Here is a 57,671-nt window from a genome sequence, read left to right on the forward strand (position 1 = left end):
TGTAAATAGCTTTTTTGTCATTTTGAATATTCTCCGATCCCAATTTCCCTCTTATTATACAAGAAATACCCTATAGAATAGACTTTTTTCATCTCATTGCTTGAGCAACTTCTTTAACTAATCGTCTTCCTCTTCCGTGTGGGATACAGAGTGGTGTTCCAAATAACGGATCTGTACTGATTTGACACTCCATTCGGAATACATCACGTACTAGCTTTTCGTCTACCACTTCTTCAGGCTTACCCTGTGCGTATATTTGTTTATCTTGAATTGCTACAATATTATCTGCATAACGGCATGCCAAATTCAAATCGTGCAATACCATAACAATCGTTCTTTGCTCTGTTTCATTTAATTCGAATAATAAATCTAATACTTCAATTTGGTGCGTCATATCTAAATATGTAGTCGGCTCATCAAGTAAAATAATATCTGTATCTTGTGCAAGCGTCATTGCAATCCAAGCACGTTGACGTTGTCCACCTGAAAGGGCATGAACATCACGCTCAGCAAATTCTGTCATACCCGTTGCTGCAAGTGCCTTTTGTACCATTTCCTCGTCTTTTTCTGACCATTGCTTCAGCCATGTTTGATATGGATAACGCCCTTGTTTTACAAGTTGCAATACTGTAAGGCCTTCTGGTGCTTGAGGTCCTTGTGGTAATATTGCCATTTGACGAGCAATTTGCTTCGTTTGCATACTTTGAATTGCTTGATTATCTAACAAAATGTCACCAGTTGTTGGCTTTAGCAATCTAGCTAGTGAACGTAATAAAGTTGATTTCCCACAACCGTTAGAACCGATAAAGATTGTAATTTCACCTTTTGGAATTTCTAAATTCAACTCATCAATAATAATTGTTTCACCATAAGACAACGTTAAGCGTTTCGTTTCCAATGCTTTTTGCATATTCATCTCCCTTTATGAATTCCGACTTTTATAAAGTAAATATATAAAATAAGGTGCACCAATTGCTGATGTAAATACCCCTGCTGGAATTTCAAGTGGCGCGAAAACTGTACGCCCAATTAAATCTGCAGCAAGTACTAGAATTGCACCGATAATCGCCGCAACTGGGAGCAATGCACCGTAGAAAGAGCCAACTAATCTTCGTGAAATATGAGGTGCCATTAAACCGACAAATCCAATTCCTCCTGCGAAAGCGACTGCTCCACCAATTAAAGCTGTACTAAGTAGTAACATGAATACGCGCGACTTCGTTAAAGGAACGCCGAGTCCTACTGCTATATCATCCCCTAGCTCTTGTGCATTTAAATGTCTAGCAGCGATAAATGATATGATCGTTAAAATGAGAACCCAAGGCGCAAGTACCATAACATTTTGCCATGAAGAACCATAAACAGTACCTGTAATCCATACATTCGCTTGACTCGCTTGATAAATTGGGGCTAACAACATAAATAAAGTCGTTGCCGCTTTCGTTAATGCCCAAAATCCAACACCAATTAAAACAAGACTAATTGGTGATAACCCGTCATTTCTCCATGCAAATAAATATACAAAAAACGCAACAATCGTCGCACCAGCAAAAGCTGCAAGCGGCATATAATGAATGCTTACCGTTAGCGCATTGTTTTTATCACTAAATATCGCTAAAAAGAGTACTACCGCTACGCTTGCACCACCTGTGATTCCAATGATATCCGGAGAAGCAAGTGGATTTCGAACGAGCCCTTGTAAAATACATCCTGCTACAGCCAGTGCGATTCCTACAAGAATAGCAATTAAAATACGTGGCATACGAAACTTATTTACAACCATATTTGACATCGCATCGCCATTTCCAGTAATTGCTTGCCATACATCATAAGGAGCAATTTTCATATCGCCCATCCCTGCACTGGCAAAAAATAATCCTATTAAAATAGCTAGTAAACTTAATAAGACTAGAATAGCTCGTTTATACATTAAAAACGAGAACCCATCTTTTCCTATACGAAACGGAATATACTTCTTCATTTGCTAAGCCCTCTCTTACGTGCAATATAAATAAAGAATGGGGCCCCGATAAATGCTGTCATAACCCCTACTGGTACTTCTTGTGGCATAATGACGTATCTTGCTGCTATATCAGCCAAGATTAGTAGTATTGCACCTAACAAGCCGCTATAGGGTACTCTCCATCTGTGATCAACTCCAACAAGCGATCTGGCAAAATGCGGAGTAACAATTCCAATAAATCCTATTGGGCCAGCAACCGCAACTGAACCACCCGACAACAGTACAATAATAAGTAGTACGAATGATTTCATTAAAATGGTTCGTTGTCCAAGTCCTTTCGCGACGTCTTCTCCCATCATCAATGTATTTACTTTCCCTGCCATCATAAGAGATGCAATCCAACCTATTAATAAATACGGGAATACAGATTGTAAAATTTCTAACTTTCTCCCTTGCACAGATCCAGCAAGCCAAAATAAAACTTCCTCAAGCGCTTTTTCATTTAATACAAGTAACCCTTGTGTTAATGATGAAAATAAAGCGCTTATCGCTACACCCGCTAACGTCAACTTGAGCGGGGTTGTCCCTTCTTTCCCTAAAGAACTAGAAGCGAATACTAGTACTGCTGCAACTGCCGTTCCTAAAAAGGCAATCCAAGTGAAAGCTGATAATGATGTGACGGAAAAAATCACAATTGCTACAACTATAAAGAATGCAGCACCTGAATTTAATCCAATAAAATCTGGAGAAGCAAGTGGATTCTTAGTTAAAGTTTGCATAAGGCAACCTGCAATAGCTAAACTAGCACCAACACTTGCTGCAATTAACGCCCTTGGTAGACGCACATTTTGAATAATAATATGTTCATTGGAACCGTTAAAATGGAAAAAAGCATCCAACGCTAATTTCCAACTTGTATTTGTATATCCGAAAATAATACTTCCCCAAATACAAATAACGACTGCAATGATTCCAACAAATAATCCAATCCATTTTGCTTGATTTGTTTTTAATAACATGCAGCGTTTCCCCTTCAATGTATATTGATACGTTGTTAGTGTATTTCAACTTAATTCTCATTGTCAACGATAATGAGAATTATTTTCATTGACAATCGAAAGATAAAGACTTAAAATCATGCTTGTTATTGAAAAACAGTCTCAGTATGTAGGGGGTACATAATGAATTTCACGAAAAAGAAATCGTTTACATTATTTGTATTTCTACTAGCATTTTCACTTCTTTTAAGTGCTTGTGGAAAAACAGATAGCAAAGAAGAAACAACAAAAGATAATAAAAAAGAAATGATTACTGTAGAACACGCAATGGGTAAAACAGAAGTTCCTGCTAATCCAAAGCGCATAGTTGTCTTAACAAATGAAGGAACGGAAGCTTTACTTGCCCTTGGTGTAACGCCAGTAGGCGCTGCTGAAGCACCTACTGGGAACCCATGGTATCCACATACGAAGGATAAACTAAAAGATGTAAAGACTGTCGGTACTGAGCTTCAAGTTAATGTGGAAACAATCGCTTCTTTAAAACCTGACTTAATCATCGGTAACAAACTTCGCCATGAAAAAGTATATGAGCAATTAAATAGTATTGCTCCTACTGTCTTTTCAGAAACACTGCGTGGTGAATGGAAAGATAATTTCAAACTTTATGCAAAAGCAGTAAATAAAGAAAAAGAAGGTCAAAAGGTTTTAGCTGATTACGAAAAACGTATAAAAGACTTAAAAGGCAAACTTGGAGATCAAGTAAATCAGGAAATCTCTATGGTCCGCTTCATGCCTGGTGATGTTCGTATTTATCATGGCGATACATTCTCTGGCGTTATTTTAAAAGAGCTTGGTTTCAAACGCCCTGGTGATCAAAATAAAAATGACTTTGCAGAACGTAATGTGTCTAAAGAGCGTATCCCTGCAATGGATGGAGATATCATCTTCTACTTCACATACGATAAAGGTAATGAGAAAAAAGGTTCTGAATTAGAGAAAGATTATATAAACGATCCTCTATTCAAAAATTTAAATGCTTCTAAAAACAATAAAGTATATAAAGTTGATGATGTAATTTGGAATACAGCTGGCGGTGTAATAGCTGCGAACTTAATGCTAGACGACATTGAAAAACGCTTTATTAAATAATAAAAAAACCAGCTCCCTCTTTTATGGAGCTGGTTTTTTCATTTCACTGAAGTGTCACATTATTTCATTTTGTATTTTTATTCCCAATATGTTATATTATAAAAGTAAATAAAATATTTTTTCTCTATATCAGAATAGATTTTTTAATCTAAATTTTCTGATTAATCACTATTTTATTTTCTTTTAGAATTCAATTATTACATTTGAAAACGCTTATTATCTCGTTTTCAGGGAAAAATACAGTAACGGTTGAAGAAAAATAGATTTTTTTAGAAATTTTCTTTCTATTTCCATATAATTCTATTGACTTCTAAATATTTTGTGAATTAAAATAATTACATAAATATCCGTTATACAGGATTAGGGGGAAACAAAAATGGATGCAGCTTTAAAATTAAAAAAAGCTGAAGAACAACAATCACCAAAAAAACATCCACCAGGATTATATTTGTTGTTCTTAACAGAAATGTGGGAAAGATTTAGTTATTATGGAATGCGTGGCCTTTTAGTTCTTTATTTAACAACTGCTGCCGTTAGTGGCGGATTAGGATTTGATAAGGCAGTCGCAGTGCAATTATATGGTACTTTTACAGCCGCAGTATATTTCATGCCAATTATAGGCGGATGGCTAACTGATCATTATATTACGAGACGTCATGCCATTACTCTCGGCGGAATTATTATGGCGATTGGTAACTTTGTACTATTCTCCATGAATACAAAAACAGGACTACTCCTTGGATTAGTACTATTAGTTATTGGTAATGGATTCTTCAAACCAAATATTTCTACACTGTTAGGTGAATTGTATGACGAAAATGATTCACGTCGTGACAGTGCATTTACTATCTTCTATATGGGTATTAACGTAGGTGCTTTCTTCGCTCCACTTATTTGTGGATTTTTAGCAGAAGATTTCTTTAAAACAAGCGTTGATGGCGTTATGGTTATGGGATATAAATACGGATTCTTAGCAGCTTGTATCGGTATGATTATTGGACAAATTGTTTTCAACTTATTAGCTCCTCGCTACCTTGGTACAGCAGGAACAACAGTTGTTGGTAAAAAAACAAAAAATCAACCTGCAATCGAAAAGAAACCTTTAACAAAACAAGAAAAAAATCGCACTTGGGCAATTGTAATTTTAACTTGTTTCGTAGTATTCTTCTGGGCAGGCTTTGAACAAGCTGGTAGTTCTTTAACACTTTATACAGATAAATTTGTTGATCGTACAATTTTTGGATGGGAAGTTCCAACATCTTGGTTCCAATCCGTTAATCCAGCATTCATCGTACTACTTGCACCATTCGTATCTATGCTATGGTTAAAACTTTCTAAATCAAAGCGTGGCGATTTAAAAATACCAACAAAAATGGCATTTGGTATGATTTTACTAGGTATAGGTTACCTTGTTTTAACATTAGCGGTTCTAAAAACTGGAAGTAATGAAGCTGATATAACTGTTAAAGCAAACTTATTATTCATCGTTATCACTTATATGTTCCATACAATTGGCGAACTATTCTTATCACCAATCGGTCTATCAATGGTAAGTGCAATTGCACCCGTTAAATTAGCATCATTACTAATGGGTGTATGGTTAGCTGGTTCAGGTATGGCTAACTGGTTAGCTGGTAAACTTGCTTCCTTTACACAATCATTAGGCTATCTTGAAGTATTTGCAAGTATCGGTATTATCGTTATCGTCCTAGGAGTTGTACTTCTTCTCTGCTCTAAAAAAGTTGCAAGTATGATGGAATAACACAAAAAAGACGCTTCTAAAATTAGAAGCGTCTTTTTTATTACCTCTCTTCTAAAGCCGTCACGTCCACGTGAACGCTCTCTCCTGGGTTGGATACGTCATACACTTGAGCGCTCCCCTTCTGCTCATCACAGCTCTCAATCCATACGGGGACTCCCTCATATGTAACATCAATTCTACTTGAAGAAGATAATATCTGTTTCACACGTTTTACATCCATTATATTATTCCTCCTTTAGCTTACAACACTCCTTTCTATCTTTTCTTTTCCCTTCAGAATATATTCCATCAACCAGCATGTTGATTAATAGTCTTTTTTTCCAAATAAAAAAGACGTATATTTCACACGTCCCTTTCCGTAATATTCAAATTTTAAGAAAATAATGTTTTTACTACTTCACTTACTTTATCATTATGAACTTGATAATACACTTCTAATCCTCTTCTTTCAAAGCGTACTACTTTATTTTGCTTTAATTTCGTTAAATGTTGTGAAACCGTTGATTGTGGAATTTCTAATACTTCCTGTAATTGTGTTACATTACAAGTTCCACGCTGCATTAGTTCCATTACTAAGCGTAGACGCAATGGATGCGCTAACGCTCTTAACATTTGTACATCTTCTTCTGAAATACGACATTCGAATTGATTTTGGCTCATAAAGTTCCCCTCATTTTCGTTTTATTTTCGTTTTTATTTTCTTTTTATTTATTTATATATCTGTTCTTATATTTCCTGTTACGACATAACTTTATCAACCTAGAAAGCTGAAAATTTTTTCCACTTTCATCAGCAAAGAGTTCAGGAAAAAATCCCTGCTGATTTTGAATATTATACTATATGATATAACGAAAAAGCAAAAGTAAGGGTTATGAATACTTTGCTTACAAACGTTGTTTTATCAGGCTTTTTGTTATATTTTCACCTCATTGAAACGTACAGTAACGATATTGTAAAATACCGTCTATAATTGATAACCTATCGTAACGTAGTGGAACCATATTTAATCTCTTTGTTACGCTAAAAGGAATTTTCAGTAAAAAGAGGTAATGTAATATTAAAAATTGGCTCATTGTTGTTTTAATTAATATTGCAATCACCTGAACTGTTATTTGAAACTTTAATCAGTAGGTGTCTTGTCCATCCCCCACTGATTATTATCCCACACTAATCGGGATTTTACGGGATAACTCCCCCTTACCTTTCCTTATTAATCAAATAATACAAATAAACATCCTTTATACTCGATACAAAGACGTCATCTAATATATTCCTGTAGAAACAATGACATATGAACAAATAAAGGAATATGCAAATAATTTATACCGCACACTCAAATAGATTGGAGTACGTTTTTTGTCTACTTTATGAACAAAATGTTACTTCAAACACTATTATGGAATAATTATACTTTTTTACGTTGACAATAGTGTTGAAGGAGAATATACTAAGCATGTAAGTCGATTGTGAATAGTTTCACAAATAATGTGAATTTCTTCACATACAAATAGATAGGAGTTGTCATTATTATGAGTACTTGGACACAAATTTATGACCCGTTAAACAATATTTGGTTATCTGCACTAATCGCAGCACTTCCAATTTTCTGCTTCATCATTTGTTTAATGGGACTCAAAATGAAAAGTTACATCGCTGGGCTTTATAGTGTGATTGTCGCTATTATTCTTGCTATATTTGTTTATAAAATGCCCGCAACAGTAGCTGTAGCATCTGCCGGATTCGGTGTTTTATCTGGATTTTATCCAATTTGTACTATCGTTATCGCAGCTATTTTCCTTTACAAATTAACTGTTAAAACAGAGCAATTCAACATAATTCGTGATAGTATTTCAAGCATTACAAATGATCAACGTTTACAGGTATTATTAATCGCTTATTCTTTCGGTGCTTTCTTAGAAGGCGCAGCTGGGCTAGGGGTTCCAGTTGCTATTACAGCTGCACTACTTGTAGGTATGGGCTTTAATCCATTAAAAGCAGCAGGTATTTGTTTAGTAGCTAACATCGCTGGTGGTGCTATGGGTGCTATGGGTATTCCAGTTACAGTGCCAGCACAATTAACTCAATTAGATCCATTAACTATCGGTCGTCAAACTGTTATTATTTTACCTTTCATTAGCATTATTTTACCTTTCTTACTTGTTTCAATGGTCGATGGAATTAAAGGTATTAAAGAAACTTGGCAAGGTATTCTTGTAAGTGGTGTTTCTTTCGCCATTACTCAATTCCTTGTAACTTACTTCTTAGGTGCAGAACTTACTAATATTTTCGCAGCCGTTGTAAGTATGGTATCACTTGCATTATTCTTACGTGTTTGGCAGCCAAAATCTTCTACTAAAGAAGAAAAACAAGAAGCAAAAGAATCTCATACATTCAATCAAATTTTATATGCTTGGTCTCCATTCGTATTCTTAACTGCATTCGTAACAATCTTTAATTTAAAACCGATTAAAGCTTTATTTGCTCCGGATGGTCCATTAGCAAACTTAGTATTTAACATTCAATTCCCTGGTCTTCATAATGTGGTTATGAAAACTACACCAATTACAAAAGCAGATACACCTTTCGCAGCGATTTTCAAATTCGATGTATTCTCTTCTACAACTACTGCGATCGTACTAGCAATTATCGTTTCACTTATCGTTTACCGCGTAAAAGGTAAAATGGTTAAAGAATTAATGTTTGAAACAATAAAAGAACTAAAAGCTCCAGTATATACAATTTGTAGCGTTATCGCTTTAGCTTACGTAGAGAACTACTCTGGTATGTCATCTACACTTGGACTTGCATTCTCTTCTACTGGTAATGCATTCCCAGTTCTTTCTCCAATCTTAGGATGGATTGGCGTATTCATTACAGGATCAGTAGTATCAAGTGGTTCATTATTCGCACCACTTCAAGCAGTAACTGCAGATCAATTAAACATCGTTCCTTCTACACTCGTTGCATTAAACGTAGTAGGTGGTACAATGGCGAAAATGGTTTCACCACAATCTGTAGCGGTTGCTTGCGCAGCAGTTGGACTAGTTGGTCAAGAATCTGCCTTATTTAAAACAGCCATGAAATACAGTTTAATCTTCTTAGCTGTTATTAGCTTACTTCAATTAAACGCTGTATTTAATATCTTCTAAAAAAAAGCACCGATCCAAATGGATCGGTGCTTTTTTCATTACATTTTTTTATTCTTTAATAAAGAAGCTCCAGCAATTTCAGGATGCGTCATTTCGTATGGATCCAAAATAATATCAAGCTCTTCTGCTGTAAGTACACCATGTTCTAAACATAGCTCCCTAACAGATTTTCCTGTCGCAATTGCTTCACGTGCAATGCGAGATGCTGCTTCATAACCGATATGAGGATTCACCGCTGTAATAACTCCAACACTTTTCTCAACATATTGTTTCAGTAACTCTTCATTCGCTGTAATACCCTTAATACAATATTCACGGAATACACGGAATCCGTTGTTCATAATACTTATAGATTGAATTAAATTAAATACGAGTACTGGCTCCATTACATTTAACTCTAATTGCCCAGCTTCTGACGCTAAGCAAATTGTATGGTCATTTCCAATTACTTGGAAAGCAACTTGGTTAATTACTTCTGCCATAACTGGATTTACTTTCCCCGGCATAATAGATGAACCTGGTTGACGAGCTGGTAATTGAATTTCCGCCAATCCAACACGTGGACCAGATGCCATAATACGAAGGTCATTTGCAATTTTAGACATATTCATCATACATACTTTTAGTGATGCAGATACTTCTGTATATGCATCTGTATTTTGCGTCGCATCAACTAAATGCTCTGCACCAACAAGAGGGAAACCACTAAAAGTTCGTAAATGCTTCACAACTTGTTCTATATAAGTAGGGTTGGCATTTAATCCCGTACCAACAGCTGTCGCACCCATATTAACTTCGTATAAATGTTGACGAGACTGTTTAATTCTTTTTATATCACGCTCTAGCACCCTGCTATATGCTTCAAATTCTTGTCCAAGGCGAATTGGAACTGCATCTTGCAAATGTGTACGCCCCATTTTAATAACGTGATCAAACTCTTTTGCTTTATCATAAAAAGCAGCATGGAGTTCTTCCATTGTAACAAGAAGTTCTTCTAGCATCATAAGAGTTGCAATATGAATCCCAGTTGGGAACGCATCATTTGTTGATTGCGCCATGTTCACATGAGTGTTTGGGCTAATTTTCGCATATTCACCTTTTTCGTACCCCATACGTTCTAACGCTCTATTAGCAATTACTTCATTAGTATTCATATTAATTGAAGTCCCTGCCCCGCCCTGAATTGGGTCTACGATAAATTGATCATGGAACTTCCCATCTACAATCTCTTGTGCAGCTTCTGCAATTTCTTGGCCGATATCTTTAGCTAAGTAACCTGTATCTATATTCGCAAGCGCTGCCGCTTTTTTTACAATTGCCATTGCCGTAATGAGTGACGGATGAATGCGATATCCTGTAATCGGAAAGTTTTCTACGGCACGTAATGTTTGTACACCATAATAAGCTACACTCGGTACTTCCTTTTCACCTAAAAAATCTTTTTCTATACGTATATCCTTCGTTGCTATCATTTTACATCACCTATACTTTTCATTCTAAATCCTTATCTAAAGAATTCGCCCTATAAACTACGAGTATCATTAAAAAGAATTCTTCAGTATCCACCTTCACTATATAGCACCTCTTTTGAAAGCGCAAACATTTATTTTTCTATATATCCTTTTTATTAAAGTTTATATAATAGAAAAGCCATTCATTCTTCTACTTTTTTTATTTCAACTCGCTTAATTTGATGCATATCCTTTTCAAGAACTTTAAAAGAAAAGCCGTGTTTCTTAATAATATCCCCCTCAGCAACAATTTGCTTTTGTACCATAATCCAGCCACCGATTGTATCAACATCATTAGCGACCAAATGTACGCCAAATAAATCATTTACTTCGCTAATAAGCACTTTCCCCTCTACAATTTTACACACTTCACTTATATGTTCTATAGGTGGATGCTCATCTTCATCGTATTCATCTCGGATTTCTCCAACAATTTCTTCTAAAATATCTTCTAACGTAACAATCCCTGCTGTACCACCATATTCATCATATAGTACAGCTAATGGAATGTGCCTTCTTTGCATTTGCAATAATAAATCATGGATTGCGATATTTTCTAACACTTCAATAACTGGACGTGTATATGGTGTAATCGAACACTCTTCATCTCGATTACCATCCATATAATGAATAAATAAATCTTTTACATTAACCATCCCAATAATTTCATCTTTATCTTCACCAAATACTGGATATCTCGTATATTTTTCTTGTGCGATTACTTTAATATGTGTCTCAAACAGCTCATCTTCATATAAACCAACCACTTCAGTACGAGGTACCATAATTTCCTTTGCTACCCTGTTATCGAATTCAAAGATGTTATTTACATATTTAAATTCAGTTTGATTAATCTCGCCACTCTCATAACTCTCAGACAAGATTAACCTTAGTTCCTCCTCAGAATGCGCAACTTCATGTTCAGAAGCCGGATGGAAGCCAAATAAGCCTGTCACAAATCGTGCAGAGCCATTTAAAACCCAAATAAATGGATACATAACTCGGTAAAAATAAATAAGGGGCTTTGATAATAATAAGCTAACTTGCTCTGCTTTTTGGATTGCAAAAGTCTTTGGAGCAAGTTCACCAATTACAACATGTAAAAACGTAATAACTGCAAAGGCAATAATAAATGAAACTGTACTTACAATTGCAGGAGATAAATCCAATTTTAAAAACAGTGGTTCGAGTAAATGTTTAATCGTCGGTTCTCCTAACCACCCGAGCCCTAAAGCAGTAATCGTAATTCCTAACTGACATGCCGATAAATACTCATCTAAATTTGAAGTTACTTTTTTAGCTGCCAATGCGCCTCGTCTTTTTTCACTAACGAGTTGATCGATACGACTGCTACGCACCTTTATAATTGCAAACTCTACAGCTACAAAAAAACCTGTTAGCGCAATAAGAACAGCTACCATCAATAATTTTAAAATATCCACATATGTCCTTTAGCTTTTCTTAGCTAAAGTTACACCTCCTTTAAAAAAGAAGTTTCACTTTAGTTTCTTCATTTACTTGAAAGCAACCCTATATAAAATTCACCAATTTTCAGTCCTCATACAATTCTAATGGCAAACCGTCAGGATCTTGGAAAAAAACGAATTTTTTCCCCGTTATTTCATCAATACGTATCGATTCCGTCTCAACATCACATCGGTTTAAATGTTTAACAGCTTCTTCTATATCAGTAACGGCAAAAGCTAAGTGTCTAAGCCCAGCAGCTTCTGGAAAGCTTGCGCGGTCAGGCGGACTCGGAAATGAAAATAATTCAATTTGATACTCTTCTCCTACGCATAAATCTAGCTTATAAGAATTTCTTTCCTCCCTATATACTTCATTTATCGCTTTAAAGCCTAATATTCTAGTATAAAAATACTTTGATACTTCATAATTTGAGCAAATAATTGCAACGTGATGTACTCTACATATATTCATGATTCCTCTATTCCTCTCTTTACCAAACATGCATATTCTCCTTTTAAATGAAAAACATATATATCAGAATATCTCTTTTAGGGGGCTTATTATGAAATTTATCACTTTTTTCGTTGGACTTATCGTTGTTTTTTTCCTTGCCTACATTGCTAGTAACAATAAAAAACATATTAAATTCAAACCAATTTTTATCATGCTTATTATACAGTTAATTTTAACCTATTTATTATTAAATACAGCAATTGGTCTCATACTTATTACGATAATTTCCAACTTGTTTACAAGGCTACTTGAGTATGCTGCCAGTGGTATAAACTTTGTATTTGGGGGCCTTGCAAATAAAGGAGAAATGCCATTTTTCCTTAACGTATTATTACCGATTGTCTTTATCTCCGTCTTAATTGGTATATTACAACATTTCAAAATACTGCCATTCTTCATTCGTTGGATTGGTTTCTTTCTTAGTAAAATAAACGGTCTTGGGAAATTAGAATCTTACAATGCCATCGCTTCCGCTATTGTCGGCCAATCAGAAGTTTTTATTACGGTGAAAAAACAATTAGCCCAAATTCCCAAACATCGACTTTATACACTTTGCGCCTCTGCTATGTCAACAGTATCCATGTCAATTGTCGGTGCCTATATGACGATGATTGAACCAAAATATGTAGTAACCGCCCTCGTTCTCAATTTATTTAGCGGCTTTATTATCGTCCTCATCATTAACCCTTACGACGTTAAAGATGATGAAGATATTTTGGAAATAAAAGGTGAAAAGCAAAGTTTCTTTGAAATGCTTGGAGAATACATTCTTGATGGTTTTCGCGTAGCCATTGTCGTTGGCGCTATGCTCATCGGATTCGTTGCATTAATGAGTTGCATTAATGACCTATTCCTCATTATATTCGGCATTACTTTCCAGCAATTAATCGGCTATGTATTTGCTCCTGTTGCATTTCTGATTGGTGTACCAAGTTCTGAAATTGTCACAGCTGGTAGCATTATGGCAACGAAGCTTGTAACAAATGAGTTTGTAGCCATGATAGACCTTAGTAAAATTTCCAACAGCCTTTCTCCCCGCACAGTTGGTATAATTTCCGTCTTCCTCGTTTCTTTTGCAAATTTCTCTTCCATTGGAATAATTTCCGGTGCGGTAAAAGGATTAAACGAAGAACAAGGAAACGTTGTTGCACGATTTGGTTTAAAATTACTATACGGAGCTACTCTCGTTAGTATTTTATCTGCGATTATCGTAAGCATTATGCTGTAATAAGGTAAAATTTTATCATTTTCTTATCCCTATCTTTTGTATACAATAACGAATAGATGTCTTATAAATAATCGAGACGTCTATTTTTTATACATGTACAATCTCTTTTATTTAGCGTACAATATTTTTTATGTGTTTGAATACGCTTTTAGATGTATACACTTTGATAGTTTTAAAGGAGAAAAAATGATGAAATCCGACATGAGCAAAGATACACGAGCCAAAAAAGGACGCTCAAAGAAAAAACACCTACTTTGGCTCCTTCTTATTCCATTACTGATTGTAGCACTCGGAGCAGGAGGCTACTCCTTCCATATATACAGTAAAGCAAAATCCGTTTTAAGTAACGCTTATGCTGAACTAGGACGAGGAGATAAATCAAGCAAACGTGAAAAAGCTGTTAAACCTATGACTGATAACATTTCCATACTTATTATGGGTGTTGACGAAAGTGATATTAGGGACAAGAATTACGGAAAAGCAACTCGTACGGATGCGCTATTACTGGCAACAATTAATAAAAATGATAAATCCGTTAAACTTGTCAGCATTCCACGTGACTCACGTGTCTACATTAAATCACGTGATAAATACGATAAAATTACACACGCACACGTATTCGGTGGCGTAGACAGCACGATTGATACAGTAGAGAACTTTTTAGATGTTCCAGTTGACTATTATGTAAAATTCAACTTTAAATCATTTATTAAAATTGTTGATTCCCTTGGTGGTATTACTGTCGACGTTCCAGTTGAATTCACAGAACAAAATAGTAAAGACGAACCGAATGCAATTCATCTAGAAAAAGGACGTCAACATTTAAATGGCGAAGAAGCACTTGCACTAGCGAGAACTCGTCATATCGACAGTGATTATATGCGCGGTCAACGACAACAACTTGTTTTAGAAGCTATCGCTGAAAAAGCACTATCCCTTAATTCCATTAATAAAATCGGTGGCCTACTAGATGCTGTCGATAACGACTTAAAAACAAATTTAACTTTTGATGATATGATGGCAATTGCAAAGAATTCAATGGGTTCAGATTTAAAAATGGATAAAATGCAAGTAGAAGGTACCGATAAATATATAGATGGTATTTATTATTACGTTCCAGACGAAAAAAGCGTCAATGATATATCGACAACCCTTCAAGAACATCTCGGTGTTACGAATAAAAATGAACATAAAAAATTATAATAAAAAGGCTGCTAGATCTTTCTAGACAGCCTTTTTATTATAATTTTCAACATATTTTTCACACATATTGTGACAAAAAGAGACAATTATTACAACAGTGTAACATTTTTTATAAAAACATTACACACATAGTGAAAATGATAGTATACTAGGACATACATACTGTTATTTTCATCATTTTTATACAAAAAATGTAATACATATATTTATACAAATTTTTCTGGGGGGAAATAAATGAAGAGAGGTAAAATACTAATCGGTTCAGCTATCGCTGGTGGCATATTACTTTGTGTAGGTGGTATTGGTGGCTATCAATATGTATCCGCATTAAATACCCAATTAAATACTACCGCATTACCAAATACTACATTTGAAGACATTTCTCTTGATGGAAAAAATAAAGCAGATATTCAAGCTATTATTAATCAAAAGGTGAATGAATTAGATCAAAAATCTCTTAACTACGTATCCCAAGATGATAAACAAACATATGTATGGAAAGATTTAGGTGTGGAATATAATGAAAAAGAAATTGCCGACACCATTTTTAAAGAACAAGAAGGCAATATGATTAATCGTTATAACATGCGTAAACAAGCTGAAAATGGCGAATTAAAACGTGACTATAAATTAACATCAAAATTAAATACAACAACTTACGAAAGCTTTATAAAGGACAAATATAATGAAACATTAAAAAATCCTGTTAATGCAGAATTAAATATTGAAGGTTCTACCGTAAATATTAGCCAAAGTCAAAATGGAAAAAAAATTGATAAAGGAAAACTAACTGATTTAACGAAACAAGCCATTACTGCTGGCACATCAGACGTTACATTACCAGTTACACTCATAAAACCAGAGCGATCTACAGAAGATATACAAAAAATGGGGATTAAAGAAGTAATCGCTGAATACTCGACTCCAATGGCTGGTCGTAATGGCAATCAATCCTTTAACGTAAATAAGTCAGCTAATACTTTAAGTGGAGTTATTGTAGCCCCTGATGAAACGTTTAGTTTTAATGGCCGTGTTGGCGTAACTGATGCTGCACATGGTTATAAATCCGCAGCAGTATATTCACAAGGTAAAGTGATACAAAGTGCAGGCGGGGGCGTTTGCCAAGTCAGTAGTACTTTATATAGTGCAGCTTTAAGGGCAGATTTAGGAATTGTTTCTCGAAGCAATCATTCTATGCCCGTAAATTATTTGCCACTTGGGCAAGATGCAGCAGTGGCAGATTATGGTCCGGATTTAAAATTTAAAAACAATACAGGTAATCATATTTATATTCAAGCATTTTCAAATGGTGGTAGTATTACTACGCGCATTTTCGGTACAAATACTGGTAAAAATGTTGAAGTTTCTTCTCAAGTAATTAGTAATACTGGTGATAAAATAACAGCGGTTACGTATAAAAAAGTAACACAAAACGGTGAAGTAATATCAAATGGACAAATTTCAAAAAGCGTATATAAAAGTGCCCCAAAACAATGAGATACTATCAAACAGACAAATTTCAAAAAGCGTATATAAAAAGGCGTGATCTACTCACGCCTTTTTCTTTTGCAATAATAGTATAAAAGTTTCGAGATGGTCTTTCGTTTCTTCTAAAGACCACATACGATTCCCTTGCTTCGCAGCTAATACGCACGCTTCTTCCCACGCGTTCTTTTTTTTCATAGTTACTAACTCATCGCGCAATTTCAAAACAATTTCTTCGTCTTCTTGCTCTATAAATTCTTCCATCACGCTCACTATTTCATCCTCATGAATACTTAACGTACAGTACGATTTAAGAAAGTATTGTAATGTCGTATACATATGTACTCCCCCTTCTTATTTGTCAGATGGATAGGAAGTAATGATCTTATATCCTAATTCTCCTGACTTATCTCTCGCTAAAACAGTAACAGTTTTTACTAACTTGTCTTTTACATTCATATTTTTCTTTATTACCGTTTTTCCAACCGGGAATGAATGAGTTGTATTTAATACAAGACGAGCCTCTTTAGAATTTTTCAACCAATCTTGAATTTCTTTATCATGTTGATTCAAACTATCTTTTACAGCTTTCGTCGCTGTTTCTTTATCATAGTATGTACTTGCCGCTGACACTTTATCTGTCTTCAAACGATTCTTCAAATCCTCTTCTGATTTGCCTACATGCCTTTCAATCGTATGACCATTTTTCGGTGGCCCTTCCATTTCATCTAAAATATTATCACTAATTTTTTCTACTGACGTAGCTTGATTCCCTGTTTGTTTCTCTGTTTTTTGTTCTTTTCCTGCACATCCACTTAAGATCAGCATTAGTGCCAATAAACTACTCAAGAAAAGACTGCTTATTCGTTTCATCATATCACCTCTTCACGATTATTATCGTAACTTCACTAAAAGTCAATTTCAGAACGAAAAAACGTATACATTTTTAAAACTTTTCATCCATTCTGCAATCTTTACAAGCCTAATTTTACAAAACCATTGCTTTACAACTTCTGAAATATATACCCCCTTGTTTTTTAAATTATTTCCCTGATGAAAATACTAATTAAAACACCAAACAAACCCTTTAAATAAAGGGTTTGTTTGCATTTTTATAAGTTTTATAAAAATACCCCTATTTCCATATACCCAATACCTATATAAGGTATATAAACCCGTTTCTATCAACGTTTTTCTACATTATGTAAATTTCCTCTTGCCTATACAACCGAAATATGGTGTAATGCAAAAAAAGATAAAGGATTTTATACGATGGCCGAAACGATTCAGAATTTCTTAACAGAATACTATTCAATCGCAATTCCACTTAGTATCGTAATCAACATCATCATCAGTTTTTTAGGTGTTATCCCTAGCATCTTTTTAACCGCCATCAATATACAGCTCTTCGGTGTAATAAATGGCACCATCATTTCGATCGTAGGTGAAGCATTAGGGGCTATTATCTCGTTTTATATTTATCGTATTGGCCTTCAAAAGTTCACTCACGATAAAGTAAATAAGTATCCAAAGGCAGAAAGACTCCTTTACGTAGAAGGTAAAGAGGCCTTTCTACTCGTTCTCTCTTTCCGTTTTATCCCTTTCATTCCATCAGGTATTGTTACTTTATTTGCAGCTCTAGGAAAAATATCATTACTCTCCTTCAGTATTGCCAGTACAATAGGTAAAATACCGGCTTTATTGATCGAGGTATATTCGGCATATCAGGTTATGAACGGAACAAATGAAGCGAAGTCGATTGTAACAATAGCAGGTTGTATCGGATTGTTTTATTTGTGGAAAAAATGGAGAAAAAAATAAAGAAGGAGCTACGGCTCCTTCTTTATTTTTGAGGTATTTTATTAATAACTATCTCTTAAAGTCTTAGTTTACACCAACAGCACTAAATGATTGCTTAACTGCTGTTACTTCAGCAGAGCTCGCACCATATAAATCAGCAGCAGCTTGTACTAAACCAGCACGAGCTTGACTAAATGTAGTAGATTGCGTGAAATATTGTGTATTTGCACGGTAGTAAATTGCACCTAATTTATCTTTTCCGATACCAGTTACAGTTACACCAGAATGCGTACCGCCATTTGCTAATAAATAAGCTTGTTTGTTAATAATGCCACTGTTTGTATGAACGCCACCGTTATCACTAGTACCAGTGTAACGCTTAGAATAATGGTCTGGGTCACCATATTTCGTTGGATCACTCATAGAGCGAAGCGCGTCTCCTGCTTTACCAGGTGTGTAAATATCTTCACCAATCTCCCAATCTGGATTACGATTATCATAATACTCTACTAATGTACCAAAAATATCAGAAACCGCTTCATTTAACGCTCCTGATTCATTTTGATAAATTAAATCCGAGCTATTTTCCGTAACAGCATGCGTTAATTCGTGACCAATTACATCAATACCACCAGATAATGAAGTAAATGTTACACCATCTCCATCTCCATATACCATTTGTGAGCCGTTCCAGAACGCGTTATTATACTTGCTTCCATAATGAACAGTCGATTTCAATGGTGCGCCTGCATCATTAATAGAATTTCGGTTAAATGTAGCTTTATAGTAATCATACGTTCTACCAGCATAGTAATGAGCATCTACTGCCGCTGCATCATACGCTGCATTAAATACATTATCTGTATCCGCCCATAACGTTCCTGGTAATGTCGAACGGTTTTTCGCATCATATGTGAAAATCGTTGCACCACGCGTATTATCTTGTAAATAATAAGATGACCCAGATAATGTTGTATTAAGCGACTTCGTATCTCCTAATACACCTTTACCAGTTCCTACTTTATTTGTTCCTGTTACAGGTTTTCCAGCTGCTTTCGTTTCCTGTTTAGGAGCATCTTGCTTAACTGGTGACTTATCTTCATTTGTTACATGATCAAGTTTATTATATTTATTTAATACTTTACCGCTGTCTGCTTCAATGAAATAGTAGTAGTTTCCTGGACTTGGATCTAAGAAGTTTAGATTTACAACGTATGCATATGTTGTTTCTTCACCGTTTTGGTATACATATAAGTCCGCTTTTGGTTCTACTTCATATTTCGGTGTTACTCCTAAATCTTGCTGCGCGATTTCAATTGCCTTTGCGCCTTCAATCTTATTTTTATTTTTCAGTTTTTCCTTCTTGTCCAAATCAGGCGCAACTGTTCCAGACAATACTTTTAAAGAACCATCTTTACTTACGTGAGCTACTTGAGTAGACCCCCATACAGGTACTCCTTCATAAACTTGTTGCATACGTACTACCGTTGAATCAGTCACAGCATCTTTTTTCACTTGTTTCACTTTGAAAGAATCTTGCGCACTCTTTTCCCCTAGCTTGTAATCACCTTTTGCTGCATTTAAGTAATCAAACACAACAGATTCCGCTTTTTTGCTAGTCGCTCCAGTTAGATCACCAGAAATAAACTCAGGTGACTGTACTGTCTCATTGTACTTCTTCGTAGAGAGCACATTTTTAGAATCTGCAAATGCAGAGCCTGTCCCTCCAAACGTTGTAACTGCCATTCCTGTCGCTAACACTAACGCTAAACTTTTCTTTTTCATGAACCTTCCCCCTAATAAAAATTTTTTTGAAAAAGAGTAGTTTTATCGTAGCACTATGTTTCCACTATTAATATACTAAAAATTCAATTAATTAATTTCTCAAGTTTTGTAGAATTTTGATGAACAAATATTGAAAAAACCCCTTTCCGGTTGGAAAGGGGTTCTCGTTATTTTCTTAACCATAAATATCTGGATTAGAATAATTTATAACTTTTTCTTGCGAAAAATTAAAACCATAGATATCTGGATTAGAGTAGTTTATACTTCCTTCTTTTAAAGATTTCATTCCATATATATCTGGATTAGAGTAATTTACTGATTTTTCTTTAAGAGACTTCACTCCATATATATCTGGATTAGAATAGTTAACCCCTAAAGACAAAATTGCAACTATACTCATTCCCACCACACCATACATACGCTTTTTCAATTCAACTCCTCCTTTTCTTCTAAAACTTTAATAGCTTCTTTATAATATTTATTACTTTCTTCATACTTAAATTCATTCTCCAAATACATAGCTAGTTCTAAATAAGCATTTTTCAATTCTTTCATACTACCTACACTCTTAAAGAACGGAATAGCCTCATTCTCTAAGAACCTCTTAAATTCTTGAGGTTCTCCAAAATATTTATACTTAAATATAAAAAACGAATAAATCATTTTATTATATTTTTCATCACTACGTGAGCAATCAATTCCTTTTTCTATCCATTCCTGTGCCTCTTCATAACGTTTAAGATGAATGCATTGTTTAGCAAGTCCATAAATCGTTTCAATATAATTCATATTGACTATCTTCTGTAATTCAAAACTTTGAAGAAAATAGTTCTTTGATTTATCATGCTCGTTTTTATAATGATATAATTCTCCCATATTATTTAAAGTCATAGCTTTAATCATGTCTTTTTCCGCAAAAGAATCTACTTCTCGCAATATACTTTCATAAATCTTTAGAGCTTCTTCATATTGCGCTTTTTCTACATAACTTAAAGCAATAATTGTTTGGCAATTGATTACATAACGGAATTTATATTCATTACGGAATCCTTCCATAGCAATATGAGCAAAATGCATAGCTAAATGTGGTATATTTAGATGACTATACGCTAGACTCAAGTTATAATATATCCCCGTTTCATAATACCCTTGCTCCTTAGCCATTTCTTCTGTCTCAATTAAATACTCCAAACTTTCTTTATGCTTATATTGCAAACTAAGTAATAGAGCTTTACTATACGTATACAACATCTTCTGAAAAGGTGAGTATTTCTTGTACACTTTCTTCAATCTATCCAATTCTTCTTCAACAGCAGAAAAATCCCTTTTCATAATTAAATATCGCGTATAAAGTAACTTATAATAATTTATAATTTCAAAATCTAAAACATGCTTCATTTCACCTTGTAAGTCTTCATATATACGTTCTACCTGTTGCTTGTCCAAATGAACTAGTGCATTCAACCATTCATCCAGCTTCACCTTCACATCTTCTTCCACATCTCTCAAATCCGTCACAGCAATTTCTAGCCTTGTGCAGAGCAATTGTAGAATTTCTTCTGATGCTTCGATCTTTCCATTTTCGATTTTACTTAAATATGAGACGGAACAAATGCCCTGACATAATTCTTCTTGTGTCATTTTTTGCTGTAGCCGTTTGTAAAAGACTTGTTTGCCTATTTTTTCTAATGTTTGTTGCATTGTCCTCCTCCATTCTCATTACCCCATTACTCTAATAATACATAAAATCCAGCGAAATATAAATTGATAAATTCTAATTTTCTAAAAAATATGCATTATTTCATTTTTTTCTCTCTTGACTTCATTTCAATATTCCTTCTTTGCTACGAACGAGGAAAAATTGGTATACTATAACCAAATTATGGAGGTGTTTTCGCGATGAATTATTATAAAGACGATAGTTATGCCTTACATACAGATTTATATCAAATCAATATGGCTTATACATATTGGAAAGACGGTATTCATAATCGCCGTTCTGTGTTTGATTTATATTTTCGAAAGCTTCCATTTGAAAACGGCTATGCTGTTTTTGCTGGCCTTGAGAAAATTGTAGAGTACATAGAAAATTTCAGTTTTACCGAAAGTGATATCGCTTATTTAGCAGAATTACAATTTGAAGAAGAATTTCTTCATTATTTAAAAAATATGAAATTCACCGGAACGGTTCGTAGTATGCAAGAAGGTGAAGTTGTTTTTAATAACGAGCCTTTATTACGTGTTGATGCACCGCTCGGTGAAGCACAAATTATTGAAACCGCTCTCTTAAATATTGTGAATTACCAAACATTAATTGCCACAAAAGCTACACGTATGAAGCACGCTGCAAATAATGACGAACTTTTAGAATTCGGTACAAGACGTGCTCATGAGTTTGATGCTGCCCTTTGGGGAACACGAGCTGCCTTTATTGGTGGATTTTCATCTACAAGTAACGTTCGTGCAGGAAAACGTTTTGGCATCCCTGTAGCCGGTACTCATGCCCACTCTTTCGTTCAAGCATATCGTGATGAATATGTTGCGTTTAAAAAATATGCTGAGACACATAAAAAGTGTGTTTTTCTTGTCGATACATACGACACTTTAAAATCAGGTGTTCCAAATGCAATTCGTGTTGCAAAAGAATTTGGAGATCGCATTGATTTCTATGGCATCCGTCTTGATAGCGGAGATATGGCATATTTATCAAAAAAAGCACGAAAATTACTTGATGATGCTGGATTTACAAATACAAAAATTATCGCTTCTAGCGATTTAGATGAATACACAATTATGCATTTAAAATCTCAGGGAGCTAAAATTGATGTATGGGGTGTTGGAACGAAATTGATTACGTCATTTGAGCAACCAGCATTAGGGGCTGTCTATAAACTAGTTGCGATTGAAGATACTGACGGAAAATTAAATGATACGATTAAAATTTCATCTAACCCAGAAAAGATTACTACTCCAGGACTTAAACGAATTTATCGTATTATCAATCGAGTTAACAATCATGCAGAAGGCGATTATATTGCACTAGATGCTGAAGAACCAGGAACAGAAGAACGCTTAAAAATGTTTCATCCTGTTCACACATATATAAGTAAATTCGTAACAAACTTTGAAGCATGCGAACTGCATAAAGACATTTTCGTTAACGGTAAAAGGACATACGAATTACCAAGCATACTAGATATTCAAAAATATAACGAACAGAGTCTCGCGCTTTTTTGGGAGGAATATATGCGAACTTTAAATCCCGAAGAGTATCCTGTCGATTTAAGCCAAGAATGTTGGGACCATAAAATGAATTACATTCAAACTGTTCGCGAACAAGTTGAAAAAAACATGCAAAAATAAAATGCAACTTTAATCAGCGGGGATTTGTCCATCCCCCACTGATTATTAGCCTTCACCAATCGGGCTTTTTGTGAAAAATATATTAAAAAAAACAAAGTGATGTTTGTTATTATTTTATTGAATCAATTTCAACAAAATAACCAATAAAAAAGAGGACGCAATCGCGTCCTCTTTTTTATAAATCTTTCACTCGTAATACACGCATTGCATTTAATACTGCGATTAATGTCACACCCACATCTGAGAATACTGCTTCCCACATTGTTGCAATACCGAACGCACCAAGTAATAACACTAACCCTTTAACACCTAATGCAAATATAATATTTTGCCATACAATGCTTCTTGTACGTTTTGCAATTTTTACAGCTGTCGCAATTTTCGAAGGCTCATCAGTCATAATAACGATATCCGCAGCTTCAATTGCTGCATCTGATCCTAAGCCACCCATCGCAATACCAACGTCCGCTCGTGCTAATACTGGCGTATCATTAATACCATCACCGACGAATGCAACCTTTTCTTTACCGTGTTTTGCCGCATCGATTTTTTCAATCTCTTCTACTTTTTGTTGTGGTAATAACTCTGCATGAACTTCGTCTAAGCCTAATTCTTTACCAACAGCTTCACCAACTGGTTTTGCATCACCAGTTAACATCACAGTTTTCTTAATACCTAGTTCTTTTAACTTTTGAATTGCTTGTTTTGAATCTTCTTTTACCTCATCAGAGATAACAATATAACCTGCATATTTACCTTCTACAGCAACATGAACTAATGTACCTACTGTTTCTGGTTGTTTAAATGTAATGTTTTCTTTTCTCATTAATTTAGCATTACCTGCAAAAATCTCTTTTCCTTGTACTTTTACAACCGTACCATGACCAGAGATTTCACTATAGTCTTCAATAGCATTTTCATCGATTGATTTTCCATATGCATTTCGAATAGATTGTGCAATCGGATGATTTGAATATACTTCTGCAAATGCGGCATATTTTAATAGCTCTTCAGCTGTAGTACCTTCACTAGGCTCCATTTTCGTAACTTTAAAAACACCTTTTGTTAATGTTCCTGTTTTATCAAAAACGATATATTTCACATCATTCAATGCTTCTAAATAGTTACTTCCTTTTACTAAAATCCCACTTTTAGATGCTCCGCCAATTCCTCCAAAGAAACCAAGTGGAATGGATACAACTAGCGCACATGGACAAGAGATAACTAAGAATACTAACGCTCTATAAATCCAATCTGAGAATGTAGCACCTTCTAAAATAAGTGGCGGAATGAACGCCATGATCGCCGCTGTAATAACTACGACTGGAGTATAATAACGCGCAAACTTCGTAATAAAGTTTTCAGTCGGCGCTTTTTTGCTGCTTGCATTTTGTACTAAATCTAAGATTTTCGATACAGTTGATTCACCGAATTCTTTTGTAACTTCAATTGTTAATACACCATTTTGGTTTACAAAACCACTTAGTACATCATTCCCAACTTCTACTTCACGTGGTACCGATTCACCTGTGAGTGCTGAAGTATCCATCATTGATGTTCCTTCAACTACTTTTCCATCTAATGGTACTTTCTCACCCGGTTTCACGATAATATAATCACCAATTTGCACATCTTCTGGTGATACTTGTTTCGTTTCATTTCCAACTTTCACATTCGCATAATCAGGACGAATATCCATTAATGAAGTAATTGATTTTCGAGAGCGATTTACCGCAATACTTTGGAATAGTTCCCCTACTTGATAAAATAACATTACCGCAACAGCTTCTGAATATTGTTGAATTGCAAAAGCTCCTACAGTTGCAATTGCCATTAAAAAGTTTTCATCGAACACTTGGCCGCGAATTATGTTTCTTACCGCTCTCCAGACAATATCTCCACCTATTAATAAATACGCAAGGACGAATAACGGAATTGTTATCATTTGTGGCAATCCAGCTAAGGCAGCAATTGCTGTCAAAATTCCACCGACTACTAATCGCCCTATCATCTTTTTCACATTTCCATCACCATGATCATGACTGTGCCCGTGGTCGTGTCCAGTTTTCTCTTCACGAACAACTTTTACATCTGGTTCTAACTTTTGAACGACATTTTTTATATTTTCTACAGTCGCTTCTAATTCTCTTTTATTCGCAACTTCTACTCGTAATTTCTTTGATACAAAATCAACAGTTGCTTCTGAAACAGTTGGCATTTCCTTAACTTTATTTTCAATTTTCATTGCACAATTCGCGCAATCTAAACCTTCTAATATAAATACTTCTTTTGCTGATTTTGTTTTTTGTTCTTCTTGCACTTTAACGTGTGGCTCTAATTTTGTAACGAGTTGCTTCGCTTCCGTGACAACTTCGTCTTCTTTATTTTGCGATGTTTCTAAAACCATTGTCTTTGTTGCGAAATTTACCGAGCAAGAATTTACTCCTTCTATATTCCCAACACCTTTTTCAATTTTCATCGCACAGTTCGCACAATCTAAACCTTCTAACATCAGTTTCTTTTTCACTAATGCTTCAGCCATCGTTCTCCCTCCTCGCGTTCTTTTTTATTCTTCCTCATTTACGTGTTCAAACGCTTGCTCGAAGATATGAATTACGTGCTGGTCAGCTAACGAATAATAAACGACTTTTCCTTCTTTACGGTTCTTTACAAGCTTTGCTTGCTTTAATACACGAAGCTGATGTGAGATTGAAGATTGCGTCATTCCTAATAAATAAGCTAAATCACAAACACACATTTCAGCTTCAAATAATGCATGTAATATTCTCGTACGTGTACGATCACCTAATACTTTAAATAGTTCTGCTACTTTACTTAAACTTTCATCAGTTGGAATTGTTTGTTTTACTTGATCAACGACTTCTTCATGAATTATCGTTTGAGAACATGTCTCTTGTGGTGTTTCTACTTTATTTCCAGCCATTATAGCTCACCTCTTCATTTGAACATATGAACAATCATTCATATGTTTTATATCTTTATTATATGAGCGTCTATTCATATGTGTCAATGAAATCTGATACATTTTTTCGAACATTTCGTTCCCAGTTTAAAAAGACGTACACATATTTTTCGCATCCATTATATTCTCATACAAAAAAGGATGTACACTTTGCACATCCCTTTCCTACTTACTTTTCATTTTTCATCGCATCCACAATTAAAGAAACAAACCCTAACTTATTATCCTGATTTCTATGGTCAAAACGTTTCGATCGATAAATAAACCCATCTTTCTCATTCCAATCATTACAATGAAACTCACCATTCTCATCACAATATTCTAAGATTCTCACTTGAAAACCTGCCGATTCAAACATGGACGTGATCGTTTTATAGTTATGAACGATTTTATGACTTACTGCCGGATGATCTAATGGACCTGGCCCCCCTACTTGTACACCCTGTTGATATTCTTCATCTGGAAAATACGCATCAGGGACTGCACAACGAATGTATCCACCATCTTTTAAAAACTCGTAGCAAACTCTCGCTGCTTCTATACCTTCCTCATACGATAAATGCTCCCATACATGTTCTGCTAAAATGGCTGATACAGAATTTGGAGCAAATTTTTCAAACCACATCTCTCCTTTTAATAAATTTAATTCTTTCTCATTTGTATGTAACCAACCTGGATTATTATTATACCCTTCGGCTCCAACAACAACTTTCCTCTCCATCTTTCCACCCCATTTTCATATTCCGACATAAAAATTCGACAAAATAACATGGCTTCCCTTTATTTCCGCAAAAGAAAAAGCCTTGCGCGCTCCCTAGACGCACAAGGCTTACTACTTTATATCCCTTTAATTAGCTTCTTCTAAATTATCCTGCGAACTTCCATCGTCTTTTAAATGACTATGTTTTTTCGAATAAACAAAGTATACAACTACACCAAGCGCTAACCAAATACCGAAGTATATCCATGTTGTTAATGGTAAATTTACCATTAAGAATAGACAACATACAACTGAAATAATCGGTAAGGTTGGTACAAGTGGTACCATAAATCCACGTTGTAATTTCGGATGCGTTTTACGAAGAATGATAACAGTTACACCAACCATCGCAAATGTTAATAATGCTCCAATATTCGCTAAATTCGACAATTCTTTTAAATCGATAAATCCAGCAATTAAAGCACTACCAATTCCTGTTATCCAAACTGAAAATGTTGGTGCTTCTGTCTTCTTGTTAATTTTCGCAAAAGATTTTGGCAATAAACCGTCACGGCTCATAGCGAAGAATACACGTGTTGTCGCATAAATGTAAGCGAAAATTACAGCCATAATACCAATTACAGCTCCAATAGCAATTACACCCGCTACTTTATCTTGCCCTACAACCTCTAGTACATATGCCATAGCTTCTGGTACATCTAATTCCTTATAAGAAACCATACCTGTCATAACAAGACAAACTACAACATAAATGATTGTACAAATCACTAACGAAGCAATAATACCAATCGGTAGATCACGTTGCGGATTTTTTACTTCTTCAGCAGAAGTCGCTAATGCATCAAATCCTAAGAAAGCAAAGAATACTGCTGCTCCTCCGGCAAAGACTCCACTTAAGCCATACGGTGCAAATGGTATCCAGTTTTCTGGTTTCACGTAGAATACACCAACTGCAATGAATAAAACAACAATACCAATTTTAATCAATACCATTATGTTATTCACACGCTTACTTTCTTTCGTACCTCGTGATAATAACCAAGTTATCACCAACGTAACGATAACTGCAGGTAAGTTCACGATACCACCTTGCGCTGGAATCATTAACAATGCTTTTGGAATTTCAATTCCTAATCCACTCACTAAATTATTGAAATAACCTGTCCATCCACCAGCTACCGCGGCAGTTGTTACGACATATACGGATAGTAATGTCCATCCCATTAAATGGGCAACAAATTCACCAATTGTCGCATATGAATAGGTGTACACACTACCTGAAACAGGAAGTGTAGACGCAACCTCTGCATAACATAAAGCTGCAAATCCACAAACAATTGCTGCAATCATGAATGAAAAAATAACTGCCGGACCAGCATCTCTTGCTGCTACTATTCCAGTTAATACTAAAACTCCTGTACCAATTATCGCACCAATCCCTAGCATTGTTAGGTCAAATGCCCCTAGTGTTTTCGTCAAAGTTTTACTTTTACTTTCCCCTAACAATTGCGTAACGGATTTCTTTTTAAATAGGTTGGCCACGATGAATGCCCCCTTTTGCCAAGAAGAGCTAAGAGGTGTTATCTCTTAGCTCTTATCATGTTGTTTTATATATTGTTCGATTTTGTTTTGTATAATGCTGCTATTAGCAAGATACTGTTTCTGCTTCTAATAACTCTTTTGCACCTTTGTACTCTACACCGTGAGCTTCTGCAACTGCTTCGAATGTTACATAGCCATCTAATGTATTGATACCTTTTAATAATGCAGTATTGCCTAGGCAAGCTTCTTTGTAGCCTTTGTTAGCAATTTGTACTGCATATGGTACTGTTACGTTTGTTAATGCAAGAGTTGATGTACGTGGAACCGCACCTGGCATGTTTGCAACTGCATAGTGAACAACGCCGTGTTTTTCGTAAGTTGGGTTGTCATGAGTTGTAATACGGTCAGTTGTTTCGAAAATACCACCTTGGTCAATCGCGATATCAACAACAACAGAACCTGGTTCCATTGATTTAATCATTTCTTCTGTTACAAGTTTTGGCGCTTTTGCACCTGGGATTAATACTGCACCGATTACAAGATCAGACTCTTTAACAGCTTCTGCAATATTGTAAGGATTAGACATTAAAGTTTTTACTTGGTTTCCGAAAATGTCATCTAATTGACGAAGACGTTCTGCGCTTAAGTCGATGATTGTTACATCCGCACCTAGTCCAACTGCAATTTTAGCAGCATTTGTACCAGCTTGTCCACCACCGATAATTGTTACTTTACCGCGTTTAACCCCTGGAACACCTGCAAGTAAGATACCTTTACCGCCTTTGTTTTTCTCAAGGAATTGTGCACCAATTTGTGCAGCCATACGACCAGCTACTTCACTCATAGGTGCAAGTAATGGTAATGAACGGTTTTCTAATTGTACTGTTTCGTATGCAATAGCAACTACTTTCTTCTCAATTAAAGCTTTTGTTAATTCTGGCTCTGGAGCTAAGTGTAAGTATGTGAATAAGATTAAACCTTCACTGAAGTGTTTGTATTCGCTTTCAACTGGTTCCTTAACTTTCATAACCATTTCCATGTTCCAAGCTTCTTCAGCTGTATCAACGATTTTTGCTCCCGCTTCAACATACTGAGCATCTGTGAAACCAGATCCTACACCTGCATCCTTTTGAATGAATACTTCGTGATTGTTACGAACTAAATGTACAACACCTGCTGGTGTCATTGCCACACGGTTTTCGTTGTTTTTAATTTCTGCTGGTACTCCAATACGCATAATGAAATGCCCCCTTATAATTAACAGAAAAAAGAAAGTCTTTTTTCTTTTTGTAATAATTAATAACTTATGTCCTTATTCTAGCATAACTTCAAAGTTATGAAAACGCTAACATACTATTTTTTTAAAGTTTATATATTTAGAATAGTGTAAATATATAAAACATTGATTCTATTAGGGCGTTCGTATCATTCCATTATCTATTATTCTATTTTCATTATACTTCTTCAAAATAAGCAGTAATCATTTATTATTCGACAATAATGTAACAATGTAAGAAACCCCAATAACGGCGTATACATATACATTTATTACTTTACTCAACACTTTAGAGATATATTCTTTTTACAAAAAAAAACAGCTGCTAGCATTTAGCTAGCAGCTGGATAACTTATAAATAACTTTGAAAACAAATCATCTGTTGTTTCCGTAATTTTATCAAACAGATCACTTTCTTCCGCTTCTTGCTCTTTTAACATCTTAATTGTTTCACGTGCATCTTCAGGGTAATCGGTAATGATACCATCTACGTTTAACTTATAATATGCCTTTAAACTTTCCATATCATTTACTGTCCATACGTAAATTGGCTTATTTAATTTCCTTGCTTCTTTTACTAATTTTTTATTTAACATGTATTCTTCTGCTACATAAAAATCAGCCTTCACATTCTTTAAGTTAGCTCTACTTGCATACAGTATATATCCTACTTTTATATCTGGATTTGCACGCTTAAACTCTTTTATGAGGGGATAATGTAATGTTTGAATAACGCATTGTTTCTCAAAGTCATTATCTTTAATTGTTTTTAATACTTTATTTACGAAATCCTTCTCATTACCGTGAAGCTTCACTTCTATATTAAGTTTTATTTTATTTTTTGAAAGCTTAATAATCTCATCTAATGTACTAATTTCCCCTGTGAACCCATCTTGACTAAGAGTAAGCTGCCTTAACTCATCCATCGTTAAATCTGACACATGCACATTGGCATTGGCAAGACGTTTTAACTTCAAATCATGTATAACCGCCAGTTCACCATCTTTTGTTTGTAATACATCTATTTCAGCGTAGTCTGCCTTTACATCAATAGCACCTTGCACAGCTTCTTTCGTATTTTCTACCCCTTTTGATATATACCCGCGGTGTGCCATAATAATCGGTTCTTTATACGAATTCGAAATAAACGTTACAATGAAAGCAACGACCATTCCTGCAGTAATAATTCCTACAATATATACACCAATAAATTTCCATCGATGTTTTTGGAAGAAACATTTATCGGCTTTCGATTTTGAATAATCTAATCCTTCTTCTAGTAAAACATCTTCGACGGGAACCTTTTGTAAATACAATCGTGTAATCGCCATAATATAAAACGGTGTCACGATAAAACTAAATAAATACAATGTACTCGTTAAAAATACAGAGATTGTTGATTCAGCTAATAACGCAAATGTTCCCTGCGGATTCGTAAACTCATACACGCCCCATAGACACAATAAATACATTCCAAAAAATACACCATACACGATCCCTATTGAAATAAAAAAGCCTACTAAAAAGAACAATACTTTAAAAAAGCTTTCTTTTACTAAAACTGCACTTTTACGCGCTGCCATACGAAATGGCTTTTGCTCTAATACAACAATAGGTAGGACAAAAATCCAACGAAGGTTCAAATACGCAACTACAGCAAAGAACGTGTAATAACCCACCTGTCCCATCGTTGTCTTAAATAGTTCTCCTGTAATAAAGTTAGGAATTTGAATTTGCGGGATTAATGCTGTTTCATACCCCATATTTAAAAGAGGTAACAATACGACAGCATATAAAATAAATCCTGGTAAGCAATATGTGAAAAGAGTAGGTAAATACGTTACCGTTTTATATAAAATCGGACGTAGTTTCACCTTTTGTCTTTTATGAGCAAAATACGAAATAATAATAAGTACCGCAAATTCCGTAAAAATAAGAAACAGTGCTAACAATGACAAAATTACGACTGCCAAGATGCCGTATGGTGTCTTTAAAAACGCTAATAATTCATCGTTCGTTGCATTTGCATAACCAGCAAAATACAATAACTTATTAAAAATGATCCCAAATAGCGGGACAAATACAATCGCTGCTAATAATTTATAAGCAAGTTGAAAGGTTAATACATTCCAAAAAGCAAATCTAACTGTTTGAAAGGAATGTCCCATTACTCCTGGTATAGATAGTTTTTTACGGTGTTGCATATATTCCTCCAAATTCTAAAACGGTATTTGAGATGGATTCCACATTTCCAGTTCCAATCCATCTTTTAATAATAATATATTCCGCTAAACATGAACACTCTTATACATACAACGAAAAAAGTGATGGCTACTTCCCATCACTTTTTTCATTTCCTCTATTTTTTCTCTAGCCCTTGCCCGAATGCTTTTAAAAAGCTAAAACCAAATGTAATTGCTCTATTGATATCGGGATCTTTTAATACCTTAAAGAAATCCATTACCTTTGTTTTTTTTCCATTATTTAATTCATCCGTTGCAAATTGTAATCCAGTGACTAAGCTGGATGTGATTTGTTTCGTTATTTCTGGGTCCACTGAAGACAATGCTTCTCCTGCTCCCATCATATTATTTAACGCATTTTTCACTGGTTCACGATTTAATTGCTCCACAGCGATTTTCGAAACATCTTCTTTCGCAGCAAGTAAACTAATCGCTGCATCTAAAATACCGGCTTTTTGTAATTGCGCTAGTAACTGCATCGTTTCCTCGACTGCTTCACGATTATTCGCTAATTCAGCGAATAGTTCTTCTGCTAATTGCTGTTTCTGTTCTTCTTCTGTTACAACTTTCTTTTTAATTAAAGTAATTTCTTTCGCCACTATCTCCGCCCCCTAGTCCACAAGTGATACGTATTGTTTTCTTTGCCACTTTTGCTCAATTTCAACACCGTTTTGCGGATTACGCTTTTTATCTCTCGGGTTTGAAGATGGTAACGGACGATTTCCTTTTTCACGTAATACACGCATTTTCACCATCGTTTGTTTATATGCTGGTGTACACGTATACAGGTCTGTTGCCGTCCCAGTTAAAATGTTGATTGCCTCTTCATTTACCGTTGCATGCATCGGTAAGTATAACTCTTTCCCCGTTACACGATCTGTAATAAGTGCCTGTACTTTGATTTGTCCAAATGGTGATGCTAATTCCACAAGGCCACCATCTTTCACATTACGCTCTATAGCAAGTTCAGGTGAAATTTCAACAAATACTTCAGATACTTTAGATAAAATACCAGCCGACTTATTCGTCATATTCCCTTCATGGAAATGCTCTAACATACGTCCATTATTTAAGAGTAAATCATACTCATCTGGCGCTACAACCGGTGGTACCCATTCATCTAATGACAGACGAGCAAGTTTATCTGGGAAGTTAAATCCATCTACATATAATAGCGGTGTATCGCTACCATCATGGCTCCCCCAACATAAACTATTCCAGCCTTCTAGGCGGTCGTACGTTGCTTGAGAGTATAATGGTGCAAGTGATGCAATTTCATCCATAATTTCACTTGGACTTTCATAATTCCAATCCCCGCCAAGTGCACGAGCTACTTTTTGTAAAATCCACCAGTCTGGCTTAGAATCACCGAGTGGCTTCAATACTTCATACAACCTTTGAATACGGCGCTCTGTATTCGTAAATGTTCCTTCTTTTTCTAAACTTGGTGCTGCCGGTAAAATAACATCGGCAAAACGAGCTGTTTTCGATAAGAACATATCTTGCACAACAAGGAAATCTAAATTCGATAAAATATGTTGTACATGATTCGCATTCGAATCTACTAAAGCCATTTCTTCTCCCATAACATACATACCACGCAGTTTTCCTTCTTCCGCTGCAAGTAACATTGCAATATTATTTAATCCTGGTGCTTTCGGAATTGTAGTACCGTATGCTTTTTCAAATTTTGCACGAAGCGTATCATCTGAAATTGCTTGGTAACCTGGAAGCCAGTTTGGTAATGTTGCCATATCACAAGCACCTTGTACGTTATTATGTCCGCGTAATGGATATGCACCTGCACCAGGACGACGGTAGTTACCCGTAACGAGAAGTAAATTTGAAATCGCTGCTGACGTTGTACTTCCTCCTGTATTTTGAGTTACACCCATTCCCCAAAGTACACAAGTACCATCCGCTTCATATACCATACGAGCCATTTCTTTTAACTGAGCTTTAGAAATACCCGTAATTTCCTCTGTATAATCAAGCGTATATTTTTCTAGCATTTTGCTATATTCATCAAAGTTCTTCACATTTTCGGCTAAGAACTTTTTATCATGCCAATCTTGATCAATAATATATTTCGTAATACCAGCAAGCCATACGTAATCCGTTCCTTGACGCGGATGAATAAATAAATCCGCACGCTCTGCCATTTCGTGTTTACGAAGGTCTGCTACAATTAATTTTTGTTCGTGCAATTTATGAGCACGCTTTACTCTTGTTGCAAGTACAGGATGTCCTTCTGTTGGATTTGCACCAACAATAATAACAAGACCTGCTTCAGCGATATCTTTCACTGTTCCAGCATCACCGCCCATACCGACAGTTTTAAATAAACCGTCTGTCGCTGGGGACTGACAATAACGCGAACAATTATCTACATTATTTGTTCCATATATTTGTCGAGCTAGTTTTTGCATAAGATAATTCTCTTCATTCGTTACTTTTGAAGAAGAAATAAACCCAAATGCATCGCTGCCATATTCTGATTTAATATGTTGCATATTAGAGGCAACAACTTCAAGAGCCTCTTCCCAAGAAGCTTCAACAAACATATCTCCTTGGCGAATTAATGGCTTCGTAATTCGATCTTCACTGTTTACAAAGTCCCATCCAAATTTGCCTTTTACACATGTGGAAATACCATTAACTGGTGCATCCGAAACAGGTTGTACTTTTAAAATGTGACGGTCTTTCGTCCATACTTCGAATGAACAACCGACACCACAAAATGTACAAACCGTTTTTGTTTTATTAACCTTCGTCTTACGCATAGCAGATTCTACTTCTGAAACTGCTAAAATACTGCTATATCCAGGCTCTACATCTTTTACAAAATCAATCATCGGATCTAACACATCTGGTTTCAATCCAGTCATGAACCCAGCTTCACCTAGCATTGTTTTTTCCATTAACGCATTACACGGACATACTGTTACACACTGCCCACAACTCACACAAGATGAGTCGTTTATACTTACACCACTGTCCCAAATAACACGTGGGCGGTCTAAGCTCCAATCTATCGATATAGTTTCATTGACCTGTAAGTTTTGACATACTTCTACACACTGTCCACAAGCAATACATTGATTTGGATCATACCGATAAAACGGATGTGACATATCCACTTCACACGCACTTACTTTCGGTTCATATGGATACTTCTGTTCTTCAATCCCCATCATATGTACTGTATTATGTACTTTACAGTTACCGTTATTGTTATCACATACAGTACAATACAATAAATGGTTCTCTAATATTCGATCCATCGCCTCAGTCTGTGCCTCTTTTGCACGCTGGGACTGCCTTTCAATATGCATACCATTCTCTAGCTTCGTTGAACAAGCACGCATTAACTTCCCATCTACTTCTACAATACATGTATCACAAGTTTGAATTGGATCTACTTCTGGTACATGGCAAATTTGAGGATGTTCCAAGTTACTCTCGTTAAATAATTGTAGTATCGTCTTTTCACCTGATGCGGAAAATTCTTTACCGTCAATGGTTACACGGACTGTCTGTTCTGCCATAGTTTCCCCTCTCCTTACAACCAACTGTACAACGCGATTATGAATCCGTTTTCAAAAACGCATTACTGTACATATTTTTGAAGCGCTCTGTTGAAATACTGTCTTATGAAGTCGATTCTAGATGTTATAAGGTATAGCTACGAAAGCCTAAAAATGTGACTATTCTACATCCCTATTATATCGTACATATACAATAATAACCAAAACAATCTACTATCTTGTTCATGATTTAGGCATTACAGTCGTCGGATTTATTAGAAATGAATCTTGTAATATTTACACACATCCAGAGCGAATTGATAGTTATAAAAATGTAATATATTAAATACTTGAATAGTTAATGAAGTTAATATATAATTTCATTACATAATTAAAACAGAACATTGTAGCATATATCTTTTCATTCTTTTACAAATTAAAAGAGACCGCTAACAAAACACATACTCAATCTTATAAAAGTAATGGATTTATTTGAAATCCACCAGGGAGGTTACAACTATGGAAATTCGCTTATTAACAACAGAGGACGCAGAAATATATTTAAAAGTTTGTATGGAAGGTTTAATAAAGAACCCTGAAGCTTTTAGCTCTTCTTATGAAGATGTTCTTAAACATGAAGATCCTGTATCTGCCATGGCAAAACGATTAAGTAATCCGGATAAGTATACTCTAGGTGTTTTCAAGGATAACGATTTAATCGGTATTGCTACTTTGGAAACAAAGCCATTCATTAAACAAGAACATAAAGCAAAAATCGGCTCCGTTTTTGTTTCTCCAAAAGCGCGTGGTCTTGGTGCAGGACGAGCTCTAATTAAAGCAATTATTGAAAATGCTGATAAATTAAATGTAGAACAACTTATGCTCGATGTTGTCGTTGGTAACGCTGCCGCAAAAAAATTATATGAGTCATTAGGTTTCCAAACTTACGGCGTACAAGAACGTTCTTTAAAACACAATGGTCAATATTGGGACGAAGAACATATGGCTTTATTCTTAAATAATTAATATCTCACTATAAATTTTCCAAAAGCATCTTCTTATTAAGAAAGATGCTTTTTTCATTACAACAATGTAATCTTCATGTCACCTTTATCGATCGTACCAATCCTTGCCATTCATTATACTAAAAATATAAAGTGAAACTTTAATTAGTGAGGCACTGATCATTAAATGACCGTATAGCATTCAATTGATATGTAGAGGAGAATGTGACATGAAACAAAACAAACGAGCTATATTTTTAATATTTACTACAGCGATTGTAACTTCTGGTTTAGCAATTTTACCTTGGTTTATTATATAGAACTATTCCCTTGAAACTATACTTAGTGAGGAAACGTCCGTTCCTACTGAGTATTTACCTACATAAAATAAAAAAAGCTGATTGCTTGTTAACAAGCAATCAGCTTTTATATATTATAAAATCCCTAAAAATTTATTTACGCAACTTATAATAATAACCATAGATACGGCAACACACATTACAACCGTATTACGATCTTGCTTTTCTTTTTTTGAAATTTCTTCTTTTTGATTCATGTGTATAATCCCCTTTTAAAAAAAGTGTGAGATAGGAAATTTTTCTTATCCGATGCGAGGTGAATACGAAAACCCTCTCTATCTCACATACACAATAGAATGGAATTGTCATTTTATAAATAAAATGACATGACGTTATGTCGCAACATAGGGTATTTTGTGTCGCTACGTTTTCTATTATAAAAAATAGTTGTGCAAAACTAGTGCATTTTTTATGTCAATTGCCCCGAACGAAAAAATCAGCCTTCCATTCAATCACATAAAAAGAGTTTTTTATTATTTTCATGTAAACTATACAAGTAGAATGAATAGTTTGGGGTGCACAAGATTATGGTGAAAATTTTATTAGTAGACGACGAAGAACGTATGTTACGATTATTAGATCTGTTCTTAAGTCCTCGCGGTTATTTTTGTATGAAAGCTACTTCTGGCCTTGAAGCACTAAAATTAATCGAACAAAAAGACTTCGATATTATTTTGTTAGACGTTATGATGCCAACTATGGATGGTTGGGAAGCTTGCTATCAAATCCGACAAATTTCCAACGTTCCAATCATTATGCTAACAGCTCGTAATCAAAATTACGATATGGTTAAAGGACTTACGATGGGAGCAGATGACTATATTACAAAACCATTTGATGAACATGTATTAGTCGCACGAATTGAGGCTATATTACGTCGTACAAAGAACGATGGCTTTGTTAGCTTCAATGGTATTGAGTGGGATAAAACGAAACATACTGTTACAGTTTATGACGAAAAGATCTCGTTAACTCCTATCGAATTTTCGTTACTTGGACTATTTTTACAAAATACAAACCGTGCTTACAGCCGAGATGATTTAATCGGAAAAATTTGGGGCTATGAAACAGACATCGAATATAGAACGATCGATTCACATATTCGTAATATCCGTGATAAATTACGCAAAAAAAGATTTCCAGTTGAAAATTACTTAGAAACTGTCTATAAGGTCGGATATAAATGGAAAGGCGAATAATTACTTCGGTCAGTGGACAATAGTATACCACTGACCCTTTAGCCTGCATCAATGAGCAATAAGTGTCCGATTGATGCGGGATAATAATCCGTAGAATCCTCTAATTAAAATTTCACTTTATATGAAATAAGGTATGGTGAGAAAATGAGTAAACTTTCCCTTAAAATTGGGACATACTTTTTAATATTAGCTTTATGTATTGAAACAATTGCTTTCGTATCTTTTTACAAAAGTATTTCAAAAATGCGAGTTGAAGAGGAAACGCTCGCTCTTTTAGAAAAAGGTAATCGCTATCGTAGTAAGATTGAAAAACGAGCAAAATGGAATGAATATTCTAAACAACAACCACAACAACACAATGATCGCCATAAACGACCGGTGTATCCAGATTTCACTATTGAGCATGCGGCTGAAGAGTTAATTGAATCCGAATCAATCGCTAACTCTGATATAACTATCATTATAACTGACAATAACGGCAAAATTATTTCCACCTCAGAACCCGTAACGAAAGAAATGCAAAAACATCTTAATTGTAAAACAAAACATGTTCCCAAAAATGGATTAATAGTAGATGGAAACTGGAAAAAATCAAAATTCATCTCAACAGTAAGCCCACTTGAAATAAAAGGATTTCAAGGTAACTTACATATGTTATTAAAAACATCCTTCTTAGAAAATATGTTACTTAAACTCATGAATCAATTTCTTATCATTAGTATTTTGACGATTATTTTAACAACTATTTCTGTCTTTGTTTTTTCTCGTGTTATTACAGAACCGCTTATAAAAATGAAGAGAGCAACAGAGAAAATATCAAAATTAAACAAACCAATTCAATTAGGAATTAAACGAAATGATGAACTTGGAAGCTTAGCAAAAACGATTGAAGATTTATCCAGTGAACTTACGTATATGAAAAAAGAACGCAATGAATTTCTCGCTAGTGTTGCTCACGAGTTATTAACTCCATTGACCTATATGAAAGGTTATGCAAATGTCGCAAAGAGAGATTCTTTAACGAAAGAAGAACGCGAAGAATACTTACAAATCATTGAAGACGAAACGGATAGTGTAACCGATCTCGTACAAGATTTATTTATGCTTGTACAATTAGAACAACACCAGTTTGTTATAAAAAAACAAAAAATGCTTCTTCAACCATTTTTAGAACGAATGGTTGAAAAAACAAAAACAACATTAACGAACAAACAAATGCAACTTCATGTATACTGCAAAGATGATTTAGAAGCGTGTATAGACGAAAGACGTATGGAACAAGTGATGTTAAATTTATTGCATAATGCTTATCAGCATTCACCAGAAAACACTACTATAACAATACGTGTACTAACTGAATCAAATCATTTTACAATAAGTGTACAAGATGAAGGAGAAGGTATTCCAGAAGAAGATATCCCGCATATTTTTGATCGTTTTTACCGCGTTGATAAATCCAGAACAAGAGCTACTGGAGGAAAAGGTATCGGACTGGCTGTTGCAAAGGAAATCGTAGAATTGCACAACGGTTCCATTCAAGCAACAAGCGAATTAGGAGTAGGAACAACCTTTATAATCAAACTACCTTGTGAATAATAAATGTGTGAAAACACCAGTAGTAGTAAACACTACTGGTGTTATTTTGTTCATAAAACCAGCTCATATAAGCTAAGCTTTTGAAATTATTCTTATTTCAATATAAAATAAAGGTACATTTGTCAAAGATTTGGAGGGTGATATAATTGGATATCCACGTATTAACAAAAGATGAAGCAGAAATTTACTTAGAACTTCGCGTAGAAGGATTAAAGCAAAACCCTGAAGCTTTCAGTTCTTCTTATGAAGACATTATTAATAAAGAGTGTGCTATTGAATATAAAGCGCAAAAATTAGCACAAGATGAAAACTATACACTTGGTGCATTTAAAGATGGGCAATTAATCGGAGTGGCAACGCTGGAAACGAAACCATATGTAAAACAAGAACATAAAGCTAAAATCGGTTCTGTATATGTCTCTCCAAAAGCACGCGGACTTGGAGCAGGAAAAGCACTTATTAAAGAATGTCTTGAACTTGCTAAATCTTTAGAAGTAGAACAAGTTATGCTTGATGTTGTAGTCGGAAACGATGGTGCAAAGAAACTTTATGAGTCATTGGGCTTTAAAACATTTGGTGTACAAGAGCGTTCACTGAAATATAACGGACAATATTGGGATGAAGAGCATATGGTCTTATTCCTAGATGAAAATAAATAATAAAAAACATCCTCTCATATATGAGGATGTTTTTTTACTGTCTTATAAACCATGCCTTATTTAATAATTGAATCGCTTTTACAAGTTCTTCTTCTGATAAAGTTGCAAATCCAAGTAAAACTACATTTTCCGGTGCAGTACCGTCTTTATAGTACGTAGAAACAGGATATATTTTAATACTATGTCTCGCTGCTTCTTTAATTAACTCTTCTTCCCGCATTCCATTATGCACTTGTAATAAAATGTGTAACCCCGAATCTTCTCCTATCACTTCAACACGATTTGAGAAACATTTTTCTATTTCAAAAACAAGCCGATCTCTCTTCTTTCGATAGACGACACGCATTTTATGAATATGTTTTTCAAAATAGCCTTCATTTAAAAACCTTCTAATTACTTCTTGATCCATTCTTGAAACACTTTGTGTATAAAATAAATATTGCTGTTGATACTTTCCAATTAACTTCTTTGGTAAAACTATATAGCTCATCCGTAACGTTGGCAACAATGCTTTAGATAGCGTTCCCATATAAATAACTTTCCCATCTGTATCTAGCCCTTGCAGTGCAGGTATTGGCTTTCCCGAATAACGAAATTCACTATCGTAATCATCTTCAATAATATACCTGCCTTCTTCTTTCTTCGCCCATTGTAAAAGCTGCATCCTTCTCGTAATAGGCATAATCATTCCATACGGGAACTGATGAGACGGTGTAACAAATACAACATTCGCATCACTATTCTCTAAATCTGCAATACAAATTCCATCCTTATCTAAAGATAACATTTGAACGCTTTTTTCTCCCTGTTCAAAAACAACCATTTTCCTATGATACCCTGGATTTTCGACTGCATAACAGCTTCCCTGTAATAACTGAAAAAGTAACTTTACTAATATTTGCGTACCCGCTCCTAATACAATTTGACTAGCTGAACAACGCACACCTCTAGATTCATACAAATAGTTCGCAATTTCTTCCCTTAAGCTCCATTCTCCCTGTGGGTGCCCTAGAAAAAACAACTCCTTATTATGCGGCTGCCATACATCATTTATAAGTTTTCGGTACATATTGAATGGAAAAGTATTCGCATCGACTCCTGTTTGTGTGAAATCAAATTCATAATCCCTCTCCTGAAAGGGTACTTCTTCTATTCTCTCTTCGCTTCCTTCTACATGAATCAATTGTTCAATTTTACACACGAAGTAACCTTTTCTCGAAATTGACTCAATATAACCTTCTGCAAGTAATTGCTCGTAAGCCGCCTCTACTGTATTTTTACTTACTTGTAAATATGTTGCTAGCTTTCGCTTAGCTGGTAACTTCGTAAAAGATGGAATCGCTCCATCTTTTATTTCTTTTTTTATATACTCATACAATTGCACATACAATGCCTTTTTACTATTCATATTTAAATTAGGCGTTAACTCTAACATAATATCTGACCCCTTAATAAAACTAAAATCTGATACTTTTTACAGTACCAGAAATTATATATAATTCCTTTTATCATGTCACACATAAAAAATCAAATACTAGAGAGGAGATACATGATAATGAACAATAATAGACGTATTGGACTCATTATGATTATTACAGGAGCTACATTATGGGGATTGTCTGGCCCAATGATTCAATGGCTATTTCAACATACTAACGTATCATCAATTGATTTTTTAACAATTCGCTTGTTGCTTGCAGGAATATTTATTTTGTCTTTCTTACTTATAAAGAAACAAAACATATTCCAAATTTGGAAACATCCTAGACAATCTATACAACTTATTATTTTTTCTATTCTCGGCATGCTTGGTGCGCAATACGCTTTTATCGAAACCGTTCATATTAGTAATGCGGTCACAGCAACACTATTTCAATTTCTAGGTCCCATTCTTATTACCATTTATGTTGCCTTTGAACAAAAGAAATTCCCTGCTTCTATGCAAATACTCGCAATTATAACAGCATTGACAGGGACATACTTCATTATTACAAACGGCTCAATTGAAAATATTGTTTTATCTAAAGAAGCCATTATTTTTGGCCTATTAACAGCAATTGGATTTGCATTTTATACCCTTCATCCCGCTTCCCTTATTAAAGAATGTGGTACAACTGTAGTAATTGGCTGGGGAATGTTAATTGGAGGGATTGCACTGCTTATTTGTAATCGTTCTTTTGGGTGGAATCAGATTTCGCAAACTTTCACACTCGAAACTTTTTCTATGCTTATTCTTATCATTATAAGTGGCACTCTTTCTTTCCTTCTTTATATCGGTAGTCTTAAATATTTAGCAGCAACAGAAACAAGTATTTTATCTAGTATTGAACCACTTGTAGCTGCCATCGTTTCAATCGCTTGGCTTAATGAATCTTTTGGAGCATATCAATTATTAGGCGGCGTATGTATCGTTATTTCTGTTATTTTCTTAACGATGCCTCAAAAAGAAAACGAACCTTCCTTTACAACGGAGCAAATATAGAAAATGTCAAAAGAGGTCGTACAAAACTTACGACCTCTTTTTATATTTTAAAGGAATTGTCCCGCCTGCTAGCAAATACAATTACACTAACAATAAAAATTAGGAGTGTGGCACCATGAAAAAAATCAGAACTATGCTACTTTTCTCCTTTCTCATTACTGGCTGTGCGCAAGTGCAACCCGATTCAAATGTACCTAAAAAAGAAATACTAGAAACGTCATCCTCTCAAATTAACGCACCTTCCTTTTTTCATCTTAGTGTTTTAAAAGATGTAAATTGGGAAGAAGCCCCATCCTTCGTAGAAGGAAAAATACCGTTAAAAGGTATCGAAGAAAAAATCGCAATGGCTGATAGCCCTATTATCGCAAATGAAAAAAATGAAATAATGTGGTACTTTCTAGATCCTGAAATGCCAACAGGAAAATTATCTATTATTGCGCTAAAACAAGGATCTGTAACTCCAACACAAGTACTCTTTCAACAAGAAACTTCCAAACAAACTTGGACTACTTCAAATACAATTGATTCAACTACAAACGAACTCCCTCTCACTATGTCACTACCTTCATCTGGATTATGGGTATTAAATATATATGTGAATGAAAAATATTATGATCAGTTTGTGATTACTGCTGAGTAAGTTGATAAAACTAATATACTTCCTTGCACCCGCTGAATTTTGAGCGGGAGTCTTACTGCCAGCAAATAGCGAGATGATTAGTGGAGAAACATCAATAATTCTACACTTCTTCATTATTTTAATTTCTCACCTCAAAAAAGCAGTGCCTTTTTAGGCACTGCTTTTAACTATTAATAACTTGGCATTTTCGTAATCTGTGCCACTCCTGAATCAATGGCTGCTTTTGCTACTGCTTCTGCAACACTTGGAACAACTCTTTTATCTAATGGATTTGGAATTACATAACTCGCATGAAGCTCTTCATCCGTAATGATGTTAGCGATTCCATATGCTGCCGCTAATTTCATCTCTTCTGTAATATCAGTCGCCCGCACATCTAACGCACCGCGGAATATTCCTGGGAACGCCAATACATTATTTACTTGATTCGAGTAATCAGAACGTCCAGTTCCTACTACAGCTGCACCAGCTGCTAATGCATCTTCTGGGAATATTTCTGGAATTGGATTCGCCATTGCAAACACAATTTGCTTCTCATTCATCGTCTGTACAAGTTCTTTCGTTAATACGTTAGGGGCAGATACACCAATGAAAATATCAGCTTGATGAATCGCTTCCTTTAATGTTCCGCGCATGAATTCTCGATTTGTTTTCTTTGAAACTTCGATTTGCGCTTCGTTCATCCATGTTTCTCCTTCACAAACAATACCTTCTAAGCTAACTAACGTAATATGTTTTGCACCGGCTTTTAATAATAATTTTCCAATTGCAATTCCTGCCGAACCAGCACCGTTAATAACAATTTTCACATTATCCATTTGTTTACTTACGACTTTTAGTGCATTAATAACAGCTGCTAAAACGACAATAGCTGTTCCATGTTGATCATCATGGAATACAGGAATATTCGTTTCTTCTTTTAATCGTTTTTCAATTTCAAAGCAACGTGGCGCTGCAATATCTTCTAAATTGATACCAGAAAATGTAGGCTCTAGATTTTTCACAAGGGTAACGATTTCATCTACATCCGTCGTCCCTAGACATAATGGGAAAGCATCTACATTCGCAAATTTCTTGAATAAAATACTTTTTCCTTCCATAACAGGCATAGCCGCTTTCGGTCCAATGTTCCCTAAACCAAGTACTGCAGTTCCATCTGAGACGACCGCTACCATATTACCACGTGCTGTATAGTCATAAGCTGTTTCCTCATCTGCTGCAATTGCTTTGCAAGACTCCGCCACGCCTGGTGTATAAGTCAAGCTTAAATCATCCGCTGAATTCACTTCCACCTTACTTGTAATTTCAATTTTCCCTACTAACTCTTTATGCAATAACAATGATCTTTCATTAATTTGATTTTCTAACATACTTATAATCTCCCCTTAATTTGACAAGCTAGCTATATGAATATAGCTAGCTTGTTAATCATGAAAACATTTTTAATAAAATTGTCGCTGTTACGACCACTGCTGCCCCGCCTAAACGTGTTGAAATTTGCGCAAAAGGCATTAATTCCATACGATTTGAAGCTGATAGAATTGCAACATCTCCAGTTCCACCTAAACCACTATGACATCCCGTTACAATTGCTGACTCAACAGGATACATTTTCATCACTTTTCCTACAAGAAAACCTGATGCTACCATTGTAAGAACAACTGATGCACACACAACAACATATCCTACAGAAAGAACTGCCGCTACATCTTTTAACGGAATATATAGCAATCCTAAGCCGACCATTAACGGCCATGTTAAATTTTTTGAAATAAATTTATATAAATGGAATGCTCCTTGCTCCATTTTTGCTGGCATTAATTTAAAGTACTTCACAAGTGCTGCTGAGAAAATCATAATGATTGCCCCAGGAATACCGATGAACTTAGAAGCGAATCCTCCAAAGATGAAGAACGTACATGCAATTAATAAACCTGCTCCCATTAATGAGAAGTCAATTGGCTTCTCTGTATTTTGTTCTTTTAGTAATTCTGCTTGATTGTCTGTTTTCACTAATACACCGTTACCACTAAGCTCAGGTTTCTTCTCACCTAAACGCTTCATATAGCCTGCACTCACAATTGCAAACATATTCCCGATAATAGCTGCAGGAATAAGTTGTGATACAAATGTTGCTGATGACTCATTTAAAATATCACCATAAGCTAACGATAATGGTAAAATCCCTTCTCCAATACCACCACTCACAATTGGTACAATGATAAAGAAGAATGTCTGCTTCATTTCAAATCCAAATAGTGAACCTACTAATAAGCCTACTGCTATAGAAGCTAGCGTCCCTACCACTAAAGGAATAAACATGCGAACGAAACCTTGTACTAATACTTTACGGTTCATTCCTAAAATACTTCCAACTACTAAACAAGAAATATATAAATATAAAAAGTTCGATTTCTTCATTAACATAGTCGCAGCTTCCATTGAAGCTGGATTCATCCAATTAAAAAATACAAGTAACGATGGAACAAATAACGAGAGAATTGCTGGACCACCGATATTTTTTAAAATTGGAATTCTCATCCCAATGTCACCTAAAAAAATACCCATAATCATAATAACTGCAAATCCACCAATCATATCAGCTGGCAATTTATTATATACAGATGCCCCATAAATAATAGCAGCCAATACTACATATAACGGTAAAGGTATAACACCGATTTTTACATTCATAATTTTAGAAGCAAAAGATTCTCTTTGTACTTCATTCTCCTCAGAGAATGATATCGCTTCCATATCCTTTCGAATTCCCATATGGCACCCCCTTGTTTTCTTAATAACAATATTAAAACGCTTTCAATAGTAAAAATAGTTTTTGTAAGTTTTGTAATTGATTTTGTAATTAAAAAAAGTATAAGCGACTTATAAATAAGTCGCTTATATGTAAAACTCTATTTTATTTTGGTCAACACATCTTAATTTACTCACAGGTCTTCCCACATGTTGATATACCATTTCGTTTTCTAACACTTCAATTTCAGTCAAAAACATTACATACTTTCGAATAGAAACTCTTGAAACTCCTACTAATTGCGCCATTTCATCTGTTGTAAACGCTCGTCCATTCAGCGACTCGATCTTCTGCCAAATTAATTGCAACGTTTGCTTCGTTAATCCTTTCGGAAGCTCTTTAGTGACAGTAGGCTCTCTTTTTTCTTTTTGCAAAATTAATGAATCTAATTCTGATTGACTAATTTTTTGTTGTTCTTTCATAAAAGTGAGTTTTTCTCGATATATAGTTAATGCCTCTTTAAATCGTTCAAATGTAAATGGTTTAATTAAATAATCTACAACCCCATATTGTAATGCTTTTTTAATACTCCCCATATCATGTACAGCTGAAATCATCATAATATCGATTTCTTTTTCTTGATTCCGAATATACATTAAAAGTTCGAATCCAGTCTCTTCAGGCATAAAAATATCAAGTAATACTAAATCTACTCGTGAGTTTTCTAATGCTTCTATCGCCGCTTTAACAGAGTTAACTGCATGAACAAGTTCAAACCCTCCTACTTGCTCTAAATAATGTGTATTTAACATCGCTACCATCGGGTCATCTTCTACAATTAAAACTTTAATCATATTTGCCTCTCATCCCTACCTTTAGGTATTTCAATTGTTATCGTTGTTCCCTCTCCTAACAATGAGGAAATGTGAATCTCCCCATTTATTCGCTGTATACTTTCTTTTACAAGATACAAACCATACCCACGATTGTCTCCTTTTGTGGAATAACCTTTTGTAAATAATGTATATATCTCATCTTCTTTTATGCCATTCCCCGTATCTTGTACTGTAATAGTCAATGTATCCCCATATTGTATCCCAATTTCAACTTGTTTCTTTTCACAATTCATCACTGCCTCTAATGCATTATCTATTAAATTTCCGACAATCGTAATAAGTTCATGAGTAATACTTTCATCATATATTTCCGGCAAGTAGGCATCTTCACTTATAATTAAATTTATATTTTTCTCTCTAGAATAGCTAAGTTTACCTAATAAAAAACCAGCAAATACTGGATTTTTAATTTTTTTCATAACCCCGCCAATTTCATATTGATGCTCTGATACCATACTACTCACATATTTTTGGAGTTCTTCATACTGTTTCATATGTGTAAGTCCTAGCACGACATGCATCTTATTCATAAATTCATGAGATTGTGCCCGTAGCGCTTCCGCATATAGCCTAATACCAGTTAATTCCTCTGCTAATTTTCTAATCTCTGTTTTATCACGAAATGTTGCAATCGCGCCAACTATTTCTCCTTTTACATATAAAGGAACACGATTCGTAACAATCGTAATTCCGTAAATATTTTGTTCTTCGTTTAATTGTACCACTCCTGTTTGCAGCACTTCTTTTATACGTGAATTAGGCATATACAATTCAACATCTTTACCGATAAAGTCGTCTTTAAGTCCGCTTTTCTTAAATAGCCGTTTTGCTTCATTATTAATTAACGTTACTTTCGCTTCTTTATCTACAGCAATAATACCTTCTTTGACCGATTGTAACATCGTATTTCTTTCTTCAAGAATTTTCGCTACCCTATGCGGCTCAAGACCGAATAAACTTTTCTTTATATGTCTAGCTAGCAATATCGCTCCTATAATGCCAACTAATAGCCCAACTCCAACACCGATATACATAATATGTCTACTTTCCTTAACTCGCTCTTTTACATTATCTGCTGAAATTCCAACCGCAACCACTCCAAGTTGTTCCCCTGTTTCAGAAAAAACCGGTATAAATGCTCTCATAGAGACCCCTAAAGTTCCTTCTGCTAGCGACACATGTTCCTTCCCCTTCAATGCCGTTCCTTCATCTCCTCCAATGAAATGTTGCCCTATTTTTTGAGGATTGGGGTGAGATTTCCGGATTCCATTCATATCCATAACTACAATAAATTGAACATCCGTACTCTTTAATAGCTTATTTGTATACACTTGAATCAAGGAGGGATCTATCTTCCCCGCCAACCCATCAATTACAATAGAATCATTTGCCACAATACGTGCAATTGTCTTTGCTTTCTCTGCTTGGCTTTCTTCTGTCGTTCGTTCAACATTATGGCTAATTAAAAAATCTGTTACGAGTAAAGAAAAAATTACAACTGTACACACTAACAATGTAATCGTTTTCCATAAATTCCATAGTTTTTTTCTTTTTTTCATCCCTTCCATGACTCCCTCAATTATTAAATCGTAAAATAAGTAGAATGATACCATTTTCACTTTATATTTTCCAATCAATAAAACAATCCATAATAATAAAATGTATTTTCACTTAAATTATGTCATTCTTAAAAGTTCGTATTACAAAAATAAGAGAGCTTCTATGTATAGAAACTCTCTTATTTTATATCATTTTCTTTTCCTAATTTATTTTGATTTTTTCACATAACTAACAGCCTGACTCCCCATCTGTATCCATGCTTGTTCAAAGTTTTCTCTCGGCACTTTTACATTTAAGCTATCATCGAGAGGATCTCGAATATATACAGATTCCTTATCGTACCCAACAAGTACAACACAATGTTCATTATAAGTAATAGAAACATCTCCACTATTCGTTTCCCATATAGTAAATTCATCCGCATCTAATGGTCCAAATGTTGCATTCGTAATCATGACTACTGGTTGCCCTGCTTTTACACTCTTATATATTTCTTCTATACTCTTCCCTGTTAAATCGACAGCTTGATTTGGTAAATATTTTTTCGCTAATTGAAAAAGTGGTCCGTGATATACACCATACCCTGATTCAGAAAACGTATAAATATTCCCTACAAACCCTTCATTCGGATTCCCACGTACACCATCGTCCATAAAATCAACTTTTTTTATTTCATTTGCTAATTTCATTTTATCTACTGAAGCGCCTGCGTATTGTAACATCATCGCTAAGCTTGTCACTTCACAACCTCTATCTAGCTCTGGTAACTGCTGGATTAAAGGTACATTTGATAAGATGACCTTTTCATCATTATTACTAAACTCCGTTCGTTTTCCGCTTTGTATACTGAAGAAATTTAACTGATCCACATACTTTGTAATTCCATTTGTATATATACTCCATACCGCTATACTAAGTAAAGCCATACATATATACCACTTCAATTTCCGTATCACTCTCACGCCCTTTTTAATTCGTTAAGTAAGAATAAAACGCGTCAGCATCTGTTCGAATCACCGGTACAAAATTTAATTCTTTTCCTTTTTCAGGATAATCTTTTTTTATTTTCACTGCCAAATCTTGAATGTTCATATTTGTTTTGTCCATATTAAGCTCATCTGCCATTTGTATTACTTTTTGTTCATTAATTTCTCTTAATACTTGATATATATCTTTACCGTACAAATCAATATGATATTTTTTTGCTTCTTCTTGTACTTTTTGTTCGTACACTTCTTGTGCTAACTCTTCTATTTCTTTCTCTTTATGAGAAATACCTAACTTTTCTGCTTCTTCTCTTACTTTCGTTCCGTAGATTTCTTCCTCAATGTCTTCTATTTCTTTTCCATTTGTCGAAATTCCTAATTTATCCGCTTCTTCATGTATTTTAATCGTATTAATTTGAGTAATTAAATCTACAATCGATGTATTCTCTATAGATATGCCTAATTTTAATGCTTCTTGCTTCACTTTTGTTTCATAGATTTCTTCTGAAAGAGTTCCAACATCTTTTCCTTCAATCGAAATTCCTAACTGTTCTGCTTCTCTTCCTACTTCCGTTTCATGAATTTCTTTTTCTAGCATAATTTGCTCTTTGCCTTCCGTTTCAATACCTAGTTTCTCTGCTTTTTCTTCTGTATGCACTGTATGTATCTTGCCATCGTTTAATTGTTCTTTACTGCGCTGCGCGTAATCTGTCTTTCCTTTTTGTACTTCAGAAGGAGAGGCACCCCCTAATATACTTAAACTCATTACTCCAATAGTGAATACCGTCATCATTTTCTTTTTCATATTTACTTCCTCCCTCTTGCACTTTATTTTCCATCATTCCCATAATTTTTTTAATACTATACATACATCTCATCACTGCTTGAGATAACATTATGATCGATAAAACCCTCTCAAATACACCTCTATCATTGCTTCTTCATGTATCGAACTTTCTTTATACAATACATGATATAAACAGTTCCTTAACTTTCCCTTAAAAAAAGACGACCTTGTAAAAACAAGATCATCTTCTCACTTATATTCTTTGGTTTTTAGGAAAAATCACTTCAAAGCAAGTGCCCTCTCCCAGTTTGCTCTCTACTGATATTTTTCCGTAATGCTTTTCGACAATCCAATTTGCAATTGAAAGACCTAATCCAGCTCCTTCTGACGTACTTCTTGCTTTATCCCCCTGATAAAAACGATCAAATAATTTCGGAATATCCTCTTCTTTCACTCCTATCCCATCATCCTTCACCTGTATACGAATTGAACCGCTCGTTTGCGTACAATTAATTTGAATATGCCCGCCTTCATTTGTATACTTCATCGCATTATCTAACAATATGACCATCATTTGATGCATTCTCTCTCTATCACCCATAAACGATATGTCACGTTCTACTTTTAGAAGCATCTCTTTTTCTTGATAAGAAGCAATTTCCTTATATGGATCTACGATTTCTTCTAACAATTTATCCAGTTCAAATGTTTTCTTATCCATCTCAATTTGATTAGAATCAGAACGTGCTAACAATAATAAATTGCTAACTAGTTTCGATAATCGCCTACATTCCTTTGAAATTGTAGAAATATCCATCACCTTTTCTTCTATCGTAGCGGATGGTGACTGGAATAACACATCCGTTTTTGATTGAATAACTGCAAGTGGTGTCCTTAGTTCATGCGATGCATCAGAAACGAACTGTTGCTGCTTTTCCCATGAATTTTGAATAGGTACAAGCGCTCTACCAGCTAGGAAAAAGCCGATTCCTATTGCACATAGACTTCCTATGCTACAACCAATAACAAGAATTAAAAACAATGTATGCAGTACTTCTGTTTCAGTCGTAGTTTCACGTAATATTTGAAATGTGACATTCTCTCCCGAACGTGTAGTTTCTTTGACTGCCACGGTTCTATAACTTTTTCCTTTTATTTCTATATCGTAGAAATCTCCAACTTTTTTTGGGAATAGCTTTATTTTATTTTCTTCCAGAAAACTACGATCTCGAATTCTCGGATCAATCTCTCGCAATTGCTTACTTTCATCCCATAGTAAGTAAAAAGCTTTTGAATCCCCTATACGTAATTCTTTACCCACCTCAAATCTTGGAGGCCCTAGTGGCTTTTCTCTCGTTATCTTTATAATAAAGTCCTTTATCGATTCATCTACTCCCTTATAAATTTCATTGGATGTATATGAATACACTAAACTACCTAACAGCCCAATTAATATAATAAATACTAACGAATTTAATATAGTTAGACGAATGCGTGTTTTTTGAAACATACTTCCTTTTTTCATTGTTCTTTTAATATATATCCAATACCACGAACAGTTTGAATATCTTTCTGATAACCGAATGGCTCTAATTTTTTACGTAAATGATGTACATACACTTCTACAATGGCCACTGTCGTATCTGAATCAAATCCCCAAACACGATCAAAAATTTGTTCACGCATTAAAATCTTTCCGCTATTTTGGATGAGATACTCTAAAAGTTCATACTGTTTTAATGTAAGCTTAATTGCTTGTCCATCTACTTGAACGTCTTTATCTTTTCCTAACAATTCAATCCCTTTATAGCGAATGGTCTGCTGTGTTGTTAAACTGCCACTTCTGCGTAGTAAAGCACGAATTCTCGCTTTTAATTCGGGGGCCTGAAACGGCTTAACAATATAATCGTCTCCACCAAAATCCAATCCTTTCACCCGATCTTCCAAAGAATCTCTCGCTGTCAAAAACAGGACTGGCGTTTCAATTTTTTCATCACGTATTTTTTGAATCACTTCAAACCCGTCCATTTCTGGCATCATTACATCAAGCAAAATTGCATCATATATATTTTGCAAAGCAAGAAATAATCCCTCTTCTCCATTCAGTGCTGTATCTACTGCAAATTCATCGCGTAAAATTTGGACAATAGACTCTAATAAAGAAGCATTGTCCTCTACTACAAGTAAGCGCATATTCTCACCTTCCACAATATATTTCAACTCTCTTTATTATTGCATCTCTTCTTCTCATTAAGAAAGAATGTAGTCACATTATGTAATTTTATTTTCAACTATTTCCTTCTAAGGCTTTCCATTTGTATAGAATTTTGAAGCTTTATTATAAAGGCTTTTTCTTAAATTTTGCTTAATAAAATTAGCCGGTCTTTTTTAGAATGATATCCCGCATGCTCGAATAGCCTTTCAAACTTATCTATTTCTCCATGAATATCACTAATGACAAGTGTCCTTTCCATTTCTTCCCCTTCTTTCTACATCACTCTTTTTCTAATTATAGTTCAAAACAACAGAAATTTCTGAAACCTGATTCGAAATCACATTTATTACAAATAAAACTATTATCCTTACAACAATGTAAGTCTCTTGTCATCCAATTCGATGGTTGCAATTACTACATTTCCTTATACTAAAAATAAGAAATGAAACAAAAAACAAGGAGAGATAAGATATGAAAAAAATGATGGAAGTTGTAGTAGCGGTGGCAGAGGTTTTCGTAAATGGCAAACAAGTTGCAATGGAGTTAAACAAATAATGAAAAGGACAATATTCGTTCTAAACCCTTTACTCATATAAAAGAGATAAGACTTCATCATTTCTTTGATCCCTTATCTCTCTATAGAGAAAGCCGTATCCCTCTTAAGGATACGGCTTTCTTTCAAAACAAAAATCCCATTCAAATACACATTACTGAATCCATCATACTAACTGATTTCTTCATTCTGTCTATCTAAATGGGATTATTTCGTACTTTTTATTTCTTCAGCTTGTTATTCCGCCGGTTGCGGTTGCGGCTGTACCACTTCATTCGCTCCAGCTAGCCTCAACATATTTGCAATATCTTTAAAACCTCTTTTTTCAGCACATTGCAGTGGCGTAAGATTTTCCTTGTTAGCTACATTTACATCTGCACCATGCTCAATAAGCATTTGAATTACTTTCTTATGATTTTCGCTACCATTTCCTAATACAATTGCTTCTAATAAAGCTGTTCCACCACGATCATTTTTATAATTCACATCAATATCTGTATGCTCTAATAATTCTTTAACAACCTCTACATGGCCACGCTCAGATGCAGAAATAAGTGCTGTGCCACCTGACTTAGTCGTTTCTTTCGTATTAACCCCTGCATTAATTAATAGTTTCACAATACCCGTATATCCTTCTCTACTTGCATAAAGAAATGGATTACTTTGTTTTTCATCTTTCGTTTCAAGATTAGCACCGGCATCAATTAATGCTTTAACTGTCTCTACATGATTTTGATACGTTGCTGCAAGAATAGGTGTTTCTCCGTTGTCACCTTCTACATTGATATTCGCTCCATCTTGGATTAAATTCATAGCTGTTTCTGTGTCCCCAAGAGTTGCAGAAAGTAGCAACTGTTTGTCCATTAAATTTATACTTTTTTCTTCTTTAGATGCTTCTTGTTCTTTATTCTTTTCTTTTTTCTTTTCGTTTTTCACATGAACCGGTTTCGATTCTGGCTCTTCTTGCTTATCGCAAGCCACTACCGTCATTAAAAGTCCCAACAACATACATAATAAAATTTTTTGTTTTCTCACAACTACAGCTCCTATGAAAGATAATGTTTTCTTAACCATTCCTCCATCACATACAATAATTCTTCTTGATTACATTTATCCATAAGTTCTTTATATTCCTTCTTTAATCGGACTATCTTAAACTTATACTATGTTTCTCAACCTATTGGAATGATACGCCAGGTAGCCTCATCATTAACATTATGAAGCAATTAGTTTAGCACGATTTTACCGCATTTGTATATATTTCTAAAAAGTATATAAATGATTGCTTTAGGCTACTATATTCCATTGTAACCGTTCTTTTAAAAATTTTACACCTTTTATATATTTGCACCTGATTAATAATAGAAAAGGACAACCATGCCTGGCTGTCCTACATTTAAATACTTCTTTATCTTAATGAGAATGCCCTCCGTTATTACCCTTTCTCGGATTCCCCATCATCTCTTTATTCATTTCCCATTTATGCTTTGATAGCTCTTTATACGAAAGAACCTTCCCCTTATAGTTAGATACAAAGCTCTCTGCATCTTTTTTATTTTTAAATGAAATGACATTATAAGCCATTGGTGTCGTTATTGTTTTATCATATACGTAAGTGGCATCTTCTAACGAAATCCAATCTTTCGAATCATAATCTCGAACAAATTTTTCTTTCGTCTTTTCACCCGAATTAATCTCCATCCATTTATACATACAGCCAATATCATCAAACTTTAACGCTTTTCCATTTTCTAACATAATTTCTGTTGCAAATTGATTATCCACTACCCCAATTTGGCAAATATCACACTTATCATGTTTCTCATCAATTGCCACAGCTGTTGTTTCCTTTTTTCCACATCCCACTATCGTAAATAGGAAACATAAACATATAGCAAGCACAACATACTTTATTCTCATCACTATTCCTCCCTAAAAACTGTATACTCCACGAAAAGAATATCAAAAGGTTGTGTGAGATTTGTGAAAAAACAATGTATTTTTTGTAATATATGGAATAAAAAAGATGTGTAGTCATTTCTACACATCTCTCATCATTCACAGCCTGTAATTAATAAATCATCTTCTAACTTAACTAATAATGTATCCGTATTAATTTTCTGTCCAACTTCTACATTTACCAATCTTATATTTCCACTGATCCCTACTGCGATTTTTTCAAGCTCACCGTCATTTTTTCGGATCATCATTAATTTTTCCCATTCATATACGTAAGAGGATTCATTAACAAAAATCTCTTCTATTTTCCCCTCATAAGAACTATAAACTTCTTCTATTCTCGTTTCCATTTAAAATCTACTCCCTACTTCGCACTTCACTGTTTTCACCTTATTCTATCATTCTTGTAAGAAGTAAATTATATTTTTAAAAATTCAAAATTGCCTTTGTGAACAAAATGACCAAAATAAAAATTATGCTTCTAATGGTGTTATTTTTCAAATTATTTACCATTGGAATGGATGCTTTTATGATAAATAAAAATACTTTTCTGAATTTTCATTCCGTTTTGAAAGCGTAATCATTTTGTTGAGGGGGAGATCATATGTTAGCTCTACTTGGATTTGCAATGGTATTTGTCTTTATGTTTTTGATTATGACGAAACGTATGTCAGCATTAGTAGCATTAATATTAATTCCGAGTGTTTTTGCATTAATTGGCGGCTTCTATGCCAATATGGGACCTATGATGCTAGAGGGAATTCAAAAATTAGCACCTACTGGTATTATGCTTATGTTTGCCATTTTATATTTCGGAATTATGATTGATAGTGGTTTATTCGATCCTGTCATTAGTAAAATCTTGAAATTTGTAAAAGGTGATCCTTTAAAAATTGTTGTTGGTACAGCTATCCTTACTATTATCGTTTCATTAGATGGGGACGGAACAACAACATATATGATTACTGTTTCCGCAATGTACCCACTATATAAACGTCTTGGAATGAATCCACTTATATTAGCTGGGGTTGTTATGTTAGGAGCAGGTGTGACAAACCTTACGCCTTGGGGTGGACCAACTGCTCGAGTTATGAGTGCTCTTGGACTTGATGCATCAGAGCTCTTCACACCACTTATACCAGGAATGATTGCTGGTGCACTTTGGGTAATTTTCGTTGCCTACTATCTTGGAAAAAAAGAAAGAAAACGTTTAGGAATTATGGATGTACAATATTTAAAACAAATGCAAACAATGGATGAACAAGCTGCAACAGTCGAAGCTGAAGTACATAAGCGTCCTAAACTACTATGGATTAACTTTTTATTAACTGTCGCTCTTCTCGTTTGTCTCATACTAGAAGTTATGCCGTTACCTGTTTTATTTACAGTCGCTTTTGCTATCGCTGTTATGATTAACTATCCAAACTTAGAGCAACAGAAAGAACGTATTGCTTCTCATGCAGGAAACGTATTAGCAGTTGTTTCTCTCGTATTCGCTGCTGGTATTTTCACAGGTATTTTATCTGGAACAAAAATGGTAGATGCGATGGCTCAAGGGGTAGTAACTCTTATACCAGATGCACTGGGACCACAATTGCCAATTATTACAGCTTTTCTCAGTATGCCTTTCACATTTTTCATGTCCAATGATGCATTTTACTTTGGGGTATTACCTATTTTAACGAAAGCTGCTGCTACTTACGGAATTAGTGCAGCTGAAATGGGACGTGCTTCCTTACTCGGTCAACCCGTTCACTTATTAAGCCCTCTTGTCGCATCCACTTATTTATTAGTCGGAATGGCAAAAGTTGATTTTGGTGAACACCAACGCTTTACTTTACTTTGGGCAGTTGGAACTACAATGGTGATGTTAATTACTGGCATTATAATTGGGGTTATTCCAATATAAGACGGAAAAACAGTAGAGAAAATGCAATCCTCTACTGTTTTTTGTTATGAAGAGACAAGAAAATACCTTCTCTCCGGTCTCCCTACACTTCCATATATAAGCTCTGCATGTACTTTCTTTCCAGATATTAAATACTCCAAATAGCGCCTTGCTGTTGATCGACTTACCCCGACCATTGAGCTTAACACTTCTGCGGTAATTCCTTCTTCACTAACTGTTAACATATGCTTTTTTATTTTCGCTAAAGTTAAAGGATCTATTCCTTTTGGAGCGTATTCGATTGGATTTCCCTTCACTCCTCTTTGAGACCAGAGATGTTCAATTTGTTCTGATGATAATTGGTCATTTCTCTTTAACTGTATAATCTTCTTTTGATAATTTTCTAAACTTGTTTTAAATCGATCAAACGTAAGTGGCTTTACAATATAATCTGTTACTCCACCTCGT

50 protein-coding genes and 2 pseudogenes (1 of these 52 running past the window's edge) are annotated in these 57,671 nt (G+C 34.8%); 16 read left to right on the forward strand and 36 right to left on the reverse strand.

Annotated features, from left to right (window positions below):
* Positions 1-88: 88 nt before the first annotated feature.
* The 3 genes from MR065_RS19190 to MR065_RS19200 are packed head-to-tail and all read right to left on the reverse strand — an operon-like array spanning position 89 to position 2,982.
* Positions 89-910: an ABC transporter ATP-binding protein gene (locus MR065_RS19190; RefSeq protein ID WP_098989093.1), complete on the reverse strand. Its 822-nt coding sequence runs from the start codon at positions 908-910 to the stop codon at positions 89-91.
* Between the two features lie 12 nt (positions 911-922).
* Entirely contained in the window at positions 923-1,981 is a 1,059-nt protein-coding gene (locus MR065_RS19195; RefSeq protein ID WP_002116107.1) for a FecCD family ABC transporter permease, read from the reverse strand.
* On the reverse strand, positions 1,978-2,982 hold the full coding sequence (locus tag MR065_RS19200; protein WP_070127902.1) for a FecCD family ABC transporter permease: 1,005 nt from the start codon (positions 2,980-2,982) through the stop codon (positions 1,978-1,980). The genes MR065_RS19195 and MR065_RS19200 overlap by 4 nt, the downstream gene beginning before the upstream one ends.
* A gap of 162 nt (positions 2,983-3,144) precedes the next feature.
* On the opposite strand from MR065_RS19200, the gene MR065_RS19205 reads away from it, so the two are divergent.
* Together MR065_RS19205 and MR065_RS19210 are read left to right on the forward strand one after the other, a co-directional pair.
* Entirely contained in the window at positions 3,145-4,110 is a 966-nt protein-coding gene (locus MR065_RS19205) for an ABC transporter substrate-binding protein (RefSeq protein WP_242214762.1), read from the forward strand.
* A gap of 376 nt (positions 4,111-4,486) precedes the next feature.
* Positions 4,487-5,872 (forward strand): peptide MFS transporter, encoded by a 1,386-nt coding sequence (locus MR065_RS19210; protein WP_098989090.1) that lies wholly within the window; start codon positions 4,487-4,489, stop codon positions 5,870-5,872.
* A 40-nt stretch (positions 5,873-5,912) separates the two neighbouring features.
* Here the strand turns inward: MR065_RS19210 and MR065_RS19215 are convergent, their stop codons facing one another.
* Both MR065_RS19215 and MR065_RS19220 read right to left on the reverse strand, forming a co-directional pair.
* Positions 5,913-6,092, reverse strand: coding sequence for an acid-soluble spore protein H (locus MR065_RS19215; RefSeq protein WP_002169177.1), 180 nt, complete (start codon positions 6,090-6,092; stop codon positions 5,913-5,915).
* Positions 6,093-6,244: 152 nt separating this feature from the next.
* Complete coding sequence (locus tag MR065_RS19220; RefSeq protein ID WP_098269248.1) at positions 6,245-6,532, reverse strand: ArsR/SmtB family transcription factor; 288 nt, start codon at positions 6,530-6,532, stop codon at positions 6,245-6,247.
* Positions 6,533-7,401: 869 nt separating this feature from the next.
* Between MR065_RS19220 and MR065_RS19225 the strand changes: the two genes are divergently transcribed.
* Positions 7,402-9,021 (forward strand): L-lactate permease, encoded by a 1,620-nt coding sequence (locus MR065_RS19225; protein WP_098989088.1) that lies wholly within the window; start codon positions 7,402-7,404, stop codon positions 9,019-9,021.
* Positions 9,022-9,059: 38 nt separating this feature from the next.
* On the opposite strand, the gene aspA is transcribed toward MR065_RS19225, so the two are convergent.
* The 3 genes from aspA to gloA2 all read right to left on the reverse strand — a co-directional run bounded on the left by aspA (position 9,060) and on the right by gloA2 (position 12,470).
* The gene (aspA, locus tag MR065_RS19230; RefSeq protein ID WP_098989087.1) at positions 9,060-10,493 is read right to left on the reverse strand and encodes an aspartate ammonia-lyase; all 1,434 of its coding nucleotides are present in this window, start codon (positions 10,491-10,493) and stop codon (positions 9,060-9,062) included.
* Between the two features lie 182 nt (positions 10,494-10,675).
* Positions 10,676-11,974, reverse strand: a complete 1,299-nt coding sequence (locus tag MR065_RS19235) for a hemolysin family protein (protein WP_242214763.1) — start codon at positions 11,972-11,974, stop codon at positions 10,676-10,678.
* 109 nt (positions 11,975-12,083) lie between these two features.
* Positions 12,084-12,470 carry an SMU1112c/YaeR family gloxylase I-like metalloprotein gene (gloA2, locus tag MR065_RS19240; RefSeq protein WP_242214799.1) on the reverse strand — a complete coding sequence of 129 codons (387 nt, stop codon included), beginning with the start codon at positions 12,468-12,470 and terminating at the stop codon, positions 12,084-12,086.
* Between the two features lie 91 nt (positions 12,471-12,561).
* On the opposite strand from gloA2, the gene MR065_RS19245 reads away from it, so the two are divergent.
* The 3 genes from MR065_RS19245 (at position 12,562) to MR065_RS19255 (ending at position 16,440) form a co-directional block, all read left to right on the forward strand.
* Positions 12,562-13,740, forward strand: coding sequence for a NupC/NupG family nucleoside CNT transporter (locus tag MR065_RS19245; RefSeq protein ID WP_097903154.1), 1,179 nt, complete (start codon positions 12,562-12,564; stop codon positions 13,738-13,740).
* A gap of 186 nt (positions 13,741-13,926) precedes the next feature.
* Positions 13,927-14,943, forward strand: coding sequence for an LCP family protein (locus MR065_RS19250; RefSeq protein ID WP_242214764.1), 1,017 nt, complete (start codon positions 13,927-13,929; stop codon positions 14,941-14,943).
* Positions 14,944-15,177: 234 nt separating this feature from the next.
* On the forward strand, positions 15,178-16,440 hold the full coding sequence (locus MR065_RS19255; protein WP_242214765.1) for a VanW family protein: 1,263 nt from the start codon (positions 15,178-15,180) through the stop codon (positions 16,438-16,440).
* 54 nt (positions 16,441-16,494) lie between these two features.
* Here MR065_RS19255 and MR065_RS19260 read toward each other — a convergent pair whose 3' ends face one another.
* Positions 16,495-16,767: a hypothetical protein gene (locus MR065_RS19260; RefSeq protein WP_242214766.1), complete on the reverse strand. Its 273-nt coding sequence runs from the start codon at positions 16,765-16,767 to the stop codon at positions 16,495-16,497.
* 15 nt (positions 16,768-16,782) lie between these two features.
* Positions 16,783-17,301, reverse strand: coding sequence for an RNase A-like domain-containing lipoprotein (locus MR065_RS19265; RefSeq protein ID WP_141436287.1), 519 nt, complete (start codon positions 17,299-17,301; stop codon positions 16,783-16,785).
* Positions 17,302-17,700: 399 nt separating this feature from the next.
* Here MR065_RS19265 and MR065_RS19270 point away from each other — a divergent pair, with 399 nt between their 5' ends.
* Entirely contained in the window at positions 17,701-18,249 is a 549-nt protein-coding gene (locus MR065_RS19270) for a TVP38/TMEM64 family protein (RefSeq protein WP_242214767.1), read from the forward strand.
* A 63-nt stretch (positions 18,250-18,312) separates the two neighbouring features.
* Here MR065_RS19270 and MR065_RS19275 read toward each other — a convergent pair whose 3' ends face one another.
* The 3 genes from MR065_RS19275 to MR065_RS19285 form a co-directional block, all read right to left on the reverse strand.
* Entirely contained in the window at positions 18,313-20,013 is a 1,701-nt protein-coding gene (locus tag MR065_RS19275; RefSeq protein WP_242214768.1) for a M4 family metallopeptidase, read from the reverse strand.
* 175 nt (positions 20,014-20,188) lie between these two features.
* On the reverse strand, positions 20,189-20,443 hold the full coding sequence (locus tag MR065_RS19280; protein ID WP_242214769.1) for a Phr family secreted Rap phosphatase inhibitor: 255 nt from the start codon (positions 20,441-20,443) through the stop codon (positions 20,189-20,191).
* Complete coding sequence (locus tag MR065_RS19285; protein WP_242214770.1) at positions 20,440-21,714, reverse strand: tetratricopeptide repeat protein; 1,275 nt, start codon at positions 21,712-21,714, stop codon at positions 20,440-20,442. Before MR065_RS19285 ends, MR065_RS19280 begins: the two co-directional genes overlap by 4 nt.
* Before the next feature lie 198 nt (positions 21,715-21,912).
* Here MR065_RS19285 and MR065_RS19290 point away from each other — a divergent pair, with 198 nt between their 5' ends.
* Positions 21,913-23,376, forward strand: a complete 1,464-nt coding sequence (locus tag MR065_RS19290; RefSeq protein ID WP_242214771.1) for a nicotinate phosphoribosyltransferase — start codon at positions 21,913-21,915, stop codon at positions 23,374-23,376.
* A gap of 175 nt (positions 23,377-23,551) precedes the next feature.
* On the opposite strand, the gene MR065_RS19295 is transcribed toward MR065_RS19290, so the two are convergent.
* The 8 genes from MR065_RS19295 to fdhF all read right to left on the reverse strand — a co-directional run bounded on the left by MR065_RS19295 (position 23,552) and on the right by fdhF (position 35,689).
* On the reverse strand, positions 23,552-25,918 hold the full coding sequence (locus tag MR065_RS19295) for a heavy metal translocating P-type ATPase (RefSeq protein WP_242214772.1): 2,367 nt from the start codon (positions 25,916-25,918) through the stop codon (positions 23,552-23,554).
* A 24-nt stretch (positions 25,919-25,942) separates the two neighbouring features.
* Positions 25,943-26,320 (reverse strand): ArsR/SmtB family transcription factor, encoded by a 378-nt coding sequence (locus tag MR065_RS19300; RefSeq protein WP_000918377.1) that lies wholly within the window; start codon positions 26,318-26,320, stop codon positions 25,943-25,945.
* Positions 26,321-26,528: 208 nt separating this feature from the next.
* Entirely contained in the window at positions 26,529-27,080 is a 552-nt protein-coding gene (locus tag MR065_RS19305; protein ID WP_242214773.1) for a class I SAM-dependent methyltransferase, read from the reverse strand.
* A 126-nt stretch (positions 27,081-27,206) separates the two neighbouring features.
* Complete coding sequence (locus MR065_RS19310) at positions 27,207-28,622, reverse strand: amino acid permease (protein WP_242214774.1); 1,416 nt, start codon at positions 28,620-28,622, stop codon at positions 27,207-27,209.
* 103 nt (positions 28,623-28,725) lie between these two features.
* Positions 28,726-29,859: an alanine dehydrogenase gene (ald, locus tag MR065_RS19315; protein WP_002116056.1), complete on the reverse strand. Its 1,134-nt coding sequence runs from the start codon at positions 29,857-29,859 to the stop codon at positions 28,726-28,728.
* A gap of 371 nt (positions 29,860-30,230) precedes the next feature.
* Positions 30,231-32,102, reverse strand: coding sequence for a glycerophosphoryl diester phosphodiesterase membrane domain-containing protein (locus MR065_RS19320; protein ID WP_242214775.1), 1,872 nt, complete (start codon positions 32,100-32,102; stop codon positions 30,231-30,233).
* 155 nt (positions 32,103-32,257) lie between these two features.
* The gene (locus MR065_RS19325; protein ID WP_242214776.1) at positions 32,258-32,740 is read right to left on the reverse strand and encodes a helical membrane plugin domain-containing protein; all 483 of its coding nucleotides are present in this window, start codon (positions 32,738-32,740) and stop codon (positions 32,258-32,260) included.
* A gap of 12 nt (positions 32,741-32,752) precedes the next feature.
* Positions 32,753-35,689 carry a formate dehydrogenase subunit alpha gene (fdhF, locus tag MR065_RS19330; RefSeq protein WP_242214777.1) on the reverse strand — a complete coding sequence of 979 codons (2,937 nt, stop codon included), beginning with the start codon at positions 35,687-35,689 and terminating at the stop codon, positions 32,753-32,755.
* Positions 35,690-35,906: 217 nt separating this feature from the next.
* Here fdhF and MR065_RS19335 point away from each other — a divergent pair.
* Together MR065_RS19335 and MR065_RS19340 are read left to right on the forward strand one after the other, a co-directional pair.
* Positions 35,907-36,014: pseudogene (locus MR065_RS19335) on the forward strand (formate dehydrogenase accessory sulfurtransferase FdhD); the annotation flags it as partial.
* 173 nt (positions 36,015-36,187) lie between these two features.
* Positions 36,188-36,694: a GNAT family N-acetyltransferase gene (locus MR065_RS19340; protein WP_242214778.1), complete on the forward strand. Its 507-nt coding sequence runs from the start codon at positions 36,188-36,190 to the stop codon at positions 36,692-36,694.
* A 411-nt stretch (positions 36,695-37,105) separates the two neighbouring features.
* Here MR065_RS19340 and MR065_RS27490 read toward each other — a convergent pair whose 3' ends face one another.
* Positions 37,106-37,228, reverse strand: a complete 123-nt coding sequence (locus MR065_RS27490) for a hypothetical protein (protein ID WP_097903170.1) — start codon at positions 37,226-37,228, stop codon at positions 37,106-37,108.
* A gap of 330 nt (positions 37,229-37,558) precedes the next feature.
* Between MR065_RS27490 and MR065_RS19345 the strand changes: the two genes are divergently transcribed.
* The 3 genes from MR065_RS19345 (at position 37,559) to MR065_RS19355 (ending at position 40,485) form a co-directional block, all read left to right on the forward strand.
* Positions 37,559-38,230: a response regulator transcription factor gene (locus MR065_RS19345; RefSeq protein WP_242214779.1), complete on the forward strand. Its 672-nt coding sequence runs from the start codon at positions 37,559-37,561 to the stop codon at positions 38,228-38,230.
* A 144-nt stretch (positions 38,231-38,374) separates the two neighbouring features.
* Entirely contained in the window at positions 38,375-39,826 is a 1,452-nt protein-coding gene (locus MR065_RS19350) for a HAMP domain-containing sensor histidine kinase (RefSeq protein ID WP_242214780.1), read from the forward strand.
* Positions 39,827-39,972: 146 nt separating this feature from the next.
* Positions 39,973-40,485, forward strand: a complete 513-nt coding sequence (locus tag MR065_RS19355; RefSeq protein WP_000351216.1) for a GNAT family N-acetyltransferase — start codon at positions 39,973-39,975, stop codon at positions 40,483-40,485.
* 34 nt (positions 40,486-40,519) lie between these two features.
* Here the strand turns inward: MR065_RS19355 and pdxR are convergent, their stop codons facing one another.
* Positions 40,520-41,920 (reverse strand): MocR-like pyridoxine biosynthesis transcription factor PdxR, encoded by a 1,401-nt coding sequence (gene pdxR / locus MR065_RS19360; protein WP_242214781.1) that lies wholly within the window; start codon positions 41,918-41,920, stop codon positions 40,520-40,522.
* Between the two features lie 120 nt (positions 41,921-42,040).
* Between pdxR and MR065_RS19365 the strand changes: the two genes are divergently transcribed.
* A complete protein-coding gene (locus tag MR065_RS19365) occupies positions 42,041-42,967 on the forward strand; it encodes a DMT family transporter (protein WP_242214782.1) in 927 nt (308 codons plus the stop codon).
* A gap of 115 nt (positions 42,968-43,082) precedes the next feature.
* The gene (locus MR065_RS19370; protein WP_242214783.1) at positions 43,083-43,607 is read left to right on the forward strand and encodes a DUF4871 domain-containing protein; all 525 of its coding nucleotides are present in this window, start codon (positions 43,083-43,085) and stop codon (positions 43,605-43,607) included.
* 170 nt (positions 43,608-43,777) lie between these two features.
* Here the strand turns inward: MR065_RS19370 and MR065_RS19375 are convergent, their stop codons facing one another.
* The 12 genes and pseudogenes from MR065_RS19375 to MR065_RS19430 all read right to left on the reverse strand — a co-directional run bounded on the left by MR065_RS19375 (position 43,778) and on the right by MR065_RS19430 (position 55,665).
* The gene (locus MR065_RS19375) at positions 43,778-44,977 is read right to left on the reverse strand and encodes an NAD(P)-dependent malic enzyme (protein WP_242214784.1); all 1,200 of its coding nucleotides are present in this window, start codon (positions 44,975-44,977) and stop codon (positions 43,778-43,780) included.
* A 58-nt stretch (positions 44,978-45,035) separates the two neighbouring features.
* Positions 45,036-46,382 carry a 2-hydroxycarboxylate transporter family protein gene (locus MR065_RS19380; protein WP_097903177.1) on the reverse strand — a complete coding sequence of 449 codons (1,347 nt, stop codon included), beginning with the start codon at positions 46,380-46,382 and terminating at the stop codon, positions 45,036-45,038.
* Positions 46,383-46,505: 123 nt separating this feature from the next.
* Positions 46,506-47,213: a response regulator gene (locus MR065_RS19385; protein ID WP_242214785.1), complete on the reverse strand. Its 708-nt coding sequence runs from the start codon at positions 47,211-47,213 to the stop codon at positions 46,506-46,508.
* A complete protein-coding gene (locus tag MR065_RS19390) occupies positions 47,210-48,814 on the reverse strand; it encodes a sensor histidine kinase (protein ID WP_242214786.1) in 1,605 nt (534 codons plus the stop codon). Before MR065_RS19390 ends, MR065_RS19385 begins: the two co-directional genes overlap by 4 nt.
* Positions 48,815-49,021: 207 nt before the next feature.
* On the reverse strand, positions 49,022-49,771 hold the full coding sequence (locus tag MR065_RS19395) for a C39 family peptidase (RefSeq protein WP_242214787.1): 750 nt from the start codon (positions 49,769-49,771) through the stop codon (positions 49,022-49,024).
* Between the two features lie 13 nt (positions 49,772-49,784).
* Entirely contained in the window at positions 49,785-50,606 is an 822-nt protein-coding gene (locus MR065_RS19400; RefSeq protein WP_242214788.1) for a transporter, read from the reverse strand.
* 235 nt (positions 50,607-50,841) lie between these two features.
* Complete coding sequence (locus MR065_RS19405) at positions 50,842-52,113, reverse strand: sensor histidine kinase (RefSeq protein ID WP_242214789.1); 1,272 nt, start codon at positions 52,111-52,113, stop codon at positions 50,842-50,844.
* Positions 52,110-52,781 (reverse strand): response regulator transcription factor, encoded by a 672-nt coding sequence (locus MR065_RS19410; protein ID WP_098269295.1) that lies wholly within the window; start codon positions 52,779-52,781, stop codon positions 52,110-52,112. The genes MR065_RS19405 and MR065_RS19410 overlap by 4 nt, the downstream gene beginning before the upstream one ends.
* 173 nt (positions 52,782-52,954) lie before the next feature.
* Positions 52,955-53,062 (reverse strand): annotated as a pseudogene (locus tag MR065_RS19415) (serine/threonine protein phosphatase); the annotation flags it as partial.
* Positions 53,063-53,593: 531 nt separating this feature from the next.
* Positions 53,594-54,430, reverse strand: a complete 837-nt coding sequence (locus MR065_RS19420; protein ID WP_242214790.1) for an ankyrin repeat domain-containing protein — start codon at positions 54,428-54,430, stop codon at positions 53,594-53,596.
* 339 nt (positions 54,431-54,769) lie between these two features.
* Positions 54,770-55,276 carry a nitrous oxide reductase accessory protein NosL gene (locus MR065_RS19425; protein ID WP_242214791.1) on the reverse strand — a complete coding sequence of 169 codons (507 nt, stop codon included), beginning with the start codon at positions 55,274-55,276 and terminating at the stop codon, positions 54,770-54,772.
* A 134-nt stretch (positions 55,277-55,410) separates the two neighbouring features.
* On the reverse strand, positions 55,411-55,665 hold the full coding sequence (locus tag MR065_RS19430; protein ID WP_098269282.1) for a hypothetical protein: 255 nt from the start codon (positions 55,663-55,665) through the stop codon (positions 55,411-55,413).
* A 254-nt stretch (positions 55,666-55,919) separates the two neighbouring features.
* Between MR065_RS19430 and MR065_RS19435 the strand changes: the two genes are divergently transcribed.
* Positions 55,920-57,224 (forward strand): CitMHS family transporter, encoded by a 1,305-nt coding sequence (locus MR065_RS19435; RefSeq protein WP_242214792.1) that lies wholly within the window; start codon positions 55,920-55,922, stop codon positions 57,222-57,224.
* Positions 57,225-57,268: 44 nt separating this feature from the next.
* Here MR065_RS19435 and MR065_RS19440 read toward each other — a convergent pair whose 3' ends face one another.
* Positions 57,269-57,671: the 3' portion of a response regulator gene (locus MR065_RS19440; protein ID WP_242214793.1), read on the reverse strand. The gene runs 290 nt beyond the window's last position; 403 of the gene's 693 nt are visible here — the last part of the coding sequence; the start codon falls outside the window, past its right edge; its stop codon occupies positions 57,269-57,271.

The sequence above is a fragment of the Bacillus cereus group sp. BfR-BA-01383 genome, assembly GCF_022663495.1.
Classification (GTDB): Bacteria; Bacillota; Bacilli; order Bacillales; family Bacillaceae_G; genus Bacillus_A; species Bacillus_A cereus_AU.

What these genes read in the sequence shown, in the direction of transcription:
- MR065_RS19295 (WP_242214772.1), bottom strand. Translation starts at nt 25,918, where the DNA reads ATGGCTGAAGCATTAGTGAAAAAGAAACTGATGTTAGAAGGTTTAGAT.
- MR065_RS19410 (WP_098269295.1), bottom strand. Translation starts at nt 52,781, where the DNA reads ATGCGCTTACTTGTAGTAGAGGACAATGCTTCTTTATTAGAGTCTATT.
- MR065_RS19265 (WP_141436287.1), bottom strand. Translation starts at nt 17,301, where the DNA reads ATGAAACGAATAAGCAGTCTTTTCTTGAGTAGTTTATTGGCACTAATG.
- MR065_RS19340 (WP_242214778.1), top strand. Translation starts at nt 36,188, where the DNA reads ATGGAAATTCGCTTATTAACAACAGAGGACGCAGAAATATATTTAAAA.
- MR065_RS19425 (WP_242214791.1), bottom strand. Translation starts at nt 55,276, where the DNA reads ATGAGAATAAAGTATGTTGTGCTTGCTATATGTTTATGTTTCCTATTT.
- MR065_RS27490 (WP_097903170.1), bottom strand. Translation starts at nt 37,228, where the DNA reads ATGAATCAAAAAGAAGAAATTTCAAAAAAAGAAAAGCAAGATCGTAAT.
- MR065_RS19285 (WP_242214770.1), bottom strand. Translation starts at nt 21,714, where the DNA reads ATGCAACAAACATTAGAAAAAATAGGCAAACAAGTCTTTTACAAACGG.
- MR065_RS19250 (WP_242214764.1), top strand. Translation starts at nt 13,927, where the DNA reads ATGATGAAATCCGACATGAGCAAAGATACACGAGCCAAAAAAGGACGC.
- gloA2 (WP_242214799.1), bottom strand. Translation starts at nt 12,470, where the DNA reads ATGAATATATGTAGAGTACATCACGTTGCAATTATTTGCTCAAATTAT.
- MR065_RS19400 (WP_242214788.1), bottom strand. Translation starts at nt 50,606, where the DNA reads ATGAAAAAGAAAATGATGACGGTATTCACTATTGGAGTAATGAGTTTA.
- MR065_RS19305 (WP_242214773.1), bottom strand. Translation starts at nt 27,080, where the DNA reads ATGGAGAGGAAAGTTGTTGTTGGAGCCGAAGGGTATAATAATAATCCA.
- MR065_RS19220 (WP_098269248.1), bottom strand. Translation starts at nt 6,532, where the DNA reads ATGAGCCAAAATCAATTCGAATGTCGTATTTCAGAAGAAGATGTACAA.
- MR065_RS19420 (WP_242214790.1), bottom strand. Translation starts at nt 54,430, where the DNA reads ATGGTTAAGAAAACATTATCTTTCATAGGAGCTGTAGTTGTGAGAAAA.
- MR065_RS19405 (WP_242214789.1), bottom strand. Translation starts at nt 52,113, where the DNA reads ATGAAAAAAGGAAGTATGTTTCAAAAAACACGCATTCGTCTAACTATA.
- MR065_RS19370 (WP_242214783.1), top strand. Translation starts at nt 43,083, where the DNA reads ATGAAAAAAATCAGAACTATGCTACTTTTCTCCTTTCTCATTACTGGC.
- aspA (WP_098989087.1), bottom strand. Translation starts at nt 10,493, where the DNA reads ATGATAGCAACGAAGGATATACGTATAGAAAAAGATTTTTTAGGTGAA.
- MR065_RS19375 (WP_242214784.1), bottom strand. Translation starts at nt 44,977, where the DNA reads ATGTTAGAAAATCAAATTAATGAAAGATCATTGTTATTGCATAAAGAG.
- pdxR (WP_242214781.1), bottom strand. Translation starts at nt 41,920, where the DNA reads ATGTTAGAGTTAACGCCTAATTTAAATATGAATAGTAAAAAGGCATTG.
- MR065_RS19365 (WP_242214782.1), top strand. Translation starts at nt 42,041, where the DNA reads ATGAACAATAATAGACGTATTGGACTCATTATGATTATTACAGGAGCT.
- MR065_RS19255 (WP_242214765.1), top strand. Translation starts at nt 15,178, where the DNA reads ATGAAGAGAGGTAAAATACTAATCGGTTCAGCTATCGCTGGTGGCATA.
- MR065_RS19270 (WP_242214767.1), top strand. Translation starts at nt 17,701, where the DNA reads ATGGCCGAAACGATTCAGAATTTCTTAACAGAATACTATTCAATCGCA.
- MR065_RS19390 (WP_242214786.1), bottom strand. Translation starts at nt 48,814, where the DNA reads ATGAAAAAAAGAAAAAAACTATGGAATTTATGGAAAACGATTACATTG.
- MR065_RS19260 (WP_242214766.1), bottom strand. Translation starts at nt 16,767, where the DNA reads ATGTATACGACATTACAATACTTTCTTAAATCGTACTGTACGTTAAGT.
- MR065_RS19320 (WP_242214775.1), bottom strand. Translation starts at nt 32,102, where the DNA reads ATGCAACACCGTAAAAAACTATCTATACCAGGAGTAATGGGACATTCC.
- MR065_RS19430 (WP_098269282.1), bottom strand. Translation starts at nt 55,665, where the DNA reads ATGGAAACGAGAATAGAAGAAGTTTATAGTTCTTATGAGGGGAAAATA.
- MR065_RS19300 (WP_000918377.1), bottom strand. Translation starts at nt 26,320, where the DNA reads ATGGCTGGAAATAAAGTAGAAACACCACAAGAGACATGTTCTCAAACG.
- MR065_RS19195 (WP_002116107.1), bottom strand. Translation starts at nt 1,981, where the DNA reads ATGAAGAAGTATATTCCGTTTCGTATAGGAAAAGATGGGTTCTCGTTT.
- MR065_RS19225 (WP_098989088.1), top strand. Translation starts at nt 7,402, where the DNA reads ATGAGTACTTGGACACAAATTTATGACCCGTTAAACAATATTTGGTTA.
- MR065_RS19290 (WP_242214771.1), top strand. Translation starts at nt 21,913, where the DNA reads ATGAATTATTATAAAGACGATAGTTATGCCTTACATACAGATTTATAT.
- fdhF (WP_242214777.1), bottom strand. Translation starts at nt 35,689, where the DNA reads ATGGCAGAACAGACAGTCCGTGTAACCATTGACGGTAAAGAATTTTCC.
- MR065_RS19210 (WP_098989090.1), top strand. Translation starts at nt 4,487, where the DNA reads ATGGATGCAGCTTTAAAATTAAAAAAAGCTGAAGAACAACAATCACCA.
- MR065_RS19200 (WP_070127902.1), bottom strand. Translation starts at nt 2,982, where the DNA reads ATGTTATTAAAAACAAATCAAGCAAAATGGATTGGATTATTTGTTGGA.
- MR065_RS19205 (WP_242214762.1), top strand. Translation starts at nt 3,145, where the DNA reads ATGAATTTCACGAAAAAGAAATCGTTTACATTATTTGTATTTCTACTA.
- MR065_RS19275 (WP_242214768.1), bottom strand. Translation starts at nt 20,013, where the DNA reads ATGAAAAAGAAAAGTTTAGCGTTAGTGTTAGCGACAGGAATGGCAGTT.
- MR065_RS19345 (WP_242214779.1), top strand. Translation starts at nt 37,559, where the DNA reads ATGGTGAAAATTTTATTAGTAGACGACGAAGAACGTATGTTACGATTA.
- MR065_RS19385 (WP_242214785.1), bottom strand. Translation starts at nt 47,213, where the DNA reads ATGATTAAAGTTTTAATTGTAGAAGATGACCCGATGGTAGCGATGTTA.
- MR065_RS19215 (WP_002169177.1), bottom strand. Translation starts at nt 6,092, where the DNA reads ATGGATGTAAAACGTGTGAAACAGATATTATCTTCTTCAAGTAGAATT.
- MR065_RS19190 (WP_098989093.1), bottom strand. Translation starts at nt 910, where the DNA reads ATGCAAAAAGCATTGGAAACGAAACGCTTAACGTTGTCTTATGGTGAA.
- ald (WP_002116056.1), bottom strand. Translation starts at nt 29,859, where the DNA reads ATGCGTATTGGAGTACCAGCAGAAATTAAAAACAACGAAAACCGTGTG.
- MR065_RS19245 (WP_097903154.1), top strand. Translation starts at nt 12,562, where the DNA reads ATGAAATTTATCACTTTTTTCGTTGGACTTATCGTTGTTTTTTTCCTT.
- MR065_RS19380 (WP_097903177.1), bottom strand. Translation starts at nt 46,382, where the DNA reads ATGGGAATTCGAAAGGATATGGAAGCGATATCATTCTCTGAGGAGAAT.
- MR065_RS19350 (WP_242214780.1), top strand. Translation starts at nt 38,375, where the DNA reads ATGAGTAAACTTTCCCTTAAAATTGGGACATACTTTTTAATATTAGCT.
- MR065_RS19435 (WP_242214792.1), top strand. Translation starts at nt 55,920, where the DNA reads ATGTTAGCTCTACTTGGATTTGCAATGGTATTTGTCTTTATGTTTTTG.